This window comes from Neptunicella sp. (assembly GCF_048268085.1).
Classification (GTDB): Bacteria; Pseudomonadota; Gammaproteobacteria; order Enterobacterales; family Alteromonadaceae; genus Neptunicella.
Map to the genome: position 1 here is coordinate 1 of NZ_JBLWWF010000010.1, position 57,671 is coordinate 57,671.

Genomic DNA, 57,671 nt, shown 5'->3' on the forward strand with positions numbered 1-57,671 from the left:
CTGGTTAAAACGGATGGTGACACGGGAAATAATCATTTGACGGATTTGTTCGGCATACCATGAGGATTTATCTGAACGGGCATCCCATTTGGCCACGCATTCCTTTTTAAGCTGACGGTGACCGACAAACACATAGAGCACCCGTTCGATAATCAACAACCACATCACAAAAATTAGCGCCCCGATGATCAGCAGAACCTGACCACCGGTTTCGGTAAAATCGCGGATGGCTTCGAGGAAAACCAACATGAGTTACGCCTGCCCTGCTTTTTCTGCACGCTCGGCGATAATGCCCGAGGCTTGTTCTTGCAGAATAAACACGATGTTTTTACTGCGGGTATTGAGCATGGCATACAGTAATGTAGTCGGGATCGCGACCACCAAGCCCAGTACCGTGGTGACCAGCGCGGTAGATATACCACCGGCCATAATTTTGGGGTCCCCGGTGCCGTACAAGGTAATGTCCTGGAACACTTTAATCATCCCGGTTACGGTACCTAGTAAGCCCATTAACGGTGCCACTACCGAGATAATCTTGATAATGGTTAAGTTGCGGCCCAGTTTAGGCACTTCACCTAAAATGGCTTCAGTCAGTTTGAGTTCCAGTGTTTCGGTATCTGCTTGGGGGAATTCGTCTTTAACCTTAATCACCCGACCTAACGGATTATCATTGCTGGCTTGCTCGGCTTTAAGCTGACGATTAACTTTGCTACGCGAAATAGTCAGGGAAACCAGACGTTCCAGCGCCAAAATCATTCCAATGGCCCCCACAATCAGAATAATGTAACCCACGGTGCCGCCTTGCTCGATGCGCTCCTGATAAGAAGGCTCCTGTACTTTCAGGCGTAAAATACTGCCCCCGGTGGGATCCAGACCGAATTCCACCAGTTCGCCATGGGAATTTTCCAGTGCAGATACGGTATCCAGATAACGTTGGGCTGGCTGACGAACCAGTTCTGCCACATTGGCGCTATCAATCAGGTATTCCAGATATTTACCATCGGCGACCAGTGCAAAGGAACCGACCCGAGTGACTTGTTTATTAACCTTGTTACCGTCGGCTTCCACCACGTCCGTTTTGAACTGGGTCACTTTGCCAGACTCGGTCATTTCACGTTGCATCTCAAACCAGACGCGCTCAATTTCGGCAATCGATGCCAGTTTTGAGCTGGATCCCATTTTCTGAGCCAGTTGATCCAAAAATTCGGCACGGCCCGGCACTTGGGCAGAAATCACTGAATTCTGGAACTTGCCTTTGGTATCGCCCGCCACTTGCTGCAACACACCAAACAACTCTTTTAGTGAACCTAAACGGCGGTTCATGGCTTCGTTTAAATCGGCTAATTTAAATTCGTTTTCTTCAAACTGGGTTTCCAGTTTTTCACTGTCGGCTAATTGTCCATCCCGGCGCGCCACAGCGTCGGCCAACATGCGATCCTGCTCATTTACCTTTTGCGCAAATTCTTTTTCACGCTGCTGGTTTTCACGGCTTTGTTCTACCTGCCCCTGTTCCAGCTGTTTTAACAACTGATCCAGATTAAGGGCGTTTGATTCTTGTGCCAGAGCCTGGCCTTGTACCGCGGTTGCCAATAATACAACCGAACATAATGTAGTGAATGTTTTCATAGTCAAATAAGCCCGATTAATCAGTTAGCGCAACAGGAAGTGACAACAAGTTCGGTGCCAGTTGTTTTTTGGCAATCCGCAATCCTTTAGTGACTTGGGTACGATAGCTGCTATCCAGCTCTTGCCATTGTCCGGTCTTTTTATTCCAAATCCCCTGAGACACCGCATCGCGGGTTTGATAAATCAGGGCAACACGGCCAATCCGTAAAAAGTCCACATCACGTTCCTGACCACCTACATTATGAATTCCACTGTAAGATTCGATGGTACGGCCATAGTCCATCTCGACCTGATAGGCTTCCATCACCCGACGGAATTTTTCGGATGGTGCCACATCGGCTCGGTCCATCAATTCACGCAAGCCATCAATACGCTGCTGGCGTTCTTCTGGCAGAAAAGGCACATCCAGTTTGACGAACTGTTCCAGCCCATCAACCATACGCAACATCAGTGGGGTAATCTGACGTTCAATAACGCTCACTTCATCAATAGAGGCATTTAAATCAGCCATTTCATTCAGCTGGTTTTGAATCTGTTTGCGCAATTGTTGGTTATACACAATCAAACCGTCGGTCTCTTTATTAACCGTTTTAAATTGTTGTAATTTGGAATCCAGTTGACCGGTTATTTTGTTGATTTTTTGTTGTGATTGAATCGCTGACTGATTGATTTTATCTGCCGATTTCACCACAGGTTTAAGATAGTCATCTTCCTGTGCATTGACGGTGGTAGTCAGTGTTAATGTTGCTGTAACACAGGCAACGGAAAATGCTTGAAAAAGCCTCATACTTGCACCCTAAATTGACAGCCCGACACAACGTCAGACTTTAAAGCGGAATTATAATAAGGCAGTTTTATGACACTTTTATTAATCTTGCTGCGATTAGTCGAAATCGCTCGAATCGCACAAAAATGGCGCCAAACAGCTAGCTTGTTTGCGACTAACTGCGCTAGAGTATGCGCCAATCTGGTTTTATTAATTGATCATGATGATTGATAACTATTCGTGGCGAACGCCACTCAAAAATCTTTTCCTGTTCTTATTGCCGTGGATCATTATTGGCTATTTTACTGACACATTACTTTTGGCATTAGTCATTGCACTAAGCTGGTTAGTGGGTTGGCATTACTATCGTCAATGGCAACTGTTTGTCTGGTTGTGGCGGGCGCGCAGTTTAACTCCGCCAATTGCCAGCGGAGCATGGGGGCCTATTTTTGATGGTGTCTATAAACAGCAAAAAGATAATCGCAAACGCCGTCGCCAATTAGGTGAACTCATCAAACGTTTTCGTGAAGGTGCCCAGGCCCTGCCCGATGCCACGGTGGTATTTGATAGTGAAAACACCATTATCTGGTCAAACAAACTGGCCCAACATTTACTGGGCATCACCTCTTCGGATGTGGGACAACGACTCAACAATCTAATCCGTAGTCCCAATTTTGAGCAGTATCAAAAAAAGGGCGACTTTAAAGATCCGATCATTATTCACTCTCCGTTGCATACTCAATCCTTATTGGAAATCCGGATTATTCCCTATGCCGAGCAAATGCTGTTTATTGCCCGCGATGTGACCAAACTCAGACAGCTGGAAAGTATGCGTCAGGACTTTGTTGCGAATGTGTCCCATGAACTGCGCACCCCGTTGACGGTCATGTTAGGTTATCTGGAAATGATGGAAAACCTGCAAAGTGCCCCGCCAGCCATGCTGACCAAAGCCGTGGATGAAATGAGTTTGCAAACGGTACGCATGAAAGATCTGGTGGAGCAATTACTGGTGCTGTCCAAAATAGAATCCGGTGGTGACGATGTATTTAAAAGCACCGTGGATGTCCATGCCATGCTGAACATCGTTAAAACTGAAGCACAATCATTAAACCGGGTAAAAAAACACCAAATCGACTTTGACATTGATCCTGCGTTGGTGGTTTACGGTAGTGAAATGGAACTGCGTAGCGCCATGTCTAACTTGATTTTTAACGCCATTAATTACACCCAAGATGGCGGACATATTCAGGTTAACTGGCAGCGTACTAAAGAGGGTGCGTTGTTCTCGGTTACCGATAATGGTGAAGGTATTTCACAGAAACATATACACCGGATCACCGAACGTTTTTACCGGGTCGATAAAGCCCGCTCGCGCAAAACCGGCGGCAGCGGTTTAGGTTTGTCCATCGTCAAACATGTGTTAGCCCGGCATTATTCTGATTTACGCATTACCAGTCAGGTACTAAAAGGCAGCACATTTAGTTTTATATTACCCAATAATATGATCCCCGACGCTGAATCCGATACCGCCAAACAGGCTTGAACAGCCCATGGCGGTTGAAGTGGGATTAATCTGGATCTGCCAATAAAATCCACTGACACAAAATCGTCATAAAAACTTCATGATTGTCATAAAAGTGTCACTTAAGGCGCGTAGCATTATCCATAATGAAACGGCAATTTGCCTAATTATGGAGAAACCCATGAAATTTAAGCACTTATTTACCGCGTTAGGTTTAACCCTTTGCACGACCTTCTCTGCCTCATCGATGGCAATAGATTCAGACATTCCTGAATATCAAAAAGTATCGGGTATTTCAGGCAGTCTGTCATCGGTTGGTTCTGACACACTGGCCAACATGATGACCTTCTGGGCTGAAGAATTTAAACGCACTTATCCTAATGTTAACTTCCAAATTCAAGCTGCGGGTTCTTCAACGGCACCACCGGCATTAACCGAAGGTACCTCAAACTTTGGGCCGATGAGTCGTCAGATGAAATCCAAAGAAATTGAAGCCTTTGAAAAACATTTTGGTTATAAACCAACCGAAATCCGTGTTGCTATCGATGCACTGGCGGTTTTTGTACATAAAGATAACCCGATTAAAGGGCTGAATATTCAACAGGTTGATGCCATTTTTTCATCTACCTTAAAATGTGGTGAAGATGCGCCAGCCGAGCGTTGGAGCGATGTCGGCCTGACTGGTGATTGGGCAGATAAAGATATTCAGTTGTTTGGCCGTAACTCGGTTTCCGGTACTTATGGTTACTTTAAAACCAAAGCATTATGTAAAGGTGACTTTAAAAATAGCGTGAACGAGCAGCCCGGTTCGGCGTCTGTAGTTCAGTCGGTATCGGCGTCGTTAAACGGTATTGGTTATTCGGGTATCGGCTATAAGACCTCTGGTGTTAGAGCCTTACCACTAGCCAAAAAAGGCGATAACTATATTGAAGCCAGCATGGAAAATGCGGTTACCGGTCATTATCCTTTATCGCGCTTCCTGTATATCTATGTGAACAAGCATCCAAACAAGGCGTTAGCGCCCAAAGATGCGGAATTCCTGAAAATGATCTTATCTAAAAGCGGTCAGGAAATTGTCGAAAAAGACGGCTATATTCCTCTGCCAGCACGAGTCGTTGCTGCTGAGTTAACCAAGCTGGGTCTGTAACAACGGCTAGGAATTTAAACCCTATCAAAGCGGGCCAAGCGGCCCGCTTTTTTTTATGCTCTCGATACTAGCAAGGCTTAATTCAGTCCCGTGCATCACGGCACTACCTGCCCAAATTGAATCAATATTGAGCGTTTTTGAGTGGCTCAACGCACAAAATATCCAAATAAGAACTTAAGCGCTTAAACTACCCCACGGTTACTGCCGCAACATCGTAATTCCTTTATAATACGCTTTTAAAAAATCAGGACGGTATCGATGAAAATAGCATTAATGAACGAGTTTAGTCAGGCGTCGAAAAATGCGGCTGTATTACAAGAGTTGCAAGCGGTGGGGGCTGAGCAACAGCACAGTATTTTCAATGTCGGTATGAGTGATGATAATGATCATCGATTAACTTACATCCATTTAGGCATCATGGCCGGCATACTGCTTAATACTAAAGCGGTGGACTTTGTGGTCAGTGGCTGTGGCACCGGACAAGGGGCGCTAATGTCACTCAATGCTCACCCCGGAGTCACTTGTGGATATTGTATTGATCCTGCCGATGCATTTTTATTTGCTCAAATTAATAATGGCAATGCATTAGCGCTGCCTTTTGCCAAAGGTTTTGGCTGGGGGGCGGAACTGAATATCCGTTATATTTTTGAAAAAGCCTTTAGTGGTGAAAAAGGTCAGGGTTACCCGCCTGAGCGCAAAGAATCACAAGTCACCAATGCCGGTATTTTGAATCAGGTCAAACAGGCCATGGGCAAAGATTTTCTGCAAGGTTTGCAATCACTGGATCAGGAACTGGTGACAACTGCGGTAGGCGGTGAACGCTTTCAGACCTGTTTCCTGGAAAATGCCCAGCAATGCCCATTAAAAGATTATGTGCGTAGCATAATTGCCGCCTAGTTTTGCTGACCAAGACGGGCGACCTTGCCCGTCTTAGATTTATCCCTGTCGTTTTACATCATACAACCGTCACAATAGCACTCTACTCTGTTTTATTTGCGAGTGAACATGGCCTTAATTTGGCGATTGTCATATAAATGTCATAAATAGTTCATATACTACGCCAAGCATTAAATACGCATTATCCAAAGGGGTTATGAATGTCATCTGACTTCACGCTAACCAGCAATAAATCCAGAAAAATTAAGGATCGGGTGGCCAAATATGGCGTTACCTTCGGTGGCTTAATGGTTTTGGCGGCATTGCTGTTGATCTTTTTCTATTTGTTGTATGTGGTGGAACCCATTTTCCGCTCAGCCACGGTCGAACCGGCAACGGACTTTCAGTATCAAGATCAGCACACCACACTGGCAATCGGCATGGAAGAACAAACGGAGATTGGTTACCGTTTTGACGATGGCTTAAACGCGACTTTTTTCTATTTACGGGATAATGCTGAAAAGTCACAACAAATCGGTAAAGTCATCGCTCAACAACATTTGATTGATGACAAAGTGATGGCAAGTTTTGCCACTTCTGTCGCCTCACGCAGCATCTATGCCTATGGCTTTGATGATGGACAGGCCCTGGTCGTGAAGCCGACTTTTTCGGTTAGTTTTCCCAATAACATTCGTCATTTGGAAGCCAACATTGAATATGTCGCCGGTTCACAGCCCCTTGAAGTGGATCCTCAGGGTAAAGCGTTGACCCAATTAGCCGTTGAGAAAACCTCCGATGCCATGGTATTGGCGGCGGCCACTGCTGACGGACGGTTAATTCTTAACCACCTGACCGCTGAACAGAATTTTATGACCGATGAAATCGAGTGGACCAGTGATTACATCAACATCGATGGCGCGCCGAAAAAGATCGATCAGATCCGTATCTCAACCAATTTAGCCCACTTGTTTGTGCGCGCTGCCAATCAGCTGTTTATTTATGATATTCGCGATATTGACGACATCAGTCTGGAACAAAGCATGGCGGTTAATGCCAATAAAGCCAAAGTGACCGCGATGACGTTGTTATCCGGTGCCAGCTCTATCATTATTGGCAACAGTGACGGCACCATTAGCCAGTGGTTTGAAGTGCTGGATGACAATGGCCGTCAATATGTTAATGCCCGTCAGTTCCATGCCCCTAGCCCGATTAAACAAATTGTGCCGGAGTATTTTCGTAAAAGCTTTTATACTGTCGGCCAGCAGGGTCATCTAGGAATTTACTTCACTACCAGTGAAGCCGAACTGTTTAATCAGAAAATACAAGACGACAGTCTTGAACATGTTGCCATTGCACCTCGCTCTAACGCGGTATTGCTGCAATCTGCCAACCAGTTTCGTTTATTCAACGTTAAAAATGACCATCCCGAAGTAACCTGGAGCGCCTTGTGGCAAAAAGTTTGGTATGAAGGTTATTCAGAGCCCACTTATACCTGGCAATCAACGTCAGCTGACGATGAGTTCGAATCCAAATTCAGTTTAATCCCGATCTCTTTCGGGACTATCAAAGCTGCGTTTTATGCGATGTTAGTGGCAGTACCCATTGCGTTGGCAGCGGCGATTTACACCGCCTACTTTATGTCCAGCGGGATGCGTAAAACCGTCAAGCCCACTATTGAAATTATGGAAGCCTTACCCACGGTTATTTTGGGATTTCTGGCCGGCTTATGGTTGGCTCCCATCATTGAAAGTTATTTGCCGGGCGTGGTGATGTTTTTACTGATTACGCCAATCTTTATTTTGCTCACCGCCTTTGGCTGGAGCCGATTGCCCACACGTATTCGCCAATCATTCCGTGAAGGTTGGGATGCCATTCTGTTAATTCCGGTGGTATTAATTAGCGGTTATATTGCTTTTGCATTAAGTCCGGAACTGGAACTGTGGCTATTTGATGGCAACACTCGCGCTTTCCTGACCAATGAACTGGGGATCAGTTTTGACCAACGCAACTCGTTAGTGGTGGGGATTGCTATGGGTTTTGCGGTGATTCCGACGATTTTCTCCATTGCTGAAGATGCGATTTTCAGTGTTCCTAAACAATTGTCTAACGGCTCACTGGCCCTGGGCGCAACCCCCTGGCAAACCTTGACTAAAGTCGTGTTATTGACCGCCAGCCCCGGTATCTTTTCTGCGGTTATGATGGGATTAGGCCGTGCGGTGGGTGAAACCATGATCGTACTGATGGCCACAGGTAATACGCCAATTATGGATTGGAATATTTTTGAAGGGATGCGTACTTTGTCGGCCAACATTGCTGTTGAAATGCCCGAATCTGAAGTAGGCAGCTCTCATTACCGTATCCTGTTTCTGGCTGCGTTTGTCTTGTTTATTTTTACTTTCATCGTGAATACCGTAGCGGAATTTGTGCGCCAGCGGTTACGTGAAAAATACAGCTCATTATAGGACGACGATGATATGAATAATTGGTTTAAATCAGGTTCTCCCTGGATATGGATGACGGCTGGCGCGGTCAGCATGAGTTTAATCGCGGTACTTGGATTATTGCTGATGATTGCCTGGAAAGGATTGGTGTACTTTTGGCCGTCCAGTATTTATCAGTATGACGTGTTGCAACCGGATGGTAGTCAAACCACCCTTATCGGTGAAATTTATGATAGTGAATCGATTCCGGCTAAACGTTTAACCGATCAGGGTATTAATCTGCGCGGTCATGACGAGGAATTTGTTACCCGCTATTTAATCAAAACCGGTAACCGCGAATATGTGGATCTGGATTTTCGCTGGGTATTGGAAACCGATATTGTTAAACGTGAAAAACCTGCCGGTTTAGCCCTGTTTGAACGTACTAAAAACGGTAACTTTTATGGTTATGTGGTAGACGTTATCGAAGGGGGCGCACCAGTAAAAGGGGATCTTACCGAGCAACTCGCCCGCCTGATTGAACGCAGCACCGATTTAAATGACGAGGCGATGGATTTACAAAATAATGAAATCGGCAGCATTAACTATCAGTTTGAACAACTGCGTCTGGAAAAGCGCTCACTGGAATTAAAAGGCGAGTTGGATGACGCGGCGATTAAGCGTATCGAGCAACATAAAGCCCAATTACAAGCTGATTATCAGGTGTTGGAAAAGCAGTTATTCGATATTCGTACGCAAGCTAAGCGCGATAAAGTGATTGTACGAGACATGCGCGGAGAGCAAATTGAACTGCCTCTTAATCAGGTGCTGGATGTGGTGTTGCCCAATGGCATGAACCTGTTCGACAAAATCGGTTATTTTTTGCATCAATTGGGCAAATTTGTTAGCGATGATCCTCGTGAAGCCAATACCGAAGGCGGCGTATTTCCAGCTATTTTCGGCACCGTATTTATGGTAATGCTAATGGCCGTCATCGTTACGCCTTTTGGGGTGATTGCAGCTATTTACTTACATGAATATGCCAAAAAAGGCCCGGTTACTAAAATTCTGCGTATTGCAGTAATCAATTTGGCCGGGGTGCCGTCCATCGTATACGGGGTATTTGGCTTGGGCTTCTTTGTGTATATATTGGGTGGTTCAATTGATGAACTGTTCTATCCTGAAGCCCTGCCCGGCCCGACGTTCGGAACCCCCGGCGTACTGTGGTCAGCATTAACTCTGGCGATTTTAACCTTGCCGGTGGTGATTGTGTCCACCGAAGAAGGTTTGTCACGTATTCCTTCATCTGTGCGTCAGGGCAGTTTAGCGTTAGGTGCGACCAAAGCAGAAACCTTATGGCGTATTGTTATTCCAATGGCTAGCCCGGCGATTATGACCGGCTTAATTTTAGCCGTAGCACGTGCGGCCGGTGAAGTCGCGCCATTGATGTTAGTGGGTGTGGTAAAGTCGGCACCGATGCTGCCACTTGATGGTAACTTTCCGTTCTTCCATCTGGATCGAAAGTTTATGCATTTAGGTTTCCATATCTACGATGTAGGATTCCAAAGTCCTAATGTAGAAGCGGCGCGACCGTTAGTGTTTGCCACCGCCTTTTTACTGGTAACGGTTATCATCGGCCTGAATATTACTGCGATTGGTATTCGTAACCATTTACGCGAAAAATTCCGTTCGTTAGACCAATAATTTAAATACTGAGTAGAACTATGATTTCAATTGAAACCCAACTTAGAGATGTCAAAAAAGTCGATCTGGCTAATTTGCCAGAACAAGAGACCAAGCTGACCATCAATAATCTCAGTCTTTTCTACGGACAGAAGCAGGCTTTATATAATGTGACCATGCGCATTCCTAAAAATCAGGTCACTGCGTTTATCGGCCCAAGTGGTTGTGGTAAATCCACCCTGTTGCGCTGTATTAACCGCATGAACGATCTGGTGGATGATTGTAAAATTGAAGGTGAAATATTACTCCAACAGCAAAATATTTATGCCAAGTCCGTTGATGTAGCGGCGCTGCGGCGCAATATCGGCATGGTGTTCCAGCGCCCAAACCCGTTTCCCAAGTCGATTTATGAAAACGTGGTATATGGCTTGCGCTTGCAAGGGATCCGCGACAAGCGCACGTTAGATGAAGCGGCTGAAAAAGCACTTAAAGGTGCAGCGCTGTGGAAAGAAGTTAAAGACCGATTAAATGACAGTGCTTTTGGCTTATCCGGTGGTCAACAACAGCGTTTGGTGATTGCCCGGGCTATCGCCATTGAACCGGAAGTTTTGTTACTGGATGAACCAACCTCAGCATTGGATCCAATTTCAACCTTGACGGTAGAAGAGCTGATTACTTCCTTAAAAGAACAATATACTGTCGTCATCGTAACTCATAACATGCAACAAGCGGCACGGGTGTCCGATCAAACGGCGTTTATGTACATGGGGGAATTAATTGAATATGCCGATACTAATTCGCTATTTACCACCCCGAGTAAGAAGCAGACCGAAGACTACATTACCGGACGCTATGGTTAATCAGCCACAGGCTGAACCATCACAACAGATAAGGGCTTTGCAATGGAAAACATGAATCTTAACAAACATATTTCCGGACAGTTTAACGAAGAACTGGAAAACCTGCGTAACCATGTTATGAAAATGGGTGGTATGGTCGAACAACAGCTGACTAACGCACTCAATGCAATAGAAACGACCGATGAAGAACTGGCACAGGAAGTACTCACCAGCGATTTTAAAATTAATTTGCTGGAAGTGTCTATTGACGAGGAATGCACCAAGATCATCGCTAAGCGTCAGCCAGCCGCCAGTGACTTGCGCTTAATATTAGCGATTGCCAAAGCCATTACCGATTTGGAACGTATTGGCGACGAAGCGGGCCGAATCGCCAAGGTGGCGTTAAAAAGCTTTAGTGGCGCACAACAGGAGTTTTTAATCAGTCTGGATAATATGGGACGTCAGGTGTTAAAAATGCTCCATGACACGCTGGATGCTTTTGCCCGCATGGATGTGGATGCAGCCTTTGAAATTCACAAAGAAGATCAGAAAGTGGATCGTGAATATGAAGCGCTGACCCGTCAACTGATGACCTATATGATGGAAGATCCTCGCTCGATTCCGAAAATTATGGATGTACTGTGGTCTGCCCGCTCACTGGAACGTATTGGTGATCGCTGCCAGAATATTTGTGAATACGTGATTTATTTTGTGAAGGGCAAAGATGTTCGCCATATTACCCGCGATCAAATAGAAAAAGACATCTTAGGTAGCGGCCAATAGGCCGCTATCACTATCATTCCGCGCCCCAGTGGACGCTAATCAAACCAGTGCCGGGTTCGATTAGCAAAATAAACCAGCGACAACATCACCGGTACTTCAACCAGGACCCCAACGACGGTGGCCAACGCAGCTCCTGAGTTCAAGCCAAATAATGAAATAGCCACGGCCACGGCCAGTTCAAAAAAGTTAGACGTACCGATCATGCAGGCTGGCGCCGCCACGTTATGGGCGAGCTTGAGTTTTTTAGCTAACCAATAGGCTAATCCAAAAATACCGTATGTCTGAATCATCAATGGAATGGCGATCAGTACAATCACTTGCGGTTTAACCAGTAACGTTGGCGCTTGAAAAGCAAACAACAACACAACCGTCGCCAACAAACCGATAATAGACCAAGGCTTGAGCTGAATTAACAATGTATTTATCGCCTGAGGTGAAACATTGGCATTTAATTTTTTCCGAGTAATCACCCCGGCAATCAGTGGCAGTAACACATATAAAACCACCGACATCAGTAATGTTTGCCACGGAACCTGAATATCACTCACCCCGAGTAAAAAGGCAGTAATAGGCGCAAAAGCAAATATCATAATAATGTCATTAATCGACACCTGCACCAAAGTGTAATTCGCATCACCTTTGGTCATTTGGCTCCACACAAACACCATTGCCGTGCAAGGCGCAACACCAAGTAAAATCATTCCGGCGATATATTCATTGGCCGATTGGGGATCGACTAATTGGGCAAAAAATACTTTAAAAAATAGCCAGCCCAAAGCCGCCATAGTAAAGGGTTTAATTAACCAATTAATGACAAGGGTTAACATTAACCCTTTAGGTTTTTGCCCCACATCCTTGATTGAAGAGAAATCGATTTGGATCATCATCGGATAAATCATCAACCAAATCAGTACTGCCACCAACAAGTTAACCTGAGCATATTCAAACTGCGCTATCAGTTCAAAGGTACTGGGACTGGCTACTCCTAATACCACCCCAAGTGCGATACTGAGTGCTACCCACAGAGACAAATAACGTTCAAATAATCCCATTATTTGGCCCCCAATTGACGTAATGCGGCCAGTAAGGCGGACTTATCTTTCACATCGACATCCAGCGCCATTAATGATGATACCCGCTGGCGGATCTCATCAATCGTAGCGTTAAATCCATCGGCCAGTTCAGCTTCTGTTCCCTCCTGCCTGGATGGATCTGTCAATCCCCAATGCACTTTTACACTTTCCCCAAACCATAGGGGACAGGTTTCACCGGCAGCGGAGTCACACAGGGTAATCACAATATCCGGGGCAAAGTCGGCAAAATCATCCCATGATTGGCTACGCAGTCCATCCACTGAGATACCCGCCTCTTGCAAATACTTGAGCGACAATGGATGCACTTCACCAGCGGGCTGACTACCCGCGCTTTTGGCAATAATCCGCCCCTGCCCCCATTGATTGGTAATGGCTTCAGATAAAATACTACGGCAGCGGTTATGAGTGCAGATGTATAAAATTTTCATAATGTTCACTTAGGATAAACGAGGTTAGTGACAGCTATTGGCTGCAGTAGTTAAATTGGCTAATTCAACTTCAACATAGTCACTAGCCGAATTGGCAGTGGTAGTGAGTACTTGAATAGCCCATTGAGGTAAATCCGGATGTAGCTGGTAATATACCCATTTGCCGCGTCGCTCATCGATCAATAGTTCACATTTTCGTAGCTCGGCTAAGTGGCGGGATATTTTGGGCTGACTTAGCCCCAGCGCTTGAATCAAATCACAAACACATAGTTCACGCTTGACGGAGATCAGCAATAACGATTTAAGCCGAGTTTCTTCCGATAGGCATTTGTAAAAGGTTAATGGGGTAAGCATAGTCATTGCTCAAATTAAACATACGGAAAATCATATATATGATTTTCCGTATGTCAATGATAACTTGAACGCGAGGAATGAGGATTGTTAATTAACCATGCAAATTACGCTGGAATAGCTCGACTGCCATGGCGTAGCTTTTCAATGCCAACGCGGCATCATAACGCTCGCCTTCGTCACGCATAAAGGCATGTTGAGCATTCACTTCGTGCCAACTGAAATTTAACTGCTGCTGTTCCAACCTGTTGTATATGAGTTTTCTGCCTTCAGAAGGAACATGAGGATCCTGTTTACCGAAAATCATCACCAGCTCGCCCTGAATATCTGCACAACGGGATAAGGAATCGTTACCAGCTTCACATGGCAAGGTGTTGGAATGAATATCAGTCGCATATAAACAAAAAGCGGCTTTAATCATCGGGTTTAGCGCCGCACGAAACGCCAAATGCCCCCCGATACACACGCCCATACTGCCCACGTTGCCATTGCAATAAGACTGCGCTTGCACAAAATCAATCATTGCCTGAGTATCGCTATCATGCTGCTCCAGCGGTTTGGCAAATTTATCCGCATTGCCTTTATCTTTGCCCGCATCATCATAAGCCAGCACCGTCCCTATAGGGTTGAGCTCATGAAACACTTCTGGCACTAACACCACAAAACCATGGCCGGCCATAATCTGCGCACTTCGGGTTATCGGGGTTGTTTGCTGAAATATTTCTGAATAAAAAATAACCGTCGGATAGCGGCCTGCTGCGACTGGCCGATAAATACTGGTACGCATTACACCACTTGGGGTGGCTAAGTCATGAGTACTGGATTGAATAATCATAAAAGTCCTTATACGTCGGAAAAGCTAGGGCGTGTCATTCACCGGTATTATACCTATTGTGGATAATCCTGCGGCTGAAATAAATTGATTCCCCCAAAAAACTGGGTAATAGTAAATATTGCATACCCATTGACTCATATTATTGCGACGCTGCGGGATTAGGTTTTACCCGACAGATTAATTGCAATAGCTTTTGAAATCCTTTTTTCAATGGTATTGAGTTAAAACGATATTTAAGGATGTAAGAATGTCGGTAAATAAAACCATCGAAGACATCAGTAATCAGTTACTGCAACTGCAATCCACCCTCGATCAAGTCGGTGCCTACGTTTTTACTAAAGATTGTGATGGGCGCTATACCTATGCGAATAAAATGGTCTGTGATCTATTCAACACCACTCTGGATGACATTATCGGTCATCGTGATGAGGAGTTTTTTGATCTTGACCATAACAGTGAAATACGAATCAATGATCGACAAGTGCTCGAACAAGGTAAACAAATCGAATGTGAGGAAACCAGTCGTTTTGCCAAAACCGGAGAAGTTCGCACCTATTGGACCGTAAAATCTCCGCTTAAAAATATCCATGGTGACATCACCGGCATGTGCGGAATTTCCACCGATATTACCGAGCGGCTCAAAATGGAAAAAAAGCTGCGGGAACAAAAATTATTACTTGATACGGTATTAAATAATGCGGATTCGTACATTTATATGAAGGATCATGAGTGTCGCTTTTTGTATGCCAATACCAATGTCGCACAATTATTCAATTTGTCACAACAAGACATTGTAGGTAAACATGGTCGCGAAATATTGCCCCCTGAAGTGGCAGAGAACTTTGATGTATTGGACCGGCAAGTCATTGAATCTGGAGAAAAAATGTATGGTGAAGAGAATTTTATCGAGGAAGATGGCACCGTTAGACATTACTGGTCGATTAAAATACCGTTAAAACACAATGAGCAAGATGACGTGCATGCCTTTGTGGGGATCTCCACCGACATTACCGAAATCATCAAGTTAAAAGAAGATTTTAAACTACTGGCCAATACCGACTCGCTGACCGGTATTTTGAGCCGTCGATGTCTGATGGACTGCGCCAAGCGCGAACTACAACGGGTACAACGCAGTGCCGAAGATGTTAGCGTAATTATCTTCGACATCGACAATTTTAAAACAATTAACGATAAATTTGGCCATGCAGCGGGTGATCAAACAATTATCAATATTGTCGAAAGCGGCAAAAAAGTACTGCGGGAAATTGATATGTTTGGCCGAGTCGGGGGTGACGAATTTGTTGTCATTGCTCCTGACACCAACCTCGATAATGCCATAATGGTGGCAGAGCGCTTGCGCAGTGCCTTTAGCAATGTCACTGTTGGACAGAGCCAGCAAAAAGTCAGTTGCAGCTTCGGCGTTGCGTGCAGAAAAGCGGAACGCTCATTCGATGAATTATTATTTAGAGCCGATGCGGCACTGTATAATGCCAAGCAAAGTGGTCGCGATTGTATTAAACATCAGGATTAACTATGGATAACTCATCATTATTGATTTGGAGTACCCTGTTCGGAGGGATTGGTATCGGCTTTTTTATCTATGGCAAAAAACAGAAACGTCCGATTCCTCTATTAGTTGGGATCAGTCTATTTATTTATCCCTATTTTATGCCTAACGTAACACTACTAATTTTAGTCGGCATTGGACTGATCTCATTACCCTACTTTATACGCCGATAATCAATCCACATCACACAACAACAAAGGAACAACTATGAAAAATATCATCAGCCTGGTACTACTGGTTTTAGGCGTGGGATTAATTTACTGGGGCTGGGACATCGACAACTCCGTTCAATCTGAAATTACCCAAACCCTCAGCGGCTCCCGTTCCGATAAAGTTATGACACTGTATATAGGCGGTGCCGTTAGTCTGATTGTAGGCCTGTATTTATACTTTAAAAGATAATCGCGCTGTGCTCCTTTCCGGAGCACTTTTTTATTAATCCAATCACCCAATAAACACTGTATTTATAAACAGTAATCATGATAACCTAACCACTGCTTACATCAATGAGGAATCTTATATGGCAATCATAACGAAATACGTAGTGGAGCATAAAGGCGTGGAAAAATTGGTGACGACAGATAAAAAAGAAGCAGATAAATACGACAAAATGCTTGATGTTGCCGACAACCTGGCCGAATACATTCAGGCCAAAGGGATCTCGCTGGAAACTACCGTTTTGGAAGAATTAACCATACTGATGTCGCGCAATAAAGAAACCGTCAGTAAAATATTAAAAGGCTCTGATGCCCAGTCGTTACTGGTTAATGATGCTGCCGAGGTGGTAAAACTGGATAAACGTAAAGCCTGATAGTCATCGGTTTCCAAACTAAAAAGAGCCACAAATGTGGCTCTTTTAGATCAGATTGAAGCTGCGGTTATCTGGCTAGAATTCCCAGGATACGCTAGCGCTAAACGAGGTTCCCACTTCCTTACGCCACAGATCCAGACCTTCCTGAGAGATAACCTTGTCTTCTCCCAGCAAATTCTGCACTTTGAATTTTACGGTGGTATCGAAGGTTGGATAATAGGTGTAAACCACATCCAGTGAATTAAATGATTCTTCTTCGGCGTCTTCATTACCACGGGTACCCGGCACGATGATCCGTGGACCAAAGGCGTTATACACGATAGAAGCAGAATGCTCACCGTTGTCAGAATCCCATCCAAACTGCAAGTTAGCCACCCATTTTGAGTGTCCTACCAGGCGACGCTTATTATTGGTAACAATGTTCGATACCGATGTGGCATCCAGTGCCTCTTTAAGCTGCTGCTCAAACAACGAATCAACTCCGTCATCCGCAATACCGATAGTTACCTCTGAATCGGACAAGGTTAAATTACCCGTCACAAACCAATTGGAAAATGCATTGCCCATAAAGGCCAGATCATGCAGAAACTCCACTTCCATGCCTTGCAACTGACCTTGCTCAGCATTGGCTGTTAACAAGGACGGCGCCGCACCACCTACGCTGGCCAGCTCAACCATTTCTATCGGGTTGGTAATGTCTTTATAAAACAACGCCACCGACAGGTTATTGCCGTCAGCCATGTACCATTCCCAACGTAAATCCACATTATCCAGCTTAGCGCTTTGTAAACTGGGTGAACCCCGTACCAGGAATTCGGTTAACGGATCAATAAAGAATGAGGAGCTAATATCGCGCATATCCGGACGAATGGTGGTTTGACTGAGGTTTAAACGCACCTGCATCTCGTCATCTAGCTGATAGGTTAATGCCAGTGACGGGAATAAATCATTTTCCTGAAATGCCAAATCACGTAAGTCTTGACCATCCACATCAAATAGGGGTGAATGCGGTTGGTATGGCACGGATAACTGGCGGAAATCTTCCCAACGAACCCCACCACTAACTCGCCAATCTTTGGCAATTGTGGCATCCAATAGCAAGTAGTACGCATCCAGTTTAGTGGCAGCGGCGTACTTGTCGCCCCCGGTGGTGTTATCGTCAAAAATCCCTGCGCCGGTTACGCTATTGTAGAAATCATCGCTTTGCAGATGGGCATCAGAGAAAATCTCGTCAATACGTGAACCAAAGGTATCTTCATCACTAATTGAGCGATGGGGCACACCGATTTTAATGTTATCTGCGGTACGGGCCTTTTCATAAAAATCGGCACCGACCTTGATTTCAAAATCCCAATCCTTACCCATAAATGGAATACCGGCATTCCAGCCCCAGGTATTCGATTCATCGCGTAAAGTCTGGTATTCACGGGTGACGTTAGTCGCCGCTACATCTTGCAACTGTTCCGATTGAAACACACCATCAATCAAATTTTGTTGCAGCACCACATCCAGTGATCCTGGCGCATCACGGTGAGCCCGACTCGTTCCCACATACCAATCGGCATAAGCGTTCCATAATTGTGGAAAGTTATGAGTACCTTTGACTTGTGAGGTTGTCATGCGACGTTCTTCATACAATACATCGACGCGGCGTAATTCTGTCTTGCCGGCTTCAGTTTCGTTCACATCAATAAATTGACGATCACGCAATCTGTCACTCATGTCGTGCAAAATGATATTGGTCAGTTCGATTTTGTTGTTCTGATCGTACTCATAACCCACATTCAGCATGCCGCTCCAGCGGACATTCTGCTCGGTAGCGACACCGGAATATTGTTGGGCAAAACATTTAATTCCCGCTTCATCACAACCGGTTGTTCCCAGATTCGTACCATTTGATTCTTGTGACACTGTCCATTTATTGTCATAAGAAATCGCAGATAAAAAGCCTAACTTGCCCTGCCCTAACTGATATACATCACCTAGTGTAAAACCTAGCCCCACATCAGGATCCACCGATTTTTTATCCGGTCCAATATCCCAGTTCATTGACTGAATTAAGGCTTTACGTTGCTCCAGGGTTAATGGATTTTGAGTCGACCCTTCGATACCCGCAGACTGGTTGGCATTGAACGCATCAATAAACAACGACGAAAGCGCTCTGGTACCATCATCACGTCCCGTCCAATCGTCACTGCCGCCCGCATAAAAATAACCGTCATCACTATTATTAGTATTGGAACCCACACTACCGCTTAACTTAAACACAAATTCAGACGGAATCGATTTGGTACGTATATCCACATTACCGCCACCAAAGTGAGCCGGCATGTCAGGAGAAAAAGACTTTTGTACATTTAAACTTTCGATTATGTCGGATGGAAATAAATCCAACGGCACTACCGAACGAGTGGGATCGGGACTAGGTACTGCCATCCCGTTAAGTTGAGTACTGGAATAACGTTCCCCAAGACCACGCACATAAATAAACTTGCCATCGACCAAGGTTAAACCGGTTACCCGTCGCAATGCTGACGCCGCATCACTATCACCGGTACGGGAAATCTGATCCGCGCCCATAATATCAGCAACAAAGGCCTGATTTTGACGCTCTTGCATTACCGCTGCCGCACTACCCTTTAGACGAGTCGCAGTGGCGACCACTTCTTCAATTATTTTATCTTCGCTTTCCTGAGCAACGACCACCCCGGAATACACATTGCAAGCCAATAATGAAGCCACTATAGCCAAATTGAGCTTACTTCTTTTAGTTATCATTGCATCTTTAACTGGATTCATGATTTAACAACTCCACTAGCAACATAGGTTTTGGAATGTAGCTGTTACAGTTAAGGCGCCATACAGCGCCTTAACCATAACCTGTTGATTAAGGCCTTAACCTCAACTTAGTTATCCAAACCTATGGTTACCCATCCAGCAGTCCAGTCTGTGCTCTCATCCATTGCACCGATATAATCAACATCGTCAAAGAATGCATTTAACTGGGATGCATCACTACCTGCACCTAACAATACTGATCCGCTCGCTGGCATATAGCCATTCGCTGCCAGTCCTAACATATCAGCAGTCGTCACACTGTTGCCGGTTTGACCATTAAACCAGTCAGCCGTGCTGCCGGAACCGATGGTGTCGCTACCGAAGTTATTTGCTGCGTCACAAGCAACCACCGAGTGAGTAATGCTTAAAGAACCATCTTCAGCATGAGCAATAGACTCACTGCCATTGACCCGCAAACAGGATGCATAATCAGCAGGACCCGTAATCAGGAAGTTGGTTAATGTTCCGGCGGTACCTGCACGTAAACGTACTCCGTTACGACCACTGCCACCAAGAATGGTCACGTTGGCCAGTGTAGGATGAGTCTGTAAAGTCGCCGCGGCATCAAACTCACTGTTGTCGGCTTCAATGGCATTATCACCGGCATCATCAGATTGCTTGATCAACACGTATTGAGCATGACCTGTCCAGCCGAATGACCAGTCAAACGAATCATCTGCGTTATCAGTTAAAACAATATGTTTGACGTTAACGGTGCCACCGAAGAATTCAAACCCATCATCCAGATTCTGGTGTACCTGAATGTAATCAACCACCGTATTAGAACCTACACCGGCGAAGGAAATACCATTAAGTTCGTCACCGTTACCAAGAGTTTTACCCGCATGTTTAACGACAACATAGTTGAGTATTCCGGAGTTATCTTCAGGATTATTACCCCCAAATTGTCCTGCATCACCTTCTGCGGCAACACCACAATTTTCCAGTTCGGCAGCGGTAGTCTCACCCACTTGGTCTCCACAGGAGTTAGCTGGTGCATTACCCAGTAACACTAAACCACCCCATTGACCTTCCGCCGTTTCTTCACCAGTAATATCCTGTACTGACGTCATCACGATAGGAGACTGGGCAGAACCGTATGCAGCAATTTTGGAGCCACGGCGAACCACCAGGAAGTCGTCACCATCTTCACCAAAAATGGTGGTGCCATTTTCGATATATAAGGTTGCATTGTTTTCGTTGTCATTACCCACTGCGGTACGACCTTTAATTAACCAATACGCATCATTGGTTAAGGTCACATCATCGGTAAAAGTGGTATCGGCAAACAATTTGTAAACCGGTTTGTCAGTTAACTGCGGGAAATCAGTAGATACATTCAACGCTTTACCTTGAGCAAAGGCATTTTTGACATCAACCGGTAACACCCCTTTAATCGATGACGTCCAACCATTCATCCAGTTGTTGCTACCATCAAATGCGCCAATGTAATCCGTTGCTTGGAAGAATCCATCCAGCGCAGAGGCGTCAAACCCATTACCCAATAAAGGCGAATTCGCTTCCGGCATATAACCGTTAGCGCCTACCATTAACTTGTTGGCAGTCATCACGCTGTTGCCATCTTGGCCAGCGAACCAGTCAGCGGTATTGCCGGTTCCAATTGCGTCAGAACCGAAGTTATTTGCATCGGCACAAGCAACAACCGAGTTAGTAATAGACAGAGAACCATCTTCAGCATGGGCAGCAGATTCAGCACCATTAACCCGTAAACAGTCCTTATAATCAGCAGGTCCGGTGACCACTACATTTTTCAAGGTACCCGCTGTACCTGCGCGCAAACGAATACCTTTGGCGCCATTCGCACCAACTATCGTTACGTTAGATAAGGTCGGCATGGTTTGCGGAGTCGCCGCTGCATCGAATTCACTATTATCGGCTTCAATGGCGTTATCACCACGCACATCGGTTTGCTGGATATACACATATTGAGCATGACCTGTCCAACCGAATGACCAGTCAAATGCGTCATCGCCTACTTCAGATAACACCACATGGCTGACGTTAACGGTGCCGCCGAAAAACTCGATACCGTCATCCAGATTCTGATGGACTTGAATATAATCAACGGTGGTACCGGAACCCACACCGGCAAAAGAAATACCATTTAACTCGTCACCATTACCCAGTGATTTACCAGCATTTTTAACCACGACATATTTAAGTGTACCTGAGCTATCTTCTGGGTTATTACCACCGAATTGACCGGCATCGCCTTCGGCAGCCACACCACAATTATCCAGTTCAGCTTGAGTAGTTTCACCAATTTGATCACCACAAGAGTTGGCAGGTGCATTACCCAGCAAGACTAAACCACCCCATTGACCAATATCCGTTTCCTGACCGGTTACATCTTGCACCGACGTCATTACGATGGGCGCGTCTGCCGTGCCTTGAGCATTGATAGTGGAACCACGACGAACCACCAGGAAATCATCACCGCCTTCACCAAAAATAGTCGTACCGGCTTCGATGGTTAATTCAGCACCATCAACATTGTCATTGCCCACAGCAGTGCGGCCTTTTAGTACCCAATAAGCATCGTTAGTCAGGGTAATATCAGAGGTAAAAGTCGTATCGCTGGCAATTAGATAAACCGGCTTGTCGGTAATTTGTGGATAAGAAGAAGAAACATCGGTCGCCAAACCTTCAGTGAAAGGCGTCGCCGTCGTAGGAGTTGGCGTAGGGGTTGGCGTTGGAGTCGGTGTGGGGGTTGGAGTCGGTGTCGGGGCTGGATTGGTAACACTATTATCGATATCCCCTTCATTAATGACGATATCACCGCCACCACAACCTGCTAATGTCAGTGCAATTGCAATCGCAGACACTTTGAAACTATTTGCTAAGACCATTTGGTTCTCCCAGTTGATGTTTTTATCAAAATAAAACTGCGAGGAGAGTATCTAAGTGGAATGACACTTTTGTTACAGCCCACCACTGTCACAAAAGTTTAATGTTGACAGGCTGTGATTAGAGCGTCCCTGTCACGAAACCATTTGGTAATGATGGTTTTTTCCCCGTCTGTTACAGGATGAGATTGATGCAATGTCATCTCGTTTGGGGTGCCGTCAAGTTTAAGATTGTTCCAGATTAACGCCGTGCCGGTTTGCGGTTTAAATTTGTGACCCAAAAGCGGAAATTCAGTTGCTCCACCTTCACATGACTGATTCAGGTAGATCATAAACGTCCAGCTACGTTGTCCTAATACTTTGGCGTGCTGTTGGTATTCGTCTGTGCCCGGTTCAAAGTAATCGGTATGTGCCTTAAATTGCTGGCCGATAGCATAGTGCTGAGCTTGCATGATTTCATGTTCACCTATGCCCAAGCCTAAACACTGAATAATCCTGTTTTCCAACAGCTTAATCTGTGGATCCTCAAGGATGGACAAATCACAAGTAGAAGAGGTCCGAAACCCGTCGGCTCCTGATGTCACCGACGTTTCAGATACACGTAAACGGGATTTGGCCAGCGTAACAACCTGTTGGCATTCTGACTCACTCAAAAATCCGTCCAACTTAATCAACTGTGCTTGCTGTTGTTCTACAAAATCAGCATTCAACTGTGCTAGCTGGTTCAATAATTCAGGTTGCCCAAGCCGTTGATAAAATTGATTATCCCGTACCATTTTATTGCCAATGACCAGATTATTGCCCAGCGCGTTTTGGCATGCTTCAAAGGTAAACCCATGCTCCAGAAGAATATCCAGCAAGGCATTGGCATCACTGCCTTTTAATAAATTGTTTAGCACCCATGCTTTCCATCTAGCCGGTAAACTTGCCATATCTGATTAGACTCACGGTAGTTAAAATAGTGAATGACAACACAAAATCATGACGACTATATGACAGCTTTATAGGGCATTTAAACCTTTGAAATATGTCCAATTGCGTCGATAAAGTAACTAGTTTGCCAAGCCCCTTGTTTAGCTGGCAATTTGAAATTATCCTATAGCCTACTGCAGCAGTTAAAAAAACATGGATAACGGATGACTAAGGTCAAAACTGCATTATCGAAGAAGCTTTTGACACGCGTATTGTCGGTTTACTTCCTGCTAACTTTTATAGTCACAATAGGGCAGGTATTTACTGAATATCTGAATGCCAAAAGCCATATTCAGGATGAATTGCAAACCCTAAAAAATACCTTCGGTAGTTCATTAACCCGAGCGATATGGGAACTCAATTACCCTCAGGCGGTTGCTTCAGCGCAAGGTTTAATGGAATTGCCGATTGTTGAAGGTGTACAGATCCGTGATGAAAGCGGCAAAGTAATAGCTGATCTTGGTTTAACGACAGTACAGCAAGAAAAACTCGCCAGTAATGGTCAATTCTACGATCACGACAATGGTACCTTCAGTTACAGCTTTCCTCTGATTTTTGAATTTTCCGGCCGAACATCGCGGGTCGGAGACGTATCGCTATATTCCAGTTTTGACATTATCGTCAGTCGTATTGAAGTGGGATTGTTCTTTTTAGTGGGTAATTCCATCGTTAAAACTGCGTTTTTAATTTTTCTGTTCCTGCATGCGTTCAGGAAAATGCTCACCGACCCATTACAGGAATTAACTCAACAGATAAGTCAGTTTGATTTAAATCATTTAGAAAGCTCAAAAATCAATATTGATTCAAAAGAAGATAACGAACTATTGCTGTTGCAGCGTTCATTTAATAATTTGATTGATGATCTCATTCACTCACAAGACAAATTAAATGAAGCTCAGGCAGAATTGCGCGATGCCAACAAGCGTCTGGATGAGCAAAACCTGACACTAGAGCAGGAAGTGGCCAAGAAGACCGCCTCACTTAGTCAAATTATGCTCGATCTTGAACGTCAGAAAGATGAGCTGTTAACCAACCAACGGGAACTACGTCAGGAAATTACTGAAAAAAGTAAAATTGCCGCAGAACTGCGTAAATCCCATGATGAATTAGCCACGTCGATGGAAAATTTAAATGCTGCCAAAGACCAGTTGGTAGAATCAGAACGCATGGCGTCCTTAGGCGGTCTGGTCGCGGGCATTGCTCATGATGTCAATACGCCGCTAGGTATCGGCGTAACTGCTGCCAGCTTTTTACAGGAACGTTTAAAGAATCTGCAAGCGGCCTATGAATCAAAATCACTTAGTACCAAGGCAATGAACTCTTTCATTGTCGAATCACAGCAGACCACCACGCTGTTGATGAGTAATCTAAATCGCGCATCATCGCTAATTGCCAGCTTTAAGCAGGTTGCAGTAGATCAAACCAGCGAAGTAGAACGCCTGATCAATATCAAGCAATATCTTAAAGAAGTGATTCAATCGCTGGCGCCTACCTTGAAAAAAACCCAGCATCAGATCAATGTGGACTGCCCGGAAGATTTGGACATATTTTGTGCACCGGGAATAGTAGCGCAAATATTTACCAACATGATCATGAATTCGGTATTACATGGGTTTGATAATATCGAAGCAGGTCAAATTGACATCAATGTCAGTCAATCTGCCAAGAAAGTCGTGATCAACTACCGTGATAACGGTAAAGGCATGGAGCCGGACGTATTAAACCAACATTTTGATGCCTTTTTCACGACAACAAGAGGTAAAGGTGGTAGCGGACTTGGCACGCATATCATGTATAATTTGGTCACTCAGGCGCTCAAAGGCAATATTAAAGCCACTAGCTCGCCTGGAAAGGGACTCAGCTATAAGATTTCATTCCCCTTGCGCAACAGCGAAAAATAGCAACTCATACAATTCAATTGATACCAATACTCTCGGCAGTTAGTTGACCTTACTGTCGGGGTTAGATTTACTCAAAAAAACGGGACAACGCATAATGTGGTTTAAAAACCTGAAGTTTTATCAAATAACCCAACCTATTGAACTCGATGATCAGCTATTGCAAGACAAGCTGTCAGAATTTGTTTTTCGCCCCTGTGGCTCTCAGGAACAAGCAACCCAAGGCTGGAGTGTGCCGTTACGCCAAGGTGATGCATTAAGTCATACTGCGGCGGGCAATATTTTATTAAGTTTGAAAAAACAGGAACGCCTGTTGCCAGCTTCGGTGATTAACGCCAAATTAGCCGACAAAGTCACTCAAATTGAAGCCGATACCGGTGCCCCCGTTGGTAAAAAAGCGCAACAAGATTTAAAGCAGGAAATCATCCACAGCCTGCTCCCTCAAGCGTTTACCAAAGACAGCTATACCCAAGGTTTTATCTCCATTAAAGATAATCTGGTGGTAATTGATGCGGCCAGCGATGGTAAGGCAGAATTTTTTCTGGCTCATTTACGCAAGGCCATTGGCTCATTGCCGGTTGTACCGTTAGCTCGGCACAGTCTGTCGGCAGAATTAACCAGCTGGCTGACAGAGCCATTACCTACTGGCATCGTATTGTTGGAGGAAGCCGAGTTACGTCAGCCTGAAGATGAAGGTGGAATTGTCCGTTGCAAAAATCAGGATCTAGGCTCTGAAGAGATCCAGTCTCATCTTGAAGCAGGTAAATTGGTGGTCAAACTGGCGGTCGAGTGGGATGAAACATTAACTGCGATTATTCAGGACGACCTCACCATCAAACGTCTGAAATTCTGTGATGTCATACGTGAACAAAATGAAGACATCCCCAAAGATGAAATGCTGGCTCGCATGGACGCTGATTTCAGTTTAATGTCCGCAGAAGCAGTACGTTTTGCCAATGCACTACGGACAATATTTGCCTTGGAGCAAGATCAATAGTTAACGTCTGTTACCGACAACACAGCGTGACTCTGTGTCCATAACGACAAAAGCCCGTTTGATAAAAATCAAACGGGCTTTTTGGTTTAGCTTAATTTAGCACTATTTAAATATAGCCTTAGCATCATCTCGAATTTCTTTAAACTCTTCAGAATCAAGAATATTCAGATCTTGCACAATACCTTTACGCTGACATAAGTTCATTACCGTATCTTTGTGACTGGAAATCGCACCGGATAACACCGCTCCGATACGAACAAAGTCGATAAAGGATATTTTATCAGTTTGATATTTCAGGCTGCGCCAGTTTTCAGTAATTTGTACCATTTCTTCACTGAATCCCCACTCGCGCATAATGGTCGCTCCCAAACGACCAGCCAGCTTTTGAATCGCAACATTCAAAAAGGTGGGATTAGCGAATACATCCTGATGCCGCTCTGCTTCACTTAAAATGGGCAAAACACCAATATTATGCACTAATGCAGCAAGGGTTAAGGAATCCACATTTAGCGGTTTACTATTACTATTGTGCTTAATATACATTTGATATACCGCCATCGCATTGGCGGTAACATCAACAGTTCTATCCCACAATTTAGCTAGGTAATCACTCACAATGGGGTTTTTAGAGACAAATAATTGTTCCATCGCCAATGCGGTCGCAATATTTTTAATTTGGCGTAAACCAATACGAGTTACCGCCTGATGCAAGTTTTCAACTTTGACCGTTCGACCAAGATAAGCACTATTGGCAATTTTCATCATTCGGGCGCTTAAAGCCGGATCCTGTCCTATCACATCACCCATTTTGTTTAAGTTTACCGCAGGATCATCTGCCGCTTTTCTTACTTTTAATGCAATAGCCGGTAACGTTGGCAACACTAGAGTATCGTTATTGATTTTTTCAACAAGAATCGTTAATAACGCATTTTCAGTAGACATGTTGTGCAAATCCCCTTCCTAATTTTTTAAGGCACGCGAGGACGTGTTGATTTTTCATATTGGCCAACGAGGGTAAATATGACAAAGCAACACGTCCTAATTTTTATTCATTATGTAACCAATTTTACGCGCTGACAGCAGACACTATAAGCTATAGGGCTTACCCTACCATAGAAGCTTGTTATAAATGCGCTTCTGATGCAATCTAATTTTTTATTATAATCGTTCAATCAATGGACTTGGGTCATTTTTCCAAATTAGTTAAACTGGTTGCATAATAGTTATCACTGTTATGCTTACAACTTACTTTATAACAATAAATAATTTACTGGATACTTTTATGACACCTTGCAAACTTGCCCTAAGTGCAGCCTTGCTAATTTTAGCCGGCTGTAGTCAACCCGATTCGAAAACGACAAGTGTAGCCGCTGAGAACAGCAGCACAAATTATAATCTGGTGGATAACATGCAATCCCGACTGGATATCTATCATCCAGTTAAATTGGAAGCCGATTTATCTGCCTATTCCACAAATCAAAAAGCCATGCTCGGTTTACTGATCGATGCCGCACAAGTTATGGATGATCTATTCTGGAAACAAGCTTTTGCGCAAGATAAAACCGAGTTCTTAGCTCACATTAGCAATCCCGATGCACGTCATTTTGCCGAGATTAATTATGGTCCCTGGGATCGACTGGCCGCCGACAAGCCATTTTTAACCGGTTTTAGCGAAAAACCAGCCGGCGCGGCATTTTATCCCCAAGACATGACCAAAGCAGAGTTTGAACAGGCAGACATTGCCGACAAGCACGGTTTGTATTCGGTTATCAAACGCAATAAGAACGGTGATTTGGTTAGTATTCCCTATTCCCACCTGTACGAAGCCGAGTTGAGTAAAGCGGCTGATTTATTACGTCAAGCCGCCAAATTGGCCGATAATGACAGTTTCGCCAATTATCTAAATTTGCGTGCCGATGCCTTGCAAGATGATCAATATCAGGCGTCCGATTTTGCCTGGATGGATATGAAAACCAATCCAATCGAATTGGTAATTGGTCCGATTGAGACATACGAAGATCAACTCTATGGTTATCGTGCAGCTTACGAGGCGTACGTATTACTCAAAGATCAAGCATGGAGTGAAAAACTGGCCAAATTTGCCGCTTATTTACCGGAATTACAAAAAGGTCTACCGGTTGAACCCCAATATAAAGCCGAAATGCCTGGCACTGACGCTGATTTAAATGCTTATGACGTAATCTATTATGGGGGGCATTCCAATTCTGGTGGTAAAACGATTGCCATTAACTTGCCCAATGATGAACAGGTTCAATTGCAAAAAGGCACTCGTCGATTACAACTGAAAAACGCCATGCGCGCCAAGTTTGACACTATTCTACAGCCCATCGCGGAAATATTAATAACACCAGAGCAGCGCCAACATATTACTTTCGATGCCTTTTTTGCCAATACCATGTTTCATGAAGTGGCCCATGGTCTGGGGATTAAAAATACATTAGATGGCTCCGGTACCGTCAGACAGGCACTCAAAGAATATGCCTCGGCTCTGGAAGAAGGCAAAGCCGATATTTTAGGCCTGTACATGGTAACGCAATTACTCCAAAAGGGAGCCATTACCACCGGAGTACTGGAAGATTACTACGTTACCTTTATGACCAGCATTTTCCGTTCCGTGCGCTTTGGTGCCAGCGATGCTCATGGTGTCGCTAATATGATCAGGTTTAATTTCTTTAATCAATATGGCGCCTTCAGCCGCGATGAAAACGGCCTGTATCGTATTCACATGGATAAAATGGGCGAAGCAGTTGACGCCCTGTCCCGATTAATTCTGACCTTACAAGGCAATGGAGACTATCAGGGTGTGGCTAAATTGGTTACCGAAAAAGGTATTATCAAACCGCAACTGGCTGATGATTTGGCTAAACTGGGCAAAGCTAAAATTCCAGTGGATGTTACCTTTATTCAAGGTAAGCAAGTATTGGGGCTGTAAACAACATGCATCAGGCACCGAGCTGGGGGGGTGCATCAATCCCTTTAGAAGTGAGCTCTATGCCCTGTCTTTGTTAACTAAATAAAAATCCCGACTAAGATGTCGGGATTTTTTATTGGCGCATATTATTCAGCGCGTTTAATCCGCTCTTGGTAAGGGGGCCAGCCTAAGGGTTTACCCGCCAACAAATGCAAGTGCAGATGATAGACCGTTTGTCCCCCATCATCGTTACAGTTCATCACCACCCGGTAGCCATCAGCGGCAAAGCCTTTCTGGGCGGCAATTTTAGCGGCAACCACAAATAAATGACCTACCAATTCACGATCCGCTTCATCAATATCATTAATAGTCGCGATCGGTTTTTTAGGGATAATCAATAAATGTACCGGGGCTTGCGGGTTAACATCGGTGAAAGCCAACGCCAGCTCATCCTCGTATTGAATATCTGCAGGAATTTCCCGGTTAATAATTTTGCTGAAAATGGTTTCTTGAGTCATCACATTGCTCCAGATTTAGCCGTTACATAAAAACAAAAATAAGTAATACCGCGCCTAGAATCAGTCGGTAAATCACAAATGGCAACATACCAATACGTGAGATCCAACTGAGAAATAGCGCAATACACAAGTACGCACTAACAAATGACAATAACACCCCGTAAAGCATGGCTTGCCAGTCGATTGGCGACGAGGTTTGGGCTAATTCCAGTGAAATCAGCAATCCCGCCCCCAAAATAGTCGGAATAGATAATAAGAATGAGAAACGGGCGGCACTTTCTCTATCCATGCCGGCCATCAACCCCGCAGTCATGGTAATTCCTGAACGAGAGGTACCGGGGATCAGCGCTAAAGCCTGCATCAAGCCCACAAAAATAGCGCTTTTCCAGGTTAATTGATAAATGTTCTTGTGCTGGGTAGCACGATAGTCGGCATAGCCAAGTAACAATCCGAAGATAATAGTAGTACTAGCCACAACTAATGCTGAACGGGCATAGTTTTCGACAAAATCCTTCAATAAAAAACCGGCAATGACAGCCGGAATAGTGGCGACGATCACCCACCATGCCAGTTTACTATCATCGGTGACTTTTCCATTTAAAGAACCAAACCATGCCAGCAACATACGACGAATATCGTCACGAAAATAAATAATAACTGCCAGTAAACTACCAATGTGAATAGCCACATCAAAGGCTAATCCTTGATTCTGCCAACCTAACAAAACCGACGGCAATATAAGATGACCTGAGCTGGAAATGGGTAAAAACTCGGTCACGCCCTGAATCAATGCCAATACAATTATTTCAATTAACGTCATACTGATTTACTCGTCCATTTAAATTCAATCGGCCACAAATTTTGCTGTTTCTTGTCATATTGTTGCCATAGCGTGGCATAGCTTTTGTTCTCTAGGGGATGAATAACTTCGGCAGCAATTTCGGCCAAAGGTAACAACACAAAAGCATTAAATAATATCTCATTCCGGGGCAGCTGGACCGGCTGTTCACAAACCAAGTCGTCGTATAACAACAAATCCAGATCCAGTGTGCGGGGAGCAAACTTTTTATCTCCTCGCACCCGACCATTATCATCTTCGATTTGTTTGAGCAGTTGTACGACGTTCTCAGCCGACATCGGGGTTGTGGCCGCAGCCACTAAATTTAGAAAATGACTGCCCGCAAAACCAACCGCTTCGCTTTCATAAACGGTGGATATCCGCAGATCAGAAAAGTGCTTATCAAGGGCATCTAATCCGGCGTTGATATGCTGATGACGCTCAATATTACTTCCCAGACTAATGTAGATTTGCGCCATTTAGGGTTTTGTCCTTGTTAATACCACCGCCACATTGCGGGCATCAGGTAAAATTTCTGGTTTACTCAGTTTTAATTCAATTTTCTGACAATCAAACTGACTAAAAATTTGTTTAATCATTGCGCCGGCCAGTGCTTCAAGTAATTCAAACTTACTGTTACTTGCCACTTGCTTAACCGCCTCGGCGATATTGGCATAATCCAATGTATCGGTCACTAAATCCGATTGACTGGCAGGGGTTAAATCGACCCATATTTGTAAATCAACCAGTAATGGTGTTTGTGCGGTTCGTTCCCAATCATAAACGCCAATTAAGGATGTAACCTGTAAACCTTCAATAATTATTCTGTCCACCCCAGACTCCGTCTAATTTATGGCTGAGTTTTGTGCAATTTTCAGGTATGTTACCCAAATCGTGCAAGTGTACCTTCTTTTAATAACAGGTTGAAATGACAGCGCAATTTATATTGATGGTGGCGATAGGTTATCTGGCGGGATCAATTTCCAGTGCGGTGTTGATCTGTCAACTGTTCAGATTACCCGATCCCAGACAATATGGTTCGGGTAATCCCGGCACCACTAACGTACTGCGCTTAGGCGGTAGAATTCCAGCATTACTCACCTTGGTCATGGATGTGTTAAAAGGCACCATTCCGGTCTGGACGGGCTATTTTTTAAAGCTTGATCCCATTTTGTTGGGCTTTATAGGTATTGCAGCCTGTCTTGGTCATATATTTCCGCTGTATTTCGGCTTTAAAGGCGGCAAAGCGGTTGCCACTGCGCTAGGAGCCATGTTACCCATTGGTCTGGATTTATCCGGTTTATTAATTGGTACCTGGTTTGTGACGGTGTTTATTACCGGTTATTCGTCATTGTCTGCCATTATTACCGTTTCGCTGGCTCCGTTATTTACCTGGTTTATCAAACCCCAGTACACCATTCCAGTAGCAATGCTGTCACTTCTTATTATTATCCGTCACAAAGACAATATAAAACGTTTGTGGAAAGGTGAAGAAGGTAAAATCTGGGATAAAGGCAAAACCAACGAATAAATCCTAAGTGTTGCCAGATTAGTCCAACGGGGATTATATCGCTGAGAGGCTATCCAACGACCAGCGCGGCTTGGCTTTAGCACTCAATTCTGTTGACTGTCCTGCTTTAAGACGCTGCAAACCGGCAAACGCGATCATCGCACCATTATCAGTACAGAACTCCAAACGAGGATAAAACACCTGACCACCAATCTTAGCTGTCATTTTTTCCAATTTTTCCCTCAATGAGGTATTGGCACTCACTCCACCAGCAATAACCAAACGTTTAAGTCCGGTTTGTTCCAATGCACGACGGCACTTGATTGCCAAGGTATCGACGACAGCTTCTTGAAACGCATAAGCGATATCGGCTTTGGCCTGCTCACTATTATCCGCGGCTCGAATGGTATTTGCTGCAAAGGTTTTTAATCCACTAAAGCTGAAGTCCAGCCCAGGTCTGTCGGTCATGGGACGAGGAAATCGGTATATTCCAGCACGTCCCTGCGTGGCCATTTTGGCTAAAAGAGGGCCTCCGGGATAATCCAGTCCGAGTAATTTAGCGGTTTTATCAAACGCTTCTCCAGCGGCATCATCAACGGACTCACCCAGAATTTGATACTGACCTATTCCCTGTACTTCAACCAGCATACTGTGCCCTCCGGACACCAATAATGCCACAAAGGGAAATTCAGGGGCCTGCTCTTCCAGCAGTGGTGCCAATAAATGCCCTTCCATGTGATGTACCCCAATCGCAGGAACATCCCATGCATATGCCAGACTGCGCCCCACCGACGCACCAACCAGCAACGCCCCGACTAATCCTGGTCCTTGGGTAAAGGCAATACCGTCAATATCAGCTGCGTTTGATTGGGCATCTTGCAACGCTTGTTTGATTAACGGCACTATTTTACGTACATGATCACGAGATGCTAATTCAGGTACCACGCCACCATAATCGGCATGCAATTTAACCTGACTGTAAAGTTGATGAGCCAATAACCCACGTTGATCATCATAAATGGCGATGCCAGTTTCATCACAGGATGTCTCGATCCCTAATACACGCATAATAGAATTCAGTCTTTAGTAATAAATTTAAGGGGCGTAGTTTACCTATTCAATTAGCATTTCTCTATTGATTAGATGGCGAAAATCACCCACTTAATCGACTATTTTCCAAAATAAGCAGGGTTATCGTCAGTTTTTAATGACGTTTGGCTTTACAATGGCTGTCGATATGATTAGAATTCCGCACCATTTTTAACCATGACGTACAAAATATGGCGTCTGGAAATAAAGCATTTGACTATATTTGAGGTGAGATTTTAATGCCAATCGTTAAAGTAAGAGAAAACGAACCATTTGACGTAGCCCTGCGTCGTTTTAAGCGTTCATGTGAAAAAGCCGGTGTATTATCTGAAGTTCGTCGTCGCGAATTTTTTGAAAAGCCGACTTGGGAACGTAAGCGTAAAAAAGCAGCGGCTAAAAAGCGTCATATGAAAAAGTTAGCTCGCGAGAACGCACGTCGTATCAGATTGTACTAATCTCCACTATCTCACAACGGAGCCATTTGGCTCCTTTGTTTGTCAGGTTATTCCATGAGTTTGATTGAACAGCTAAAAGAAGCCCAAAAAGATGCTATGCGCGCTAAAGACAAGTTGCGTTTAGGTACTATTCGTATGGCGTTGGCACAGGTCAAGCAAATTGAAGTTGATGAACGTCGCGACGTTACTGATAGTGATGCATTAAGTCTGTTAACTAAAATGGTTAAACAGCGTAAAGATGCCGCTAGCCAGTTCGAACAAGCCGGACGGGATGATTTAATGACAGTCGAACTGGCTGAAATTGACATCTTGACTTCATTTTTGCCTCAACCTCTAACGGCAGAAGAAATTGACTCTTTGCTTGAACAGGCTGTTGCCGACACTCAGGCTGCTGGTATGCAGGACATGGGCAAAGTAATGGGTTGGTTGAAACCTAAAGTAACGGGTCGTGCCGACATGGGTAAATTAAGCGGATTGATTAAAGCTCGCTTAACAGCTTGATTCTGTTATAAAAATCTAACAAGCCGCGTCTTCAGCTTGAAGCCGCGGCTTGTTTTGTTTTACATTAGCTAAACCTATTTTTTATTTACCTTGGATGGCTTTAACTGACTTATGGCTGGACGAATTCCCCGCGATTTTATTGACGACTTAATTGCCCGTAGCGATATCGTTGAAATCGTTGATAGTCGTGTTCGATTAAAGAAAGCCGGTAAAAATCATCAGGCCTGTTGCCCTTTTCATAGCGAAAAAAGCCCTTCTTTCACCGTCAGCCAGGATAAACAGTTTTATCATTGTTTTGGTTGTGGTGCCCACGGCAACGTTATCTCTTTTCTCATGGAACATGACCGACTGGAATTTCCCGAAGCGGTTGAAGAGCTCGCCCGCTATCATGGTGTTGACGTTCCTCGGGAAGAAGGTTCCGCACCGGCATTTACGGCCGAGCAAAAACAGCAACGTGAAGATGATTACGAATTACTCGAAAAAGTCGCCCGTTTTTTTGCCCATCAACTCAAACATCATCAACAAGGCAGTAAAGCCGTCGAGTATTTAAAAGGACGAGGCTTGAGTGGCGACGTAGTAAAAGCGTTTGGGATTGGCTATGCCCCGCCAGAGTGGGATGCCGCACTGGGCGCTTTTGGCCGGACTCCACAGGCACAACAACAACTGGTTGATCTGGCCATTGTCAGTCAAAATGACAGTGGCCGACGGTTTGATTTTTTTCGTGACAGGATTATGTTTCCCATTCGGGATAAACGTGGTCGAGTCATCGGTTTTGGTGGTCGGGTACTGGAAAAGGACGATGGGCCTAAATACCTTAACTCACCGGAAACTCGTGTATTTCACAAAGGCAACGAGTTATATGGCTTGTACCAAGTTAAACAGGCTCATCGCAGTCTGGAACGTACGCTAATCGTTGAAGGTTATATGGATGTTGTCGCGCTGGCACAATACGGTATTGATTATGCGGTAGCATCTCTGGGTACGGCCACGACTCCGGAACATATACAGTCCTTATTTCGCACCGCCCCCCAGTTAGTTTGCTGTTATGACGGTGATCGTGCAGGCCGGGAAGCAGCTTGGCGCGCATTACAAAATGCCCTGCCCCATCTAAAAGACGGGGTAGAAATGAAATTCCTGTTTTTACCTGACGGTGAAGATCCGGATACGTTAGTGCGCCAAATAGGAAAAGACGCCTTTGAGCAAAAAATTGCTCAGGAAGCGATGCCATTATCACAATTTTTATTCGACCATTTGCTGAAAACTCATCACATTACCAGTGATGAAGGCAAAGCCGCGCTAATAACGGAAACCGAACAATTATTGCAGCAAGTGCAAGGTGACAATCAGCGCATGTTATTGCAAGAAAGGCTGCGCAAACTGGTCGGGCAAAACAGTTATAAAATGGATCTGCAGCGCGATATGCAAATAGCCAATCAGCGCAAAGGCAAAGATTCAGGGGCGGATCACACCCCACTTAAAAATCAGTTATCACCCGTACGTACCATGATTAAACTGTTATTGGAACAACCCGCCCTTGCCAGCGAATGTGCCAATGTTAACCCGTCGTTGCTGCAACAGGATCTCCTTCCCGGCTTGCCCATGTTGTCAGAATTGCATCAATATTGTGCCACTCATCCTGGCAAAAATAGTGGTCAGGTTCTTGAATACTTCAGAGATCATCCCCATGGTAGAGCTCTGGCTAAATTATTAATCGATAACAACGCCAGTGATGACGACGCGATTACTAATTTATTTGAACAACGCAAAGCCGAAGTCTTTCGAGATAGCTTTGCCAAATTGATTGACTTACAAATTAACAGTCGGATGGAAGAGCTACTGGCCAAGTCCACTATTAGCCCTCTGGATGAAGCAGAAAAACAGGAACTTAAAGCACTTTTAAGTGAACAAAATTAGTCCTGACTATGGATGAAAGTTACACATATCTGCTATACTGGCGAATTCGCCCCGTCCTTTTAAATCGTATTACATTTTAACTACTGGAAGTCTTTATATGGTGTCAAACAAGCAGTCTCAGATAAAACTCCTGATCGCCAAAGGGAAAGAGCAGGGTTACCTGACTTTTGCCGAGGTGAATGATCACCTTCCACAGGACATCGTTGATTCAGATCAAATCGAAGATATCGTTCGTATGATCAACGACATGGGCATAAAAGTTTTCGAAAATGCCCCTGATGCTGACGAACTGTTAATGCAAGAAAGTGCCGCAGATGAAGATGCAGCCGAAGCTGCTGCGCAGGCACTGGCAACAGTAGAAAGCGAGATTGGCCGTACGACCGATCCGGTGCGTATGTACATGCGTGAAATGGGCACAGTAGAGCTGTTAACCCGTGAAGGCGAAATTGTTATCGCCAAACGTATTGAAGAAGGCATCAATGAAGTCCAGTGTTCAGTAGCTGAATATCCGGAAGCGATTACTTATTTGCTTGATCAATGGGACTTGTACGAAGCAGAAGAAATTCGACTCAGCGATATTGTGATAGGTTTCATCGATCCGAATGCAGAAGATGATATTGCTCCTACCGCGACCCATGTTGGTTCTGAATTATCCAAAGAAGAATTGGAAGATGAAGACGATGATGGTGACGATGATGACGATGCCGAAGACGAAGAAGATACAGGACTGGATCCGGAGTTAGCCCGTGAAAAATTCAATGCGTTACGGGAGCAATATAATAAAACCCGTGATGCCATTGCGACTAAAGGTCGTAGCCATGCCAGCGCCAAAAAAGAAATCGCCGGCCTGAGTGATGTATTTAAAGAATTCCGTTTAGTACCGAAGCAATTTGATCGTATGGTCAAAAACATGCGTAGCATGATGAATCGGGTTCGAGTGCAAGAGCGTTTGGTACTTAAGCACTGTGTCGTGCAAGCTAAAATGCCGAAGAAAGAATTTATGAAAGCCTTTGCTGGCAATGAAACCAGCACAGACTGGATTGAAAAGATTTTTGCGTCCAACAAACCTTATGTTGAAGCCTTAGCTGAATATCGTGAAGAGTTGGAACGCAGTGTAAGTAAACTGAACCATGTTGAAGAAGAAACCGGCCTTAGCATTGTTGATATTAAAGATATTAACCGCCGCATGTCGATTGGTGAAGCCAAGGCACGTCGCGCCAAAAAGGAAATGGTGGAAGCCAACTTGCGTCTGGTTATCTCTATCGCCAAGAAATATACCAACCGTGGTTTGCAATTCCTCGATTTGATTCAGGAAGGCAACATCGGTCTGATGAAAGCAGTAGACAAGTTTGAATACCGTCGTGGATACAAATTCTCTACCTATGCTACATGGTGGATCCGTCAGGCAATTACTCGTTCTATTGCCGATCAGGCTCGTACTATTCGTATTCCGGTACACATGATCGAGACCATCAACAAACTGAACCGTATTAGCCGTCAGATGTTGCAGGAAATGGGTCGTGAGCCAACACCGGAAGAATTGTCAGAACGTATGGTGATGCCGGAAGACAAGATCCGTAAAGTCTTAAAAATTGCCAAAGAGCCAATCTCGATGGAAACCCCAATCGGTGATGACGAAGATTCGCATTTAGGTGACTTTATCGAAGATAGCACCATTATACAGCCGCTGGATTCAGCGACTTCAGGTAACCTTAAGGGAGCAACGCAGGAAGTGCTGGCAGGTTTGACCGCGCGTGAAGCCAAGGTACTGAGAATGCGTTTTGGTATCGATATGAACACCGACCATACCTTGGAAGAAGTAGGTAAACAGTTCGATGTTACCCGTGAACGTATTCGTCAAATAGAAGCGAAAGCATTGCGTAAGTTACGCCATCCTAGCCGCTCTGAGCAGCTTCGCAGCTTCCTGGATGATCAATAAGATTGATAATCTGAGCATCTAATAACAAAAAGCACCTTTTCAGGTGCTTTTTGCTTTCTGGCTGAAATGCATTTTGCTCAGTCTATTTGTACCAACACATTATTCAATAAAACCTGAGCTCGCTGTTGTTTTACCATCCTCAATGCCGAAGGCATCCCTCTGAATGGTTTGTCTGCTTGTGAGGCAGCGCTGAATACCAGCGGGTAATCAGATTGATTACTAACACTGTCACGGGGGCCCGAAAACAAACAATAACCTTGCTTAAGCAACTGCATATAACGCGCATTGGTTAATTTTAATGGCGCATCGGCAGACAACTTGTAAGTTTCACAGCTCTGATACTGCCAACCTGTTGCTTCAATATGGGTAAAAGCCTGAAAGGTTGATAAATCCCCCACTTCATCGACACGCCCAGCAGTTGCACTGCGATTAAGTCTTATTCCCACATCCAGTAAATACTCTTGTGAATGAGTTGTCACCGTTAAATTATTGACAATCACATCCTTAAATGCGCCACCGTTATTAAAGGGAATGGATAAATAGGGATCGGTGGTTTGCTGTTGGTAACTTTGATCAGCAATACTGTTAATTGCGGCATACAACATGGCTAGGTTCACTTTTCTCGCCACTTGACGGTTTGGATCATCAGGATAGGCGCCGGACTCAATCAAAATCGTGCTGATCCCCATTTTTGAAAAGTTATCCCCAAACGCTCGCGGTGAAAAAGTATCGTTATAACGTCCCATATGACCCGGGATAAGTTGATCCCCTACGTCTTTCAGTACGCCGATTAACTGCATGGCGTGACGACGGGATTGATTCACATCTTTAGCCACATTAAAAGCTGGAGCAAGCAACGAGATCGTTGCTGTATTTCCACTATTGCCCGCCGCATAGTAGGCATTCTGATCGTGTAAGTTGAAACCAAAATCAGGCTTAATCGATTGACCAAGCGCCATTAAAATACGCCCTTCCGGACTTTGTAACCGCAGTGCATCACGATTAATGTCAATATCCTGAATATTGTAGCGTTGCGCCAGTTCTGCCCCGTCAGGATTGATCATGGGCACCATATACAGAGTGATTTTATTTTCCCAACGTTGACGCCATTCAGGCCGTTGATGGATCATATTCACTAAATCCAGTACCGCTCCTGTGGCTGTGGGTTCATCACCGTGCATTTGTGACCACATTAATACCCGAGTTTTGCCCTGACCAACCTTCACTTGATAGATTGCTCGGCCTTGCGAGGATTGCCCCAGTTGACTGACTTCCATTTCGGGATAGGATTTAAACTGTTCGATATACGGTACTATATCAGCATGTTTAATCTGCAATTTGTCCAAGCCGGAGACTTGATATTGTTCCACAGATAATGACTGCGAATATGCCTGAAATACCCAAAGACTGGTTAAAACAACAATAATTTTTTTCATTTTTTATTACTAAATAATGTACAATTTGTAATAAATTAACACTCGGTCGATTTTGGCTCAAGCGGTCTGACCCGTTTTGTTGCCATATTGTCGCATTATCACTATAACAGGAGCGCGAAATGGATCGCAGAACCTTTGTCAAAGCCTCTACGTTAGGTATGCTCGTTAGTCAGTCTTCTCTAGTATCAGCCGCCACGGCATCGCACACTTCAACACCATCGGTTTTCCCCAAACGCTTAAAACAAGGTGATACTGTTGCCTTGGTGGCTCCTGCCGGCGCACTGGATCAAAAAGTAGAACTCGATATTGCAATTGAGTCTTTTCAGGCACTTGGTCTAAAAGTCAAAGTCGGTAAACATGTATTAGATCGGGATGGGTATTTTGCCGGTACCGATAAAAACCGGGCGGCAGATATAAATGACGCCTTTGCCGACAAAAACGTCAACGGTATTATTGCCTTGCGCGGGGGCTGGGGCTGTAACCGTATATTGCCCTTTCTAGATTTCGCCACCATCAAAAAAAATCCGAAGGTATTATTGGGCTACAGTGATATTACCACCTTGTTGAACGGGTTATATCAACACACTGGACTGGTCTCCTTCCACGGCCCGGTAGGCATATCTTACTGGGGACAGGATCAAGCGCAGCAAATGCGCAGAATGATTTTTGATGGCGGTAAATTCACCATTGAAAACCAGCCAGATAAAGATCAAAACGCCCTGACCCAGCGCAGAAACCGCATTCAAACTATAAACTCAGGTAGCGCCGAAGGCCGTTTAGTCGGCGGTAACCTTACCGTTTTGACCAGTTTGGTGGGTACACCCTATTTACCCGATATGCAGGGCAAAATTCTGTTCATAGAAGATGTGAGTGAATCGATTTATCGGATTGACCGTTACCTTTCCACTTTGCAGCTGGCCGGTAAACTGGAGCAGTTAGCCGGGATTGCATTTGGCCAGTGTGCTGATTGTAATCCAGAAAAAGGTTACGGTGGCTTTACCTTGCTGCAAATTTTCGAGCACTACTTTAAGCCTCTGGGCATCCCAGCCTTTATGGGTGGTCAATTTGGTCATGTACGGGACAACAATATTCTGCCTTTGGGTGTCAAAGTTAGAATAGATGCCGACAAAGGCAGCTTAACTCTGCTGGAGTCACCGGTAACCTGACCAAGCAGATCACCTAAGTCTGCTTTGCACTAAATTTTTCACCTAAAAAAGCGGCAACCGAGTCAATCGGTTGCCGCTTTTTAATAACCTGAAATCATTAATCTTCGCGGTGTATATCCGGATGTTGAGTTTCCAACTTGTCGAGTTTACGACTAATTTCCTGCGGCGAACCTGTGTGACGACACAGCCAGTAATAAGCGGTTGGAACAATAAACAAGGTCATAAATGTGGCAAATAGTACACCGGCAAATATCACCATACCAATCACCTGACGACTCTCAGCCCCGGGTCCAACGGCTAAGACCAGAGGTAACGCGCTAAATACGGTAGTAAATCCCGTCATCACGATAGGTCGCAGACGTTGTGCCGCTGCCCGTTTTAGTGCCTGTTCAAATTCCACTCCCGCATCGCGTAGCTGGTTCGCAAATTCGACAATTAAAATACCATTTTTAGCCGCCAACCCTATCAGCATCACCAGCCCTATCTGGCTATATATATTAATGGTCATTCCTGACAGATACAGTCCTGCAAACGCGCCCACTAATGCCATTGGTACCGTTAACATAATCACCAACGGATGAATAAAGCTTTCAAACTGGGCAGCCAGTACTAAATAAGTCACGGCCAGTGCCAGAATAAAAATGAATACTATTGAATTACCTGACTCCTGATACAACTGAGACTCACCTTTATAATCCACCGATGCGGTGTCCGGTAACTCGGTTTTTACGATATTGTTCAGATAATCAAGTGCCTGACCTAATGTATAACCTTCAGCCAGGTTGGCACTGATCGTAATACTGCGCATACGGTTATAACGGTTTAATTGCGATGACGTTGCCTGTTCTTTAAAGCTAAGCAAATTATCCAGTGGAATAAGCTTATTGCTGCGATCAGAGCGAACATATAGATTGTTAATACTCTGTGGGCTACGGTAATCATCCTCGGTTCCCTTCATGATGACATAATATTCTTCGCCCCGATCCAAATAGGTAGAAACCCGCCGCTGCCCCAACATCGTTTCCAGTGTACGACCAATATCACCAATTGATACGCCCATGTCAGCGGCCCGGTCGCGGTCAATGTTGACCATTAATTGTGGCCAAGTTTCTTTATAATCGGAATCCAGTCTCAATAGATTCGGATTTTCAGCTGCCTTGTTAAGGATAATATCCCGCCACTTAACCAGTTCTTCATAAGTATTGCCTTGCAGCACAAACTGCACCGGGCGCCCGCCTCCCCCGGATAATCCGCTGCGGCTAAAGGTAAATGCCTGAACATCCGGGATTACCGATAATTTGGCACTCACTTCATCCATTAATTCAAACGTCGATTTCTCGCGATCTTTCCAATCGGCAGTACCGACAATGGCAACACCGGCACTATTTCCCCAGCCTGGGGTACGTATGAGTATTTTTTTAATATCGCCCATATCCAGATAAGGCAGCAAAATGGCTTCAACTTTACGCATGTTCGCTGCGCTACTTTCAAAGCTGGCCCCTTCAGCCCCTTTCACCTGCACGTAAAAATTGCCTCGATCTTCTTTGGGTACAAATTCACTGGGCACCTGATGGCTTAATTGATACAAGGCCAACACGCTCAAAACGATGACCAATAGCGTGATCAATGGCTGATGTATGGTTTTACCGATGGCTGAAAAATAACTGTTTTCAAATCGTTGAAAGTTTCGATCCATCCAGCTGCCTAAACCACTATTACGCTCGGTTTTATGCAACAATCGCGAACACATCATCGGTGACAGGGTTAATGCAGTAAAAGCAGAAAAACCCACTGCGGCGGCAATAGCCAGAGCAAATTCAGTAAATAAACGGCCAATATTTCCCTGCAAAAATACCAGTGGCACAAATACGGAAATAAGTACTAAGGTGGTGGCAATAACCGCAAAACCGACCTGACGAGCGCCCCGATAAGCAGCCAATAATGGTGGTTCACCTTCTTCAATACGGCGATGAATGTTTTCCAGTACCACAATGGCATCATCCACCACTAAGCCGATTGCCAACACCATAGCTAACAGGGTTAACAGGTTGATTGAAAATCCCAGCGCATACATCACAATAAAAGCACCAATTAACGAAACCGGCACCGTTACCGCAGGTATCAAAGTGGCTCGCACATTTCCCAAGAACAGGAAAATGATGATCACGACCAGCGCAATAGCAATCCACAGGGTGTTGTACACTTCATCGATAGAACCTTCGATAAACACCGACGAATCATAACTGGCCACGATAAAGATATTATCTGGCAAGGTTTGTTCAATTTCGGTGATAGCTTTTTTAACTTGCCGTGCCACATCCAGAGTGTTGGCTTTAGATTGTTTAACAATACCCAGCCCCACCATGTTGACGCCTTCACCACGGAATTCGGTTTTATCGTCTTCGGAGCCTAATTCGACTTTGGCCACTTCTCCCAATTTAACCAGATAACCGTCATCCCCTTCTTTAATAGTTAAATCAGAAAAATCTTCTGGCGACAAAAAATTACGCGCGACACGTACTTCAAAATAACGGTCGGTGGATTCGACTTGCCCTGCCGGTAATTCAACATTCTCTGAACGGATCACGTTTTCAATATCCGTCACGGTAATACCGCGAGCAGCCATAGCATTGCGATCGAGCCAGACCTTGACCGCATAACGACGCCCACCGCCAATTTGAACTCGAGCAACCCCATCAACCACCGATAAGCGATCAACCAGATAACGATCTGCATAGTCGGTCAATTCCATTACCGACATGCTATCACTGCGCAAGTTATACCAAACCACCGCTTGCTCGTCGGAATCAGATTTAAACACCTCGGGCGGCTCAGCCTGCTCAGGCAAATTATTCAAGGCGCGGCTGACTCGTTCACGCACATCGTTAGAGGCGGCGTCAATATCCCGGGATAAATCAAACTCAATAGAAATGCTGGAGCGCCCATTACGGCTGCTGGAGGTAATGTTTTTAATCCCGGCAATACCACTAATGCGGTCTTCTAACAGCTGGGTAATACGGGTTTCAATAATATTAGCTGACGCGCCGGGATAATTGGTATTAATCGAGACTATCGGTGGATCAATATCCGGATACTCACGCAAACTCAAATAGCTGATGGCGACAATACCAAAGACCACCAATAGCAAGTTAATAACAATGGCGAAAACAGGGCGTTTTACCGATATATCAGACAAGATCATATCTTCAGCCCCTTATGGCGTTACATTTTTAATGGAGGAACCATCACTAAGACGCAATGAACCTTCCGCGACAATCTGTTCACCGATATCCAAACCTTTAACGATCTGTACCCACCCCGGTTTACGCTCGCCAATCTCGACTTCCTTGCGATGGGCAATATTGTTGCTATCCACCACAAACACATATTGCTTATCCTGAATCGGAATTAAACTGCCTTCCGGCACCATGATTGTATTGAATTTCTTTTCCTGAATATTAATTTGTAACAACATCCCGGGACGCAACAGGTATTCCGGGTTATCCACAATCGCTCGCACCTTAATAGCTCGAGTCACCGGATCAATGCGCGAATCAATACTGCTCACTTTACCGTTGAATATGGTATCGGGATAAGCAATGGATGTGGCTGCTATTTTCTGACCCACTTTAATACTGGCCAAATACTGTTCAGCAATGCTGAAGTCCACTTTGACTTGGTGTAAATCATCCAAAGTGGTAATCATATCCCCAGGTTTGACTAATGCCCCCAGACTCACCTGACGGATCCCCAAACGCCCGGCAAATGGTGCTCTAACTTCCAGTTCGGCCAGTTTAGTATTGGCAACTTCCAGTTGAGCCTTCATGCCTTTTACTTTAGCTTCCTGCTCATCAAGCAGTTGCTCTGATGTCGCATTGCCTTTCGCCAGATTGCTAATACGTTCCAACTGACGTTTAGCTTCTCGCAAATTTATTTGTAATTCATTTACCTTGGCTTTTTCTTCACGGCTATTAAGGGTCAATAATAGCTGTCCAGCCTTAACTAACTGACCATCCTCAAACTGTATATTATCCACCACATCACTGGTTTGGGCGGTTATCATGACCGCTTCATTGGCGATAGCCGTGCCTAAAGCCTCAATAATGATTTCTAGTGGTAACTGCTTAGCGGTATACAACACAACGGGCGACTGCTGCTTTTGATGCTTTTGCTCCTCAACGTCCTTAGGCAAATACAAATAAATAACCACAGCAATTAACAGTGCGGCTGCCAATAAAAGAGGAGTAACTCGAACCTGTTGTGTCATTCAATCAACCTTTCATACAAAATTTATAGGAATATTAGAGCGTAACTGCTTGATTCATTTTCCACCTTAAACTAGCCATCGTTCGACGATTGGGACAGCTAAGATCCGCAGAAATATTGCAATTAAACGTTGTATCAGCTTATAAATTTGACTCTATTATTGTCGCTCAAGACAGAATAAAGTCTAATACACTAATAGCTAACCACCTTACACTGGATAACATTTTGTTTAAATTCGGTTTATCGCGAATATTCGTTACTTCATATTGTTTAATCGGCATATTCTCCTGCTCCGGTGAATATCCAGCCGATCCAGTCTGTCGCGTTAACTCCCAGTATCAGGAAAGTATTCAAGCCAATGCGGGGTGTTTGATTAGAGTTGGTAATCAACTTGTCACTATTGGACATCGTTTATCCGGCAAGCTGGATATTCCCGGTGGCACCCAAACGGGTGCTGAAAGCGCCCAATGTACTGCCCATCGTGAAACCTGGCAGGAAACCGGATTTAATGTGGAAGTGGGTCAATTACTTGGGGTGCAGGAAAACGGTTTTCGTTTTTATCAATGTACTCTGGCTGGGGACTTTACCGGTGAAATAAAACAGTTTCCGGTTCCGGATTGGGCGTCAACTGAAGTCACTGCTATTGAGTTAAAAGATCCTTTCATTACTCGCGATACCGACTGGCGGTATCCCGATGAACTAATTGAAATACGCGGTATGTTTAACCAAATTGAGCCATAAACACGTTAAAAATAACGTAACGAATTTAGATGATACGATAATTTTTAATCCTTCTGGTACATGTTAGCTTTTTGTTAAATCATCCTGTTTAGTATAGAAAAGGCCACCATGTTTATTAACAAACCACTACGTACTTCACTGCTGTTAATCACCGCTGCCTGTTCAGTTGCTGTCAACGCGCAAGCAGCCGAGCTTAAACTTAACGATAAAGACTATTTCGAAACGCCGGGAGTCAATGTACTGGCCTTTAGTAACTGGTATAACGGCTTATTCAGCGACGCCAAAATTAGTGGTATTGAGCTTATTCAGCATGGTGTGCGTACCGCCACTAACGGTGATGTAAGGCTCAATGACACCCCGGAACAATGGGATGCCATACCGCAGTTTATCGAACGTAAAGTGGATCATAAAAGTCAGTCTGTTGAAGCTTTTATGCGCTATCCCGATTACGATTTTAATTATTCAGTTAAAGCGCAAAAATCGGCAGATGGGGTCAAAATTACCGTTAATCTACCTAAAGCCTTACCTAACGCATTAATCGGTAAGGCCGGATTCAATTTTGAGTTTATTCCTGCGGCCTATTTCGAAAAGTCCTTCATTATGGACAATCAAACTGGAGTATTCCCCCTCTACCCCAGTGGACCTAAAGAACAAAATGGCCAGGTGTCACCGGTGGCTTTAGCGTCAGGTAACAATCTGATACTGGCTCCCGAGGATCCAGAACACCGGGTCTCAGTGCAATCCAACATACCTGTAAAGTTATTTGATGGCCGCAACAAAGCGCAAAATGGCTGGTTTGTTGTAAGAAGTTTGATCCCGGCTGACAAAACCGGAACGGTAATCGAATGGCAACTCAACGCCAATGCAATAGACAACTGGCAACGCCAACCGGTTATCGGTCACTCTCAGGTGGGTTATCATCCTAGTCAGCAAAAAGTCGCGGTCATAGAGCTGGATAAGCGCGCTTCAATAACCGACAGTGCACACTTATATCGAGTGTCTGCCACCGGCTCACTGGAATCCGTACTAAGCGCCAAACCGCAAAAATGGGGTAACTATACCCGTTACCAGTATGCCACTTTTGATTTCAGTAACATTCATGCTGAAGGCATTTATCAATTAGAATATGCCGGAGTAAAAACTGCGCCATTCCGGATAGCCAAAGACGTTTACGATAAAGCATGGCACCCTACTCTGGATATGTATTTACCGGTACAAATGGATCATATGTTAATTAATGAGGCTTACCGAGTCTGGCACGGCGCTTCCCATTTGGATGATGCCCTACAAGCACCGGTAAATCATGAGCATTTTGATCTATACGCCCAAGGTCCCACTACCGATACCCAGTACCAACCCGGTGAACACATTCCCGGTTTAAATATTGGCGGCTGGTATGATGCCGGCGATTACGATATTCGTACCCAGACTCAATACGGCACGGTAATGAACTTGGTCAATGTTTGGGAAAGTTTTAAACCCCAACGGGATACCACACTGGTCGATTACGATCGGAAATATGTCGATTTGCATGTACCAGACGGCAAACCGGATCTGTTACAACAAATTGAACACGGAACATTGGCGTTAATAGCCCAGTTTCGCGCAGTAGGGCACGCAATCCACGGCATTATTGTGCCGGATATTTCTCAATATACCCATTTGGGTGATGGCCTGACCATGACCGATAATCTGGTTTACGATGCCAACAAAAGTGAACTGGAATCTGATGGAATACGCAGCGGTAAATTTGACGATCGCTGGGCCTTTACCAGTAAATCGTCAGCGCTTAATTATGGCTCAATTGCCGCATTAAGCGCTGCCAGTCGCGCGTTGACGGGCTATAACGATACACTCGCCAAAGAGTGCCTAAAAACCGCCATCAACGTTTGGCAAGATGAACAATCACATGAACCGGATAGGTATCATCACGGGAACACCACCGGAGGTCCGCTACCGGCAGAACAATTGCGCGCCGCTACAGAATTACTGATCAGTACCGGTGATAACCAATACGCACAGGCCATCAGTAAACTGCTACCAGAAATCGAAAAACACTTTAACTATCATGCCATTCTGGCCGTCCGCGCCATGCCTTATATGGATGACAACTTTAAAGCCAAAATAAAATCACTTACTCAGCAACATCAAAAAGCGTTACTTGAGCTAAGTCAACAAAATCCTTATGGAGTAGAAATTACCGAAGGAGGCTGGGCTGGCAATGGCACTATTATTCGTAACGCCATGACTAATTATTACTTGCATAAGGCATTCCCTGAGATAATCGGCAGCGAACAGGTATTTAAAGGACTCAACTATTTGTATGGCACCCATCCTGACTCGGATATTTCCTTTGTCTCCAATGTCGGTACCCAATCAAAACGAGTCGCCTATGGCATGAACCGTGCGGACTTCTCATTTATTAGCGGTGGTATTGTGCCGGGCGTGTTAATCCTTAAACCGGATTTACCGGAAAATAAGGAAGACTGGCCGTTTTTCTGGGGTGAAAACGAGTATGTGGTCAACTTGGGAGCCAGCTATATCTTTTTAGCCAATGCCGCTAAAGAACTGCTGGATAATCAACAATAAATGGTCAGATAGTTCAACGCAGGGGGGCGAATGTGACATAGAATAATGTGACATTCGCTCTGCTACCATTAAGGTTGGTTAAATTTATGACTGAACAGCACATTATTGAATCAGGTGGCTTTGTTCATACTGTGTTTTTCTGGTTACAGCAGCCAGAAAACGCTGAACATTGTCGTCAGTTTGAACAACATCTGAGCCATTTCATCAATCACTCAGACTATGTAAAAAGTAAACATATTGGCAAAAAATCCACTTCAGAACGCGATGTGGTGGATAGCAGTTACGATTATTGCCTAATTGTCACCTTTAATGATAAAGCCGAGCAAGTACGCTACCAAAATGAACCAGCCCATCTGACTTTTATTCAGGATGCGTCTCATCTGTGGAAACAAGTTAAGGTATACGATTCACAAAGCATTCTGTAAAAAGGTTATCAATTCAGGCAAATTTTTCACATGTTATTGCTTAGGCTCTGCTAGAATCGCCGCCGATGATCGAACTATTCTCCTACACCTTAAGTTACCAAACCCTTGGGCTACTGTTTTTAGTGGCGTTTTTTATTGGTATGGCCAAAACCGGCGTACATGGGATCTCAATGTTTTCCATTCCGCTGCTGGCCGTCATTTTCGGTGGTAAAGCCTCCTCGGGTTTAATGTTGCCCATGTTAATTCTGGCCGATTTATTTGCCGTGCGTTATTACCATCGTCACGCTAATTGGGGGTATTTGGCCAAACTATTCCCTTCGGCGGCGGCGGGGGTGCTGATCGGCACCCTGCTAGGTAATATGATTGATGATCAGCAATTCCGGCTGATTATGGGGGTGATTATTTTTATCAGCCTTGCCATTATGCTTTGGATGGAAAAAGCCAATAAAGAACAGATCCCCGATTATCTATGGTTTGCAATTTTAATGGGAACATTGGGTGGTATCACCACTATGATTGGCAATCTGGCCGGATCGATTATGGCGTTATATTTACTCAGTATGCGCCTGCCCAAAAATGAATATATTGGTACTGCCGCCTGGTTCTTTTTAGCCATCAACCTGTTTAAGGTGCCTTTTCACGTATTCAGCTGGCACACCATTGACTGGAATTCCTTTGCACTGAATCTGATAGGTCTGCCCTTTATCGCATTGGGAGCCTGGGCCGGTATCGTGATCGTGCGCAACATCCCGGATAAACAATATCGCTGGCTGATTTTATTAATGACCGCCATCGCTGCAGTATTTATGGTTGTATAGCCACGATTACGATCTTGGTTGTTTAACTACGAACTTGCATACCATCGTGTAATGTCATGCGATAAGCCCGAAACGCAGGTACCAATCCCAGCACAACTGACGCCACGAAAACTAAAACCAATAACTTCCATTCCGCCAGAGTCAATCCGGTGATCACCAGTTTCATGCCTAGCTGCTGTTGAATAATCGGCAATAAACTCCATTGCGCCACAAAAAATAACAGCACACCAAACACACAACCTAATAAAGCCAGCAAGGCGGTTTCGCCCATCAATAACATAAAAATATGGCGGGGAGCCGCACCGATTGCCCTTAATATTGCCATTTCCCGCTGGCGCTGAGTTAGGTTGGTTAGAATATTGGTTAACATACCAATCAAGCCGGTAACCACCACCAAAATGGCTAATAACATCAACCCCTTTTCCACCATCGACATTAATTGCCACAATTGCTGCAACGCCACCTGCGGTAAAATAGCCAATAAAGGTTCAGGTTTAAATTCATTAATATCGCGCAAAAGCGTCAACAAGGTAAATTTTGATTTTGCTCCTAAATAAAAAGCGCTGATCCCACCATGTTGCTGATGTTCCTGATCACCATGGTGAGACGCCATATCATGCATGTGATCAATGGCTTCGAGATTAACAAATAATCGCTGATCTATTGGCGTGCCGGTACGTTGCAGAATACCGCTAACCATAAAAGGATGCCCCTGATGATGGGAAAAACTGATCTTGGCCACGCCATGACTAAGTACCAGTTCATCGCCTAACTGATAACCCAGTTTTTGCGCCACATCGGCACCTAGCACCAGTTGGTGTTCATTGCTAAAAGAATGTCCCGCAATAAACTCTAGCGGGGTTTTATTGGCATAACGACGGTGTTCAAAATAACTTGGTTCAGTACCCACCACTCGATACCCTTGATGGGAGTCCCCCAAGGAAATCGGTACGGTCCAGGCCACGTCGGCTAATTGCGCAATCTGCTGATAACTTTGCCAGCTAATATTATTGGTGGGATCGCCCATGCCAAATACCGAGTACAGCAACAAATTTAACTGGCCGGTGCGAGCACCAACGATTAAATCAGTATCCGATATGGTTTGAGTAAAACTGGTTTTAATTTGCTGCTGCAACCGCTCCACGCCTAACAACATCATTAGACTAATGGCGATAGACAATAATGTCAGGCTAAGTGTAAAACGCCGATTCAACAGACTTTTCGTGGCTAGAGTGACGATATTCATCGTACTTCTCCACTATTATCCAACACTAAAACCTGTTCAAATTCTTTTTGCAGTTCAGGATCGTGACTGACAAAAATCAGGGTGGACCCCATCTCCTCTACCAATGACAGCAACACTTGCATAAAACTGGCGCAATTTTGTTTATCCAATGCCGAGGTGGGCTCATCGGCAATAATAATCTCCGGGTTGTTATATAAGGCGCGGGCGATGGCGACTCGCTGTTGCTGACCGACACTGAGTTGCCCCACCGGTTGGGAAAATAACCCTTCTGGAATATTAAGCTGTCGCAAGGTGTCCCTGGTTTTTGCCAATAAGACGTCACTGTTTTGCTGATGACTGGCAAACACACCAGCGAGTTGCACGTTTTCCAATACATTTAAATAAGGCAATAAATTGAATTGTTGAAAGACATAACCGATATGTCTGGCTCGAAATTGATCACGTTTGGCAGATGACAACTGCGACATCGGTTGCCCTAATAAGCTAATCTCCCCTTGTTGCGCGATATTGATCCCTGCCAGTAATGACAAGAATGTGGATTTACCAGTGCCACTAGCCCCTTGCACGAACAAGCGGCGCCCCTGCTGCAACGTTAAATGTTCAATACTGATTAACGGTTTGGCTTGTTTGAGTTTACTGGCAGGCCAAGAAAATTCTAGCTGATCAATTTGCAGCGCATAGGCAGGAGACAAAATAGGCAATTCCTTAAAATAGTAAATAGTAACCTAATTAGGTGATCTAGACGATAGGCCTATATGACGCTACCGCGTCCCCCCAATATTAATTCCAGATTGGTTAATCACAACATAAATTGACGGGGCAAATAGTGTTTATCAATAACAATCTGTGTTTATAATAAATCTGACGCATTTCTAAGTAGCATTTTTATTAAAATAAGGTACGACATGGAAAAATCCGTTAGCACGCTATGGCTATTGGGTACTCTTTGTATTTTGTCGTTAAATCACGCATTCGCACAAGACGAAACAACGCTCAGATTTCTCACAGAACACAATCCTCCCGCTGAGTTTTTAAACGAAAAAGGTAGAGCCAGCGGTGTTACCGTAGAGTTAATCCATATTTTACAACAGCGCCTTAACGAGCCCGGTGAAATAAAAATATTACCCTGGGGCCGGGCCATGAAAATAGCCCGGGCAGAAACCGGAATAGCCTTATTCGAGACAGTACGCACCAAAGAACGGGAAAACTGGTTTAAATGGGTGGGGCCATTACAAAGTTATCATATATCGTTATATGGTTTAAAACGACGGATGCAAAACAAACCCTCCATTACAACAGCATCAGATCAATATGTAGCCTGTAGCTATCGCAATTCAGCCATTAATAAGGAAATCGAAAAACTGGGGTTTACACCAGGAAAAAACTTCATTCTCACCAGCAAAGTGGGTGACTGCTTGCAAATGGTATTATTAGGACGGGCCGATGTTACTCCCATCAGTGAAATGATGTTTGGTAAGTTTAAAATACAAGCACAACACGCAGAAGAAGAGCTTATTGCGGTTACCGTTTTAACCGAACGCCAACGTTACTTGGCTTTCTCACTTGACGTGGATGATAAACGTATTGCCCGTTGGCAAAACGCGTTAGAACAATCCTATCTGGATGGCACCATGCGCAGTCTTTACCAAGAGGTCTATCCTGAAACCATTATTCAACGGCTTGAACAGGTAGCCCAACATAAGCTCAATTAACCCTTCTTACTCGGAACCGCTTAATTTGTAATTTTTTAGTCTCCAATCACGGTATGCGGATGTCCCAGTCCGATAAAATCCATTTTTACCATAGCGTTATAGCCATCTTAAGTTTTCATTCTGGCAAGTTTATTAATTCAATTTTTTTGAACTAACAATACAAAATATTCCGATTTTTTGTTTTTATAAATCCACATATAGTTATATCAACAGCGAAAATGCTGAGTTGTTTAACTTAATATTTAATTTAAATAGTTTCACTTAATTTATCGAGGATTTTAAAAATGAACAAACAAGTATTGAATACACTACTCTCCACCGATGCCAGACTCGCTCCGTTGGTATTGCGAATTCCAGTTGGAGTAACTTTTATTGCCCATGGCGCACAAAAATTATTTGCAGCCTTCGGTGGTTATGGATTGGAGGGAACCGGTCAGTGGATGAGCTCAATCGGGCTAGAACCCGGATACCTGATGGCGTTACTTGCCGGAAGTGCTGAGTTTTTCGGTGGGATCCTGCTACTAATTGGATTACTTACCCGTCCAACCGCTCTGGTATTAGCCATTACCATGCTGGTAGCGATTTTCAGTGTGCATATCCAAAATGGTTTATTTATGGCGAACAACGGTTATGAGTTTGCTTTAGCATTACTGGCCGCCACACTGTCGTTGCTCTTTTCGGGTGCTGGTAAAGTCGCTGTGGATAACGTTATCACCAAAAAAATAGCGTAATCCATAGGTAAGTTAACAGGAGAAAATGATGATTGAAATAAGACCAGCAAGCGAACGCGGAAAAGTCAATTTTGGTTGGCTGGATAGCCGACATACCTTTTCCTTCGGTTCTTACTATGATCCTAAACACATGGGTTACTCGGCACTGCGTGTAATCAATGATGACACTGTGCTACCTAGTGAGGGGTTTGGTACCCATGGACACCGGGATATGGAAATTATCACCTTTGTCACTCAGGGGGTGATCGAACATAAGGATAGTATGGGTAATGTCCAGCGTTTACCTAAAGGCGAGTTTCAGCTGATGTCTGCCGGTACAGGGATCACTCATAGTGAATACAATGGCTCAGAGACTGACACACTTAAATTTCTGCAAATATGGATTGAGCCGGATACCACTGGCGGCATACCAGGATATCAGCAAAAAGACTTTGGCCAGACACAAGGTTTGACCACGGTTATTACCCCAACCGGTGACAATGGTACGCTTAAAATTAAACAGCAGGCGACGGTCAGCCAGTTGTATCTTAACCCAGGTACCCAGCAGACGTTGAGTATTGCCGATAACCGCAAGATTTATATCCATGTGGTGGACGGGCAAGCGCAGCTTGAAGGCCAAACGATTGACGCCGGTGACGGAGTCAAGATTGCGGAGCTAACGCAATTAGCCTTGCACAATAACAGCGAGCAAAGGCTAGTCGCGTTAGTGTTTGATTTGCCTTGATATAAACGTTTAAAGTGGGTTATTGCCCTAATGATTAGAGTTAACCGGTAATAACCCATTTTTATTGAAGGACTGAAGTCAACATGCGCCATGCCATTACTCTAGATGCCATTAGAGTACTAGAAATGATTCATCAAAAAGGCAGCTTTGCTGCCGCAGCAGAGGCATTATTTAAGGTCCCCTCCGCTATTACCTACACCATGCAAAAGCTGGAAGCCGACCTTGGTGTGGTAATATTTGATCGCAGTGCAAAACGTGCAGTGCTCACCCCGGCTGGCAAACTGGTACTGGAAGAAGGCAGCGCCTTATTACAGGCATCAAACCGTTTGGAAGAAAAAGTTCACCAACTGGAATCCGGCTGGGAAGCCTCATTAATCATCGCTAAAGACACCATTGTTCCTGATAAGCAATTATTCGATATTATCGGACGTTTTTGTGAACTGGATAAACAAGTTGAAATCACCGTTGTTGAAGAAGTCCTTGGTGGAGGTTGGGATGCCTTGCATACCAAACGTGCCGATATTGCTATTGGTTTAACCGGTGAACTTCCCAAGGGACAATTTAACGTCCATCCCATGGGAGAGGTAGAGTTTGTCTTTGCCGTTGCCAGCGATCATCCACTGGCCAACTTTATTGGATTAATTGAGCCCCAGCATATCAAGCAATATCCCGGTATTGTCGTGGCCGATAGCTCGCGAACCTTACCGGGTCGCTCGTCAGGGATTTTTGATAGTAAACAATCGATCCGGGTGGGCAGTATGCAAAGTAAAATTCAAGCCCAACTCCAAGGTGTGGGAGTCGGTTTTTTGCCTTTGCATATGATAAAAAACCACTTGGCCGAAGGTCAATTAATTGCTAAAGCCTGTACCATTCCTCGCCCCAACATTCCCGTTTATTTGGCCGCTGAGAAAAGTAAGCAAGGCAAGGCGTTGACCTGGTTTTGTCAACAATTGGCACAACAACCATGGTTTGTTTAAATCTAATAAAAAAGCGATTTACTCAGCCTGCTAATCCACTTAGCCGACTGGATAGATCAAGGATATAGCTTATGAATCTAAAATCGTCATCAACTCACAATGCCACCATATCCATTCAGCGATTGTTTAAAATCAGACTCAGTGCCATGACCCCACGGGATATGCAAGAGGATCATCGAGTAGCGACACCTCTGGAACTGTTATTTGACTTGGTCTCTGTTATTGCAATTGCTGCAGCTGCAGTCGGGTTACACCATGCGCTGGCCGAGGCTCATTATTTGCAGGGTATTGTACAATACTGCGCAGCCTTTTTTGCCATTTGGTGGGCGTGGATGAACTACACCTGGTTCGCTTCCGCTTATGATAACGATGACACGCTATTCAGATTACTCACCATTGTCATTATGGCCGGAGCATTAACCATGTCCGCTGGTATCCCGGACTTTTTTGCCTCCATGGATTTAGGGTTGATTGTAATTGGATACGTCATTATGCGACTGGCAATGGTTGTTATGTGGTTAAGAGCCTCAATCAACGATGCGGCACGACGTAAAACAACATTGAGTTATGCCATTGGAATCACGGTGGTACAGCTTTATTGGGTCGGTTTATATCTGGCACATTTTTCATCCTTTGGCTTGTTTTTTGGCGGTTTTGGATTAGGTATCATTCTGGAACTGTTGGTTCCCGCTTTAACTGAGCGCCATGGGACAACGCCCTGGCACCGTCATCACATCATCGAACGTTATGGCTTACTCAACATTATTGTACTGGGCGAGACCTTATTAGCGGGGTCTTTAGCCCTTAACCAACTCAATTCAAGTGAGTTTACTATGGCGTTTATCCAGCTCGCCATATCGTCATTGGTAATTGTTTTTTCCCTCTGGTGGCTATACTTTTCCAGAGAAGAACAGTTAAAACATAAACAATTAAAAATGGCGCTAATCTGGGGCTATGGACATCTGATCATCTATTTGGCGGGAGCCGCTGTTGGTGCCAGTTTTGCCTTACTGGTAGACATAATGGCCGGCCACACGTCCACACCGCTATGGGTAGGTCATTATGCTGTGGCTATTCCCATCGCCATTTATTTAGTCGGACTCTGGTTTGTCAGGGATCGCTACGTATTAAGCGCCAGTGCCAAATCAGTTTTACCGGTATTTGCCTTGTTTATTTTGTTGATACCGCTGGCAATGGATTTGCCAGGCATCGCCATATTGCTGATCTGTTGTGTGTATCTGCGCAGTCATCTGGTATGTAAAACGACAATACCAGGCGAACATTAACAGGTTAAATTGACAGGCCTATCAAGCGCTTGTTAATCAATTGGCTGGTAGAGGAATATATTCCTGCTCGTCATCAACAACTTTGGGAAAATGTCCCTCCTTCCAGTCCTGTTTTGCTTGGGTAATACGTTCTTTACGGCTGGAAATAAAATTCCACTCAATATAGCGTTTATTCATTTTTTCTCCACCGATCAAGGCAATCCTGGCCTCTTTTGTGGCTTCGATGGTTACCCCCTCTGCCGCAGACAAAATAACCATGGAAAATTCCGGGATCAGGCGATCTTTAATTTTTAGTTCGCCTTTAGCAACATATATGGCGCGCTCTTCACTGTTAGGTAATATTAATGTTTGTCCCGCTTGCAAATGAGCTTCTACATACAAAGTTTCGGCATAGGTGAGTACCGGTGACGTCACCCCGTAAGCCGACCCCATTAATACTCTAAGTGGCACACCATTAACTGTTGTGACCGGAATACTGTCTGCTGGATAGTGATAAAAAGCAGGATCGATTTCTTCATCTTTTTCGGGTAAGGCTAACCATAATTGCAGACCGTGCAATACATGATCAACCTGGTTTACTTCAGGACGTTCCCGCTCGGAATGGGTAATTCCCCGCCCTGCCACCATTAAATTAATATCTCCGGGGGTTATCGTGGCACAGTTACCAAGCGAATCCCGATGCAATATCTCGCCTTCAAATAAATACGTCACTGTGGCTAAATTGATATGTGGATGAGGTCGTACATTAATTCCCGAACCAGCCGGAAAGTGCGCAGGTCCCATATGGTCAAAGAAAATCCACGGCCCCACCATTTTACGCTCTTTAGTCGGTAACGTGCGGCGTACTGAAAACTCACCTAAGTCTTTAGCTCTTGGCTGAATAATAATATCAATCGCATCACAGCCTTGATCGAGGTCACAATCCAATTCGGTCTCAGATGTTGGTAGACTCATGATTTTTTGTTCCTTGTGACAGGCAATCAAACCAATTCAACCATATTGCCTTTGTTTTCCAGCCATTCTTTACGGTCGGGAGAACGTTTTTTGGACAATAACATGTCCATTAATTCCATCATATGCACACTGTCATCAATGGTTAACTGTACCAGACGCCGAGTATTAGGATCCATCGTGGTTTCACGCAATTGCAGAGGATTCATTTCGCCCAGACCTTTAAAACGCTGCACGTTAACTTTACCGCGTTTTTTCTCGGCTTCTATTCTGTCCAAAATTCCCTGCTTTTCACTTTCATCCAGTGCGTAATAAACTTCCTTACCTACGTCGATACGGAATAAAGGGGGCATGGCGACATACACATGACCTTGTTCCACCAACGTACGGAAATGGCGCACAAACAAGGCACAGAGTAAGGTCGCGATATGCAGACCATCAGAGTCGGCATCGGCCAGAATACAGATTTTACCGTAACGTAAGTCAGTCAAATCGGTGGAATCAGGATCAATACCCAATGCCACGGAAATATCGTGAATTTCCTGCGAAGCCAGCACTTGTGAGGAATCAACCTCCCAGCTGTTCAG

At 44.6% G+C, this 57,671-nt stretch carries 52 protein-coding genes and 1 pseudogene (1 of these 53 running past the window's edge); 30 read left to right on the plus strand and 23 right to left on the minus strand.

Going from position 1 to position 57,671, the window contains the following annotated elements:
* The 3 genes and pseudogenes from ACTD55_RS09535 to ACTD55_RS09545 form a co-directional block, all read right to left on the minus strand.
* Positions 1–249: pseudogene (locus tag ACTD55_RS09535) on the minus strand (MotA/TolQ/ExbB proton channel family protein); the annotation flags it as partial.
* Between the two features lie 3 nt (positions 250–252).
* On the minus strand, positions 253–1,626 hold the full coding sequence (locus ACTD55_RS09540) for a MotA/TolQ/ExbB proton channel family protein (RefSeq protein ID WP_438864099.1): 1,374 nt from the start codon (positions 1,624–1,626) through the stop codon (positions 253–255).
* A gap of 16 nt (positions 1,627–1,642) precedes the next feature.
* Positions 1,643–2,413, minus strand: a complete 771-nt coding sequence (locus ACTD55_RS09545) for a DUF3450 domain-containing protein (protein WP_438864100.1) — start codon at positions 2,411–2,413, stop codon at positions 1,643–1,645.
* A 69-nt stretch (positions 2,414–2,482) separates the two neighbouring features.
* On the opposite strand from ACTD55_RS09545, the gene ACTD55_RS09550 reads away from it, so the two are divergent.
* The 8 genes from ACTD55_RS09550 to phoU all read left to right on the plus strand — a co-directional run bounded on the left by ACTD55_RS09550 (position 2,483) and on the right by phoU (position 11,662).
* Positions 2,483–2,623, plus strand: a complete 141-nt coding sequence (locus tag ACTD55_RS09550) for a hypothetical protein (protein WP_438864101.1) — start codon at positions 2,483–2,485, stop codon at positions 2,621–2,623.
* Positions 2,616–3,935: a phosphate regulon sensor histidine kinase PhoR gene (gene phoR, locus ACTD55_RS09555; protein WP_438864215.1), complete on the plus strand. Its 1,320-nt coding sequence runs from the start codon at positions 2,616–2,618 to the stop codon at positions 3,933–3,935. Before ACTD55_RS09550 ends, phoR begins: the two co-directional genes overlap by 8 nt.
* Before the next feature lie 160 nt (positions 3,936–4,095).
* The gene (locus ACTD55_RS09560; RefSeq protein ID WP_438864102.1) at positions 4,096–5,061 is read left to right on the plus strand and encodes a PstS family phosphate ABC transporter substrate-binding protein; all 966 of its coding nucleotides are present in this window, start codon (positions 4,096–4,098) and stop codon (positions 5,059–5,061) included.
* A gap of 258 nt (positions 5,062–5,319) precedes the next feature.
* Positions 5,320–5,958, plus strand: coding sequence for an RpiB/LacA/LacB family sugar-phosphate isomerase (locus ACTD55_RS09565; protein ID WP_438864103.1), 639 nt, complete (start codon positions 5,320–5,322; stop codon positions 5,956–5,958).
* A 200-nt stretch (positions 5,959–6,158) separates the two neighbouring features.
* On the plus strand, positions 6,159–8,399 hold the full coding sequence (locus tag ACTD55_RS09570; RefSeq protein WP_438864104.1) for an ABC transporter permease subunit: 2,241 nt from the start codon (positions 6,159–6,161) through the stop codon (positions 8,397–8,399).
* 12 nt (positions 8,400–8,411) lie between these two features.
* Positions 8,412–10,061, plus strand: a complete 1,650-nt coding sequence (gene pstA / locus ACTD55_RS09575) for a phosphate ABC transporter permease PstA (RefSeq protein WP_438864105.1) — start codon at positions 8,412–8,414, stop codon at positions 10,059–10,061.
* A 20-nt stretch (positions 10,062–10,081) separates the two neighbouring features.
* The gene (gene pstB / locus ACTD55_RS09580; RefSeq protein WP_438864106.1) at positions 10,082–10,900 is read left to right on the plus strand and encodes a phosphate ABC transporter ATP-binding protein PstB; all 819 of its coding nucleotides are present in this window, start codon (positions 10,082–10,084) and stop codon (positions 10,898–10,900) included.
* Positions 10,901–10,942: 42 nt separating this feature from the next.
* Positions 10,943–11,662: a phosphate signaling complex protein PhoU gene (gene phoU / locus ACTD55_RS09585; protein WP_438864107.1), complete on the plus strand. Its 720-nt coding sequence runs from the start codon at positions 10,943–10,945 to the stop codon at positions 11,660–11,662.
* A 35-nt stretch (positions 11,663–11,697) separates the two neighbouring features.
* Here the strand turns inward: phoU and arsB are convergent, their stop codons facing one another.
* From arsB to ACTD55_RS09605, 4 genes are all read right to left on the minus strand, one after another.
* Positions 11,698–12,714: an ACR3 family arsenite efflux transporter gene (arsB, locus tag ACTD55_RS09590; RefSeq protein ID WP_438864108.1), complete on the minus strand. Its 1,017-nt coding sequence runs from the start codon at positions 12,712–12,714 to the stop codon at positions 11,698–11,700.
* On the minus strand, positions 12,714–13,184 hold the full coding sequence (locus ACTD55_RS09595) for an arsenate reductase ArsC (RefSeq protein WP_438864109.1): 471 nt from the start codon (positions 13,182–13,184) through the stop codon (positions 12,714–12,716). Before ACTD55_RS09595 ends, arsB begins: the two co-directional genes overlap by 1 nt.
* Before the next feature lie 24 nt (positions 13,185–13,208).
* Complete coding sequence (locus tag ACTD55_RS09600) at positions 13,209–13,538, minus strand: metalloregulator ArsR/SmtB family transcription factor (RefSeq protein ID WP_438864110.1); 330 nt, start codon at positions 13,536–13,538, stop codon at positions 13,209–13,211.
* Positions 13,539–13,629: 91 nt separating this feature from the next.
* Entirely contained in the window at positions 13,630–14,370 is a 741-nt protein-coding gene (locus tag ACTD55_RS09605; protein WP_438864111.1) for a dienelactone hydrolase family protein, read from the minus strand.
* A gap of 247 nt (positions 14,371–14,617) precedes the next feature.
* Here ACTD55_RS09605 and ACTD55_RS09610 point away from each other — a divergent pair, with 247 nt between their 5' ends.
* The 4 genes from ACTD55_RS09610 (at position 14,618) to ACTD55_RS09625 (ending at position 16,748) form a co-directional block, all read left to right on the plus strand.
* Entirely contained in the window at positions 14,618–15,901 is a 1,284-nt protein-coding gene (locus ACTD55_RS09610) for a sensor domain-containing diguanylate cyclase (protein WP_438864112.1), read from the plus strand.
* Between the two features lie 2 nt (positions 15,902–15,903).
* A complete protein-coding gene (locus ACTD55_RS09615; protein WP_438864113.1) occupies positions 15,904–16,110 on the plus strand; it encodes a hypothetical protein in 207 nt (68 codons plus the stop codon).
* Positions 16,111–16,144: 34 nt separating this feature from the next.
* A complete protein-coding gene (locus ACTD55_RS09620; protein ID WP_438864114.1) occupies positions 16,145–16,339 on the plus strand; it encodes a DUF3185 family protein in 195 nt (64 codons plus the stop codon).
* A gap of 118 nt (positions 16,340–16,457) precedes the next feature.
* Entirely contained in the window at positions 16,458–16,748 is a 291-nt protein-coding gene (locus tag ACTD55_RS09625) for a YebG family protein (RefSeq protein ID WP_438864115.1), read from the plus strand.
* A gap of 75 nt (positions 16,749–16,823) precedes the next feature.
* On the opposite strand, the gene ACTD55_RS09630 is transcribed toward ACTD55_RS09625, so the two are convergent.
* The 3 genes from ACTD55_RS09630 to ACTD55_RS09640 all read right to left on the minus strand — a co-directional run bounded on the left by ACTD55_RS09630 (position 16,824) and on the right by ACTD55_RS09640 (position 23,352).
* Entirely contained in the window at positions 16,824–19,547 is a 2,724-nt protein-coding gene (locus ACTD55_RS09630; protein ID WP_438864116.1) for a TonB-dependent receptor domain-containing protein, read from the minus strand.
* A gap of 107 nt (positions 19,548–19,654) precedes the next feature.
* Positions 19,655–22,456 (minus strand): hypothetical protein, encoded by a 2,802-nt coding sequence (locus tag ACTD55_RS09635; RefSeq protein ID WP_438864117.1) that lies wholly within the window; start codon positions 22,454–22,456, stop codon positions 19,655–19,657.
* Positions 22,457–22,554: 98 nt separating this feature from the next.
* Positions 22,555–23,352, minus strand: a complete 798-nt coding sequence (locus ACTD55_RS09640) for a 2OG-Fe(II) oxygenase (RefSeq protein WP_438864118.1) — start codon at positions 23,350–23,352, stop codon at positions 22,555–22,557.
* A 237-nt stretch (positions 23,353–23,589) separates the two neighbouring features.
* On the opposite strand from ACTD55_RS09640, the gene ACTD55_RS09645 reads away from it, so the two are divergent.
* Both ACTD55_RS09645 and rdgC read left to right on the plus strand, forming a co-directional pair.
* Complete coding sequence (locus ACTD55_RS09645; RefSeq protein WP_438864119.1) at positions 23,590–25,326, plus strand: ATP-binding protein; 1,737 nt, start codon at positions 23,590–23,592, stop codon at positions 25,324–25,326.
* A 94-nt stretch (positions 25,327–25,420) separates the two neighbouring features.
* Entirely contained in the window at positions 25,421–26,320 is a 900-nt protein-coding gene (gene rdgC, locus ACTD55_RS09650; protein ID WP_438864120.1) for a recombination-associated protein RdgC, read from the plus strand.
* A 102-nt stretch (positions 26,321–26,422) separates the two neighbouring features.
* Here rdgC and ACTD55_RS09655 read toward each other — a convergent pair whose 3' ends face one another.
* Entirely contained in the window at positions 26,423–27,262 is an 840-nt protein-coding gene (locus ACTD55_RS09655) for an HDOD domain-containing protein (protein WP_438864121.1), read from the minus strand.
* A 340-nt stretch (positions 27,263–27,602) separates the two neighbouring features.
* Here ACTD55_RS09655 and ACTD55_RS09660 point away from each other — a divergent pair, with 340 nt between their 5' ends.
* Complete coding sequence (locus ACTD55_RS09660) at positions 27,603–29,273, plus strand: dipeptidyl-peptidase 3 family protein (RefSeq protein WP_438864122.1); 1,671 nt, start codon at positions 27,603–27,605, stop codon at positions 29,271–29,273.
* Positions 29,274–29,398: 125 nt separating this feature from the next.
* On the opposite strand, the gene ACTD55_RS09665 is transcribed toward ACTD55_RS09660, so the two are convergent.
* The 4 genes from ACTD55_RS09665 to folB are packed head-to-tail and all read right to left on the minus strand — an operon-like array spanning position 29,399 to position 31,441.
* Entirely contained in the window at positions 29,399–29,770 is a 372-nt protein-coding gene (locus ACTD55_RS09665; protein WP_438864123.1) for a histidine triad nucleotide-binding protein, read from the minus strand.
* Positions 29,771–29,792: 22 nt separating this feature from the next.
* Positions 29,793–30,590 carry an undecaprenyl-diphosphate phosphatase gene (locus ACTD55_RS09670; protein WP_438864124.1) on the minus strand — a complete coding sequence of 266 codons (798 nt, stop codon included), beginning with the start codon at positions 30,588–30,590 and terminating at the stop codon, positions 29,793–29,795.
* The gene (folK, locus tag ACTD55_RS09675; RefSeq protein ID WP_438864125.1) at positions 30,587–31,087 is read right to left on the minus strand and encodes a 2-amino-4-hydroxy-6-hydroxymethyldihydropteridine diphosphokinase; all 501 of its coding nucleotides are present in this window, start codon (positions 31,085–31,087) and stop codon (positions 30,587–30,589) included. The genes ACTD55_RS09670 and folK overlap by 4 nt, the downstream gene beginning before the upstream one ends.
* On the minus strand, positions 31,088–31,441 hold the full coding sequence (gene folB / locus ACTD55_RS09680; protein ID WP_438864126.1) for a dihydroneopterin aldolase: 354 nt from the start codon (positions 31,439–31,441) through the stop codon (positions 31,088–31,090).
* A gap of 95 nt (positions 31,442–31,536) precedes the next feature.
* Here folB and plsY point away from each other — a divergent pair, with 95 nt between their 5' ends.
* Complete coding sequence (plsY, locus tag ACTD55_RS09685; protein ID WP_438864127.1) at positions 31,537–32,139, plus strand: glycerol-3-phosphate 1-O-acyltransferase PlsY; 603 nt, start codon at positions 31,537–31,539, stop codon at positions 32,137–32,139.
* A gap of 33 nt (positions 32,140–32,172) precedes the next feature.
* On the opposite strand, the gene tsaD is transcribed toward plsY, so the two are convergent.
* Complete coding sequence (gene tsaD, locus ACTD55_RS09690) at positions 32,173–33,186, minus strand: tRNA (adenosine(37)-N6)-threonylcarbamoyltransferase complex transferase subunit TsaD (RefSeq protein WP_438864128.1); 1,014 nt, start codon at positions 33,184–33,186, stop codon at positions 32,173–32,175.
* Positions 33,187–33,446: 260 nt separating this feature from the next.
* On the opposite strand from tsaD, the gene rpsU reads away from it, so the two are divergent.
* The 4 genes from rpsU (at position 33,447) to rpoD (ending at position 38,016) form a co-directional block, all read left to right on the plus strand.
* On the plus strand, positions 33,447–33,662 hold the full coding sequence (gene rpsU / locus ACTD55_RS09695) for a 30S ribosomal protein S21 (RefSeq protein ID WP_416305512.1): 216 nt from the start codon (positions 33,447–33,449) through the stop codon (positions 33,660–33,662).
* Positions 33,663–33,716: 54 nt separating this feature from the next.
* Entirely contained in the window at positions 33,717–34,163 is a 447-nt protein-coding gene (locus ACTD55_RS09700) for a GatB/YqeY domain-containing protein (RefSeq protein ID WP_438864129.1), read from the plus strand.
* Positions 34,164–34,274: 111 nt separating this feature from the next.
* The gene (gene dnaG, locus ACTD55_RS09705; protein WP_438864130.1) at positions 34,275–36,077 is read left to right on the plus strand and encodes a DNA primase; all 1,803 of its coding nucleotides are present in this window, start codon (positions 34,275–34,277) and stop codon (positions 36,075–36,077) included.
* A 97-nt stretch (positions 36,078–36,174) separates the two neighbouring features.
* Complete coding sequence (gene rpoD / locus ACTD55_RS09710; protein WP_438864131.1) at positions 36,175–38,016, plus strand: RNA polymerase sigma factor RpoD; 1,842 nt, start codon at positions 36,175–36,177, stop codon at positions 38,014–38,016.
* Positions 38,017–38,093: 77 nt separating this feature from the next.
* On the opposite strand, the gene ACTD55_RS09715 is transcribed toward rpoD, so the two are convergent.
* The gene (locus tag ACTD55_RS09715; protein WP_438864132.1) at positions 38,094–39,452 is read right to left on the minus strand and encodes a M14 family metallopeptidase; all 1,359 of its coding nucleotides are present in this window, start codon (positions 39,450–39,452) and stop codon (positions 38,094–38,096) included.
* A 119-nt stretch (positions 39,453–39,571) separates the two neighbouring features.
* Between ACTD55_RS09715 and ACTD55_RS09720 the strand changes: the two genes are divergently transcribed.
* The gene (locus ACTD55_RS09720; protein ID WP_438864133.1) at positions 39,572–40,618 is read left to right on the plus strand and encodes a S66 peptidase family protein; all 1,047 of its coding nucleotides are present in this window, start codon (positions 39,572–39,574) and stop codon (positions 40,616–40,618) included.
* A 97-nt stretch (positions 40,619–40,715) separates the two neighbouring features.
* Here ACTD55_RS09720 and ACTD55_RS09725 read toward each other — a convergent pair whose 3' ends face one another.
* Together ACTD55_RS09725 and ACTD55_RS09730 are read right to left on the minus strand one after the other, a co-directional pair.
* Positions 40,716–43,820, minus strand: a complete 3,105-nt coding sequence (locus ACTD55_RS09725; protein ID WP_438864134.1) for an efflux RND transporter permease subunit — start codon at positions 43,818–43,820, stop codon at positions 40,716–40,718.
* A 12-nt stretch (positions 43,821–43,832) separates the two neighbouring features.
* Positions 43,833–44,885, minus strand: coding sequence for an efflux RND transporter periplasmic adaptor subunit (locus ACTD55_RS09730; protein ID WP_438864135.1), 1,053 nt, complete (start codon positions 44,883–44,885; stop codon positions 43,833–43,835).
* A 116-nt stretch (positions 44,886–45,001) separates the two neighbouring features.
* On the opposite strand from ACTD55_RS09730, the gene ACTD55_RS09735 reads away from it, so the two are divergent.
* The 4 genes from ACTD55_RS09735 (at position 45,002) to ACTD55_RS09750 (ending at position 49,457) form a co-directional block, all read left to right on the plus strand.
* Entirely contained in the window at positions 45,002–45,625 is a 624-nt protein-coding gene (locus ACTD55_RS09735) for an NUDIX hydrolase (RefSeq protein ID WP_438864136.1), read from the plus strand.
* A 108-nt stretch (positions 45,626–45,733) separates the two neighbouring features.
* Positions 45,734–48,214 carry a glycoside hydrolase family 9 protein gene (locus ACTD55_RS09740; protein WP_438864137.1) on the plus strand — a complete coding sequence of 827 codons (2,481 nt, stop codon included), beginning with the start codon at positions 45,734–45,736 and terminating at the stop codon, positions 48,212–48,214.
* Positions 48,215–48,300: 86 nt separating this feature from the next.
* Positions 48,301–48,639, plus strand: a complete 339-nt coding sequence (locus ACTD55_RS09745; RefSeq protein ID WP_438864138.1) for a Dabb family protein — start codon at positions 48,301–48,303, stop codon at positions 48,637–48,639.
* A 65-nt stretch (positions 48,640–48,704) separates the two neighbouring features.
* Entirely contained in the window at positions 48,705–49,457 is a 753-nt protein-coding gene (locus tag ACTD55_RS09750; protein ID WP_438864139.1) for a sulfite exporter TauE/SafE family protein, read from the plus strand.
* A gap of 22 nt (positions 49,458–49,479) precedes the next feature.
* Here ACTD55_RS09750 and ACTD55_RS09755 read toward each other — a convergent pair whose 3' ends face one another.
* Positions 49,480–50,703 carry an ABC transporter permease gene (locus tag ACTD55_RS09755; protein ID WP_438864140.1) on the minus strand — a complete coding sequence of 408 codons (1,224 nt, stop codon included), beginning with the start codon at positions 50,701–50,703 and terminating at the stop codon, positions 49,480–49,482.
* Positions 50,700–51,395: an ABC transporter ATP-binding protein gene (locus ACTD55_RS09760; RefSeq protein WP_438864141.1), complete on the minus strand. Its 696-nt coding sequence runs from the start codon at positions 51,393–51,395 to the stop codon at positions 50,700–50,702. Before ACTD55_RS09760 ends, ACTD55_RS09755 begins: the two co-directional genes overlap by 4 nt.
* Before the next feature lie 213 nt (positions 51,396–51,608).
* Between ACTD55_RS09760 and ACTD55_RS09765 the strand changes: the two genes are divergently transcribed.
* The 5 genes from ACTD55_RS09765 (at position 51,609) to ACTD55_RS09785 (ending at position 56,133) form a co-directional block, all read left to right on the plus strand.
* Entirely contained in the window at positions 51,609–52,415 is an 807-nt protein-coding gene (locus ACTD55_RS09765) for a substrate-binding periplasmic protein (RefSeq protein WP_438864142.1), read from the plus strand.
* Between the two features lie 284 nt (positions 52,416–52,699).
* On the plus strand, positions 52,700–53,146 hold the full coding sequence (locus tag ACTD55_RS09770; RefSeq protein WP_438864143.1) for a DoxX family protein: 447 nt from the start codon (positions 52,700–52,702) through the stop codon (positions 53,144–53,146).
* A gap of 28 nt (positions 53,147–53,174) precedes the next feature.
* Positions 53,175–53,870, plus strand: a complete 696-nt coding sequence (locus ACTD55_RS09775) for a pirin family protein (protein ID WP_438864144.1) — start codon at positions 53,175–53,177, stop codon at positions 53,868–53,870.
* Between the two features lie 83 nt (positions 53,871–53,953).
* Entirely contained in the window at positions 53,954–54,847 is an 894-nt protein-coding gene (locus ACTD55_RS09780; protein WP_438864145.1) for a LysR substrate-binding domain-containing protein, read from the plus strand.
* A gap of 71 nt (positions 54,848–54,918) precedes the next feature.
* Entirely contained in the window at positions 54,919–56,133 is a 1,215-nt protein-coding gene (locus tag ACTD55_RS09785) for a low temperature requirement protein A (RefSeq protein ID WP_438864146.1), read from the plus strand.
* Between the two features lie 36 nt (positions 56,134–56,169).
* Here ACTD55_RS09785 and ACTD55_RS09790 read toward each other — a convergent pair whose 3' ends face one another.
* Both ACTD55_RS09790 and parE read right to left on the minus strand, forming a co-directional pair.
* A complete protein-coding gene (locus tag ACTD55_RS09790; RefSeq protein ID WP_438864147.1) occupies positions 56,170–57,087 on the minus strand; it encodes a pirin family protein in 918 nt (305 codons plus the stop codon).
* A 26-nt stretch (positions 57,088–57,113) separates the two neighbouring features.
* Positions 57,114–57,671: the final stretch of a DNA topoisomerase IV subunit B gene (parE, locus tag ACTD55_RS09795; RefSeq protein ID WP_438864148.1), read on the minus strand. The gene runs 1,332 nt beyond the window's last position; the window shows 558 of its 1,890 coding nt (coding positions 1,333–1,890); its start codon lies off the right edge, out of view; the stop codon is at positions 57,114–57,116.

Bases quoted from the DNA above. Each gene is read 5' to 3' on its own strand.
- ACTD55_RS09540 (WP_438864099.1), bottom strand. From the start codon at position 1,626: ATGAAAACATTCACTACATTATGTTCGGTTGTATTATTGGCAACCGCG.
- ACTD55_RS09545 (WP_438864100.1), bottom strand. From the start codon at position 2,413: ATGAGGCTTTTTCAAGCATTTTCCGTTGCCTGTGTTACAGCAACATTA.
- ACTD55_RS09550 (WP_438864101.1), top strand. From the start codon at position 2,483: ATGACACTTTTATTAATCTTGCTGCGATTAGTCGAAATCGCTCGAATC.
- phoR (WP_438864215.1), top strand. From the start codon at position 2,616: ATGATTGATAACTATTCGTGGCGAACGCCACTCAAAAATCTTTTCCTG.
- ACTD55_RS09560 (WP_438864102.1), top strand. From the start codon at position 4,096: ATGAAATTTAAGCACTTATTTACCGCGTTAGGTTTAACCCTTTGCACG.
- ACTD55_RS09565 (WP_438864103.1), top strand. From the start codon at position 5,320: ATGAAAATAGCATTAATGAACGAGTTTAGTCAGGCGTCGAAAAATGCG.
- ACTD55_RS09570 (WP_438864104.1), top strand. From the start codon at position 6,159: ATGTCATCTGACTTCACGCTAACCAGCAATAAATCCAGAAAAATTAAG.
- pstA (WP_438864105.1), top strand. From the start codon at position 8,412: ATGAATAATTGGTTTAAATCAGGTTCTCCCTGGATATGGATGACGGCT.
- pstB (WP_438864106.1), top strand. From the start codon at position 10,082: ATGATTTCAATTGAAACCCAACTTAGAGATGTCAAAAAAGTCGATCTG.
- phoU (WP_438864107.1), top strand. From the start codon at position 10,943: ATGGAAAACATGAATCTTAACAAACATATTTCCGGACAGTTTAACGAA.
- arsB (WP_438864108.1), bottom strand. From the start codon at position 12,714: ATGGGATTATTTGAACGTTATTTGTCTCTGTGGGTAGCACTCAGTATC.
- ACTD55_RS09595 (WP_438864109.1), bottom strand. From the start codon at position 13,184: ATGAAAATTTTATACATCTGCACTCATAACCGCTGCCGTAGTATTTTA.
- ACTD55_RS09600 (WP_438864110.1), bottom strand. From the start codon at position 13,538: ATGCTTACCCCATTAACCTTTTACAAATGCCTATCGGAAGAAACTCGG.
- ACTD55_RS09605 (WP_438864111.1), bottom strand. From the start codon at position 14,370: ATGATTATTCAATCCAGTACTCATGACTTAGCCACCCCAAGTGGTGTA.
- ACTD55_RS09610 (WP_438864112.1), top strand. From the start codon at position 14,618: ATGTCGGTAAATAAAACCATCGAAGACATCAGTAATCAGTTACTGCAA.
- ACTD55_RS09615 (WP_438864113.1), top strand. From the start codon at position 15,904: ATGGATAACTCATCATTATTGATTTGGAGTACCCTGTTCGGAGGGATT.
- ACTD55_RS09620 (WP_438864114.1), top strand. From the start codon at position 16,145: ATGAAAAATATCATCAGCCTGGTACTACTGGTTTTAGGCGTGGGATTA.
- ACTD55_RS09625 (WP_438864115.1), top strand. From the start codon at position 16,458: ATGGCAATCATAACGAAATACGTAGTGGAGCATAAAGGCGTGGAAAAA.
- ACTD55_RS09630 (WP_438864116.1), bottom strand. From the start codon at position 19,547: ATGAATCCAGTTAAAGATGCAATGATAACTAAAAGAAGTAAGCTCAAT.
- ACTD55_RS09635 (WP_438864117.1), bottom strand. From the start codon at position 22,456: ATGGTCTTAGCAAATAGTTTCAAAGTGTCTGCGATTGCAATTGCACTG.
- ACTD55_RS09645 (WP_438864119.1), top strand. From the start codon at position 23,590: ATGACTAAGGTCAAAACTGCATTATCGAAGAAGCTTTTGACACGCGTA.
- rdgC (WP_438864120.1), top strand. From the start codon at position 25,421: ATGTGGTTTAAAAACCTGAAGTTTTATCAAATAACCCAACCTATTGAA.
- ACTD55_RS09655 (WP_438864121.1), bottom strand. From the start codon at position 27,262: ATGTCTACTGAAAATGCGTTATTAACGATTCTTGTTGAAAAAATCAAT.
- ACTD55_RS09660 (WP_438864122.1), top strand. From the start codon at position 27,603: ATGACACCTTGCAAACTTGCCCTAAGTGCAGCCTTGCTAATTTTAGCC.
- ACTD55_RS09665 (WP_438864123.1), bottom strand. From the start codon at position 29,770: ATGACTCAAGAAACCATTTTCAGCAAAATTATTAACCGGGAAATTCCT.
- ACTD55_RS09670 (WP_438864124.1), bottom strand. From the start codon at position 30,590: ATGACGTTAATTGAAATAATTGTATTGGCATTGATTCAGGGCGTGACC.
- folK (WP_438864125.1), bottom strand. From the start codon at position 31,087: ATGGCGCAAATCTACATTAGTCTGGGAAGTAATATTGAGCGTCATCAG.
- plsY (WP_438864127.1), top strand. From the start codon at position 31,537: ATGACAGCGCAATTTATATTGATGGTGGCGATAGGTTATCTGGCGGGA.
- tsaD (WP_438864128.1), bottom strand. From the start codon at position 33,186: ATGCGTGTATTAGGGATCGAGACATCCTGTGATGAAACTGGCATCGCC.
- rpsU (WP_416305512.1), top strand. From the start codon at position 33,447: ATGCCAATCGTTAAAGTAAGAGAAAACGAACCATTTGACGTAGCCCTG.
- ACTD55_RS09700 (WP_438864129.1), top strand. From the start codon at position 33,717: ATGAGTTTGATTGAACAGCTAAAAGAAGCCCAAAAAGATGCTATGCGC.
- dnaG (WP_438864130.1), top strand. From the start codon at position 34,275: ATGGCTGGACGAATTCCCCGCGATTTTATTGACGACTTAATTGCCCGT.
- rpoD (WP_438864131.1), top strand. From the start codon at position 36,175: ATGGTGTCAAACAAGCAGTCTCAGATAAAACTCCTGATCGCCAAAGGG.
- ACTD55_RS09715 (WP_438864132.1), bottom strand. From the start codon at position 39,452: ATGAAAAAAATTATTGTTGTTTTAACCAGTCTTTGGGTATTTCAGGCA.
- ACTD55_RS09720 (WP_438864133.1), top strand. From the start codon at position 39,572: ATGGATCGCAGAACCTTTGTCAAAGCCTCTACGTTAGGTATGCTCGTT.
- ACTD55_RS09725 (WP_438864134.1), bottom strand. From the start codon at position 43,820: ATGATCTTGTCTGATATATCGGTAAAACGCCCTGTTTTCGCCATTGTT.
- ACTD55_RS09730 (WP_438864135.1), bottom strand. From the start codon at position 44,885: ATGACACAACAGGTTCGAGTTACTCCTCTTTTATTGGCAGCCGCACTG.
- ACTD55_RS09740 (WP_438864137.1), top strand. From the start codon at position 45,734: ATGTTTATTAACAAACCACTACGTACTTCACTGCTGTTAATCACCGCT.
- ACTD55_RS09745 (WP_438864138.1), top strand. From the start codon at position 48,301: ATGACTGAACAGCACATTATTGAATCAGGTGGCTTTGTTCATACTGTG.
- ACTD55_RS09750 (WP_438864139.1), top strand. From the start codon at position 48,705: ATGATCGAACTATTCTCCTACACCTTAAGTTACCAAACCCTTGGGCTA.
- ACTD55_RS09755 (WP_438864140.1), bottom strand. From the start codon at position 50,703: ATGAATATCGTCACTCTAGCCACGAAAAGTCTGTTGAATCGGCGTTTT.
- ACTD55_RS09765 (WP_438864142.1), top strand. From the start codon at position 51,609: ATGGAAAAATCCGTTAGCACGCTATGGCTATTGGGTACTCTTTGTATT.
- ACTD55_RS09770 (WP_438864143.1), top strand. From the start codon at position 52,700: ATGAACAAACAAGTATTGAATACACTACTCTCCACCGATGCCAGACTC.
- ACTD55_RS09775 (WP_438864144.1), top strand. From the start codon at position 53,175: ATGATTGAAATAAGACCAGCAAGCGAACGCGGAAAAGTCAATTTTGGT.
- ACTD55_RS09780 (WP_438864145.1), top strand. From the start codon at position 53,954: ATGCGCCATGCCATTACTCTAGATGCCATTAGAGTACTAGAAATGATT.
- ACTD55_RS09785 (WP_438864146.1), top strand. From the start codon at position 54,919: ATGAATCTAAAATCGTCATCAACTCACAATGCCACCATATCCATTCAG.
- ACTD55_RS09790 (WP_438864147.1), bottom strand. From the start codon at position 57,087: ATGAGTCTACCAACATCTGAGACCGAATTGGATTGTGACCTCGATCAA.